At 69.1% G+C, this 57671-nt stretch carries 50 protein-coding genes; 24 read left to right on the top strand and 26 right to left on the bottom strand.

Features of this window, described 5'->3' with window-relative positions:
* Together M6444_RS23085 and M6444_RS21590 are read left to right on the top strand one after the other, a co-directional pair.
* The coding region (locus tag M6444_RS23085) for a carboxyl transferase domain-containing protein (RefSeq protein WP_363326462.1) at positions 1-141 on the top strand (141 nt) is incomplete at its 5' end.
* 35 nt (positions 142-176) lie between these two features.
* A complete protein-coding gene (locus tag M6444_RS21590) occupies positions 177-404 on the top strand; it encodes an acyl-CoA carboxylase subunit epsilon (protein ID WP_298332244.1) in 228 nt (75 codons plus the stop codon).
* A gap of 39 nt (positions 405-443) precedes the next feature.
* On the opposite strand, the gene M6444_RS21595 is transcribed toward M6444_RS21590, so the two are convergent.
* The 3 genes from M6444_RS21595 to M6444_RS21605 are packed head-to-tail and all read right to left on the bottom strand — an operon-like array spanning position 444 to position 5091.
* The gene (locus tag M6444_RS21595) at positions 444-2648 is read right to left on the bottom strand and encodes a glycosyl hydrolase family 18 protein (RefSeq protein WP_298332247.1); all 2205 of its coding nucleotides are present in this window, start codon (positions 2646-2648) and stop codon (positions 444-446) included.
* On the bottom strand, positions 2645-4816 hold the full coding sequence (locus M6444_RS21600; protein WP_298332250.1) for a bifunctional polysaccharide deacetylase/glycosyltransferase family 2 protein: 2172 nt from the start codon (positions 4814-4816) through the stop codon (positions 2645-2647). Before M6444_RS21600 ends, M6444_RS21595 begins: the two co-directional genes overlap by 4 nt.
* A complete protein-coding gene (locus M6444_RS21605; protein ID WP_298332252.1) occupies positions 4816-5091 on the bottom strand; it encodes a hypothetical protein in 276 nt (91 codons plus the stop codon). Before M6444_RS21605 ends, M6444_RS21600 begins: the two co-directional genes overlap by 1 nt.
* 466 nt (positions 5092-5557) lie before the next feature.
* Between M6444_RS21605 and M6444_RS21610 the strand changes: the two genes are divergently transcribed.
* On the top strand, positions 5558-6952 hold the full coding sequence (locus tag M6444_RS21610) for a dicarboxylate/amino acid:cation symporter (RefSeq protein WP_298332254.1): 1395 nt from the start codon (positions 5558-5560) through the stop codon (positions 6950-6952).
* 85 nt (positions 6953-7037) lie between these two features.
* Positions 7038-7727 (top strand): Maf family protein, encoded by a 690-nt coding sequence (locus M6444_RS21615; protein WP_298332381.1) that lies wholly within the window; start codon positions 7038-7040, stop codon positions 7725-7727.
* Between the two features lie 8 nt (positions 7728-7735).
* On the opposite strand, the gene M6444_RS21620 is transcribed toward M6444_RS21615, so the two are convergent.
* Entirely contained in the window at positions 7736-9265 is a 1530-nt protein-coding gene (locus M6444_RS21620) for an acyl-CoA carboxylase subunit beta (protein ID WP_298332257.1), read from the bottom strand.
* A 78-nt stretch (positions 9266-9343) separates the two neighbouring features.
* Complete coding sequence (locus tag M6444_RS21625) at positions 9344-10510, bottom strand: acyl-CoA dehydrogenase family protein (RefSeq protein ID WP_298332260.1); 1167 nt, start codon at positions 10508-10510, stop codon at positions 9344-9346.
* 103 nt (positions 10511-10613) lie between these two features.
* Between M6444_RS21625 and M6444_RS21630 the strand changes: the two genes are divergently transcribed.
* The 6 genes from M6444_RS21630 to M6444_RS21655 all read left to right on the top strand — a co-directional run bounded on the left by M6444_RS21630 (position 10614) and on the right by M6444_RS21655 (position 15856).
* Positions 10614-11015, top strand: a complete 402-nt coding sequence (locus M6444_RS21630; protein ID WP_363326463.1) for a MerR family DNA-binding transcriptional regulator — start codon at positions 10614-10616, stop codon at positions 11013-11015.
* 80 nt (positions 11016-11095) lie between these two features.
* Positions 11096-11632, top strand: a complete 537-nt coding sequence (locus tag M6444_RS21635) for a hypothetical protein (RefSeq protein ID WP_298332266.1) — start codon at positions 11096-11098, stop codon at positions 11630-11632.
* 120 nt (positions 11633-11752) lie between these two features.
* A complete protein-coding gene (locus M6444_RS21640; protein WP_363326464.1) occupies positions 11753-13513 on the top strand; it encodes a biotin carboxylase N-terminal domain-containing protein in 1761 nt (586 codons plus the stop codon).
* A 152-nt stretch (positions 13514-13665) separates the two neighbouring features.
* Positions 13666-14067 (top strand): PPOX class F420-dependent oxidoreductase, encoded by a 402-nt coding sequence (locus M6444_RS21645; protein WP_298332269.1) that lies wholly within the window; start codon positions 13666-13668, stop codon positions 14065-14067.
* An 82-nt stretch (positions 14068-14149) separates the two neighbouring features.
* Positions 14150-15343 (top strand): LPXTG cell wall anchor domain-containing protein, encoded by a 1194-nt coding sequence (locus tag M6444_RS21650; protein WP_298332271.1) that lies wholly within the window; start codon positions 14150-14152, stop codon positions 15341-15343.
* A 30-nt stretch (positions 15344-15373) separates the two neighbouring features.
* Positions 15374-15856, top strand: coding sequence for an NUDIX domain-containing protein (locus tag M6444_RS21655; RefSeq protein ID WP_298332273.1), 483 nt, complete (start codon positions 15374-15376; stop codon positions 15854-15856).
* Here M6444_RS21655 and M6444_RS21660 read toward each other — a convergent pair.
* Positions 15853-17238: an NAD(P)H-quinone dehydrogenase gene (locus M6444_RS21660; protein ID WP_363326461.1), complete on the bottom strand. Its 1386-nt coding sequence runs from the start codon at positions 17236-17238 to the stop codon at positions 15853-15855. The genes M6444_RS21655 and M6444_RS21660 overlap by 4 nt on opposite strands.
* Before the next feature lie 673 nt (positions 17239-17911).
* Here M6444_RS21660 and M6444_RS21665 point away from each other — a divergent pair.
* From M6444_RS21665 to M6444_RS21695, 7 genes are all read left to right on the top strand, one after another.
* Positions 17912-18505 (top strand): signal peptidase II, encoded by a 594-nt coding sequence (locus M6444_RS21665; protein WP_298332277.1) that lies wholly within the window; start codon positions 17912-17914, stop codon positions 18503-18505.
* A gap of 42 nt (positions 18506-18547) precedes the next feature.
* On the top strand, positions 18548-19372 hold the full coding sequence (locus M6444_RS21670) for a purine-nucleoside phosphorylase (protein ID WP_298332280.1): 825 nt from the start codon (positions 18548-18550) through the stop codon (positions 19370-19372).
* Positions 19373-19419: 47 nt separating this feature from the next.
* On the top strand, positions 19420-21096 hold the full coding sequence (locus M6444_RS21675; RefSeq protein WP_298332282.1) for a phospho-sugar mutase: 1677 nt from the start codon (positions 19420-19422) through the stop codon (positions 21094-21096).
* 58 nt (positions 21097-21154) lie between these two features.
* Positions 21155-22111 carry a deoxyribose-phosphate aldolase gene (deoC, locus tag M6444_RS21680; protein WP_298332284.1) on the top strand — a complete coding sequence of 319 codons (957 nt, stop codon included), beginning with the start codon at positions 21155-21157 and terminating at the stop codon, positions 22109-22111.
* Between the two features lie 40 nt (positions 22112-22151).
* Positions 22152-24446: a S8 family serine peptidase gene (locus M6444_RS21685; protein WP_298332287.1), complete on the top strand. Its 2295-nt coding sequence runs from the start codon at positions 22152-22154 to the stop codon at positions 24444-24446.
* Between the two features lie 101 nt (positions 24447-24547).
* A complete protein-coding gene (locus M6444_RS21690; protein ID WP_298332290.1) occupies positions 24548-25993 on the top strand; it encodes an aldehyde dehydrogenase family protein in 1446 nt (481 codons plus the stop codon).
* A gap of 1 nt (position 25994) precedes the next feature.
* Complete coding sequence (locus M6444_RS21695; protein ID WP_363326465.1) at positions 25995-26867, top strand: aldehyde dehydrogenase family protein; 873 nt, start codon at positions 25995-25997, stop codon at positions 26865-26867.
* A gap of 27 nt (positions 26868-26894) precedes the next feature.
* On the opposite strand, the gene M6444_RS21700 is transcribed toward M6444_RS21695, so the two are convergent.
* Positions 26895-28160, bottom strand: a complete 1266-nt coding sequence (locus tag M6444_RS21700; protein WP_298332294.1) for a hypothetical protein — start codon at positions 28158-28160, stop codon at positions 26895-26897.
* Complete coding sequence (locus M6444_RS21705; protein ID WP_298332297.1) at positions 28157-28489, bottom strand: PadR family transcriptional regulator; 333 nt, start codon at positions 28487-28489, stop codon at positions 28157-28159. The genes M6444_RS21700 and M6444_RS21705 overlap by 4 nt, the downstream gene beginning before the upstream one ends.
* A gap of 88 nt (positions 28490-28577) precedes the next feature.
* On the opposite strand from M6444_RS21705, the gene M6444_RS21710 reads away from it, so the two are divergent.
* Positions 28578-29774, top strand: a complete 1197-nt coding sequence (locus M6444_RS21710; RefSeq protein ID WP_298332300.1) for a CapA family protein — start codon at positions 28578-28580, stop codon at positions 29772-29774.
* A gap of 60 nt (positions 29775-29834) precedes the next feature.
* The gene (locus tag M6444_RS21715) at positions 29835-30044 is read left to right on the top strand and encodes a PspC domain-containing protein (protein WP_298332304.1); all 210 of its coding nucleotides are present in this window, start codon (positions 29835-29837) and stop codon (positions 30042-30044) included.
* A 36-nt stretch (positions 30045-30080) separates the two neighbouring features.
* Here M6444_RS21715 and M6444_RS21720 read toward each other — a convergent pair whose 3' ends face one another.
* Positions 30081-31199, bottom strand: coding sequence for an adenosine deaminase (locus tag M6444_RS21720; RefSeq protein ID WP_298332307.1), 1119 nt, complete (start codon positions 31197-31199; stop codon positions 30081-30083).
* 39 nt (positions 31200-31238) lie between these two features.
* Between M6444_RS21720 and pta the strand changes: the two genes are divergently transcribed.
* The gene (gene pta / locus M6444_RS21725; RefSeq protein ID WP_298332310.1) at positions 31239-33323 is read left to right on the top strand and encodes a phosphate acetyltransferase; all 2085 of its coding nucleotides are present in this window, start codon (positions 31239-31241) and stop codon (positions 33321-33323) included.
* A gap of 5 nt (positions 33324-33328) precedes the next feature.
* Here pta and M6444_RS21730 read toward each other — a convergent pair whose 3' ends face one another.
* Entirely contained in the window at positions 33329-34291 is a 963-nt protein-coding gene (locus M6444_RS21730) for an LLM class flavin-dependent oxidoreductase (protein WP_298332312.1), read from the bottom strand.
* 44 nt (positions 34292-34335) lie between these two features.
* Between M6444_RS21730 and M6444_RS21735 the strand changes: the two genes are divergently transcribed.
* Together M6444_RS21735 and M6444_RS21740 are read left to right on the top strand one after the other, a co-directional pair.
* On the top strand, positions 34336-35529 hold the full coding sequence (locus M6444_RS21735; RefSeq protein WP_298332314.1) for an acetate kinase: 1194 nt from the start codon (positions 34336-34338) through the stop codon (positions 35527-35529).
* 117 nt (positions 35530-35646) lie between these two features.
* On the top strand, positions 35647-37272 hold the full coding sequence (locus tag M6444_RS21740) for an alkaline phosphatase D family protein (RefSeq protein ID WP_298332316.1): 1626 nt from the start codon (positions 35647-35649) through the stop codon (positions 37270-37272).
* Between the two features lie 96 nt (positions 37273-37368).
* Here M6444_RS21740 and M6444_RS21745 read toward each other — a convergent pair whose 3' ends face one another.
* Positions 37369-38640, bottom strand: coding sequence for a hypothetical protein (locus M6444_RS21745; RefSeq protein WP_298332318.1), 1272 nt, complete (start codon positions 38638-38640; stop codon positions 37369-37371).
* Positions 38641-38771: 131 nt separating this feature from the next.
* Between M6444_RS21745 and M6444_RS21750 the strand changes: the two genes are divergently transcribed.
* Positions 38772-38981, top strand: coding sequence for a hypothetical protein (locus tag M6444_RS21750; RefSeq protein WP_298332320.1), 210 nt, complete (start codon positions 38772-38774; stop codon positions 38979-38981).
* A gap of 31 nt (positions 38982-39012) precedes the next feature.
* On the opposite strand, the gene M6444_RS21755 is transcribed toward M6444_RS21750, so the two are convergent.
* Positions 39013-39894: an aminoglycoside phosphotransferase family protein gene (locus tag M6444_RS21755; RefSeq protein WP_298332323.1), complete on the bottom strand. Its 882-nt coding sequence runs from the start codon at positions 39892-39894 to the stop codon at positions 39013-39015.
* Entirely contained in the window at positions 39891-41201 is a 1311-nt protein-coding gene (locus M6444_RS21760) for a hypothetical protein (RefSeq protein ID WP_298332326.1), read from the bottom strand. Before M6444_RS21760 ends, M6444_RS21755 begins: the two co-directional genes overlap by 4 nt.
* A 275-nt stretch (positions 41202-41476) precedes the next feature.
* Between M6444_RS21760 and M6444_RS21765 the strand changes: the two genes are divergently transcribed.
* Entirely contained in the window at positions 41477-41641 is a 165-nt protein-coding gene (locus M6444_RS21765) for a hypothetical protein (protein ID WP_298332328.1), read from the top strand.
* Between the two features lie 224 nt (positions 41642-41865).
* On the opposite strand, the gene M6444_RS21770 is transcribed toward M6444_RS21765, so the two are convergent.
* The 13 genes from M6444_RS21770 to pcrA all read right to left on the bottom strand — a co-directional run bounded on the left by M6444_RS21770 (position 41866) and on the right by pcrA (position 57521).
* Positions 41866-42219, bottom strand: a complete 354-nt coding sequence (locus M6444_RS21770) for a cupin domain-containing protein (RefSeq protein ID WP_298332332.1) — start codon at positions 42217-42219, stop codon at positions 41866-41868.
* Between the two features lie 62 nt (positions 42220-42281).
* Positions 42282-43574 carry a thymidine phosphorylase gene (locus M6444_RS21775; RefSeq protein WP_298332335.1) on the bottom strand — a complete coding sequence of 431 codons (1293 nt, stop codon included), beginning with the start codon at positions 43572-43574 and terminating at the stop codon, positions 42282-42284.
* A gap of 124 nt (positions 43575-43698) precedes the next feature.
* Positions 43699-44685 carry a hypothetical protein gene (locus tag M6444_RS21780; RefSeq protein WP_298332338.1) on the bottom strand — a complete coding sequence of 329 codons (987 nt, stop codon included), beginning with the start codon at positions 44683-44685 and terminating at the stop codon, positions 43699-43701.
* A 338-nt stretch (positions 44686-45023) separates the two neighbouring features.
* Positions 45024-45416: a cytidine deaminase gene (locus M6444_RS21785; protein WP_298332341.1), complete on the bottom strand. Its 393-nt coding sequence runs from the start codon at positions 45414-45416 to the stop codon at positions 45024-45026.
* On the bottom strand, positions 45413-46696 hold the full coding sequence (locus tag M6444_RS21790) for an ABC transporter permease (RefSeq protein WP_298332344.1): 1284 nt from the start codon (positions 46694-46696) through the stop codon (positions 45413-45415). Before M6444_RS21790 ends, M6444_RS21785 begins: the two co-directional genes overlap by 4 nt.
* Positions 46693-47940 carry an ABC transporter permease gene (locus M6444_RS21795; protein ID WP_298332346.1) on the bottom strand — a complete coding sequence of 416 codons (1248 nt, stop codon included), beginning with the start codon at positions 47938-47940 and terminating at the stop codon, positions 46693-46695. Before M6444_RS21795 ends, M6444_RS21790 begins: the two co-directional genes overlap by 4 nt.
* Positions 47937-49520, bottom strand: a complete 1584-nt coding sequence (locus M6444_RS21800) for an ABC transporter ATP-binding protein (RefSeq protein WP_298332349.1) — start codon at positions 49518-49520, stop codon at positions 47937-47939. Before M6444_RS21800 ends, M6444_RS21795 begins: the two co-directional genes overlap by 4 nt.
* A 32-nt stretch (positions 49521-49552) precedes the next feature.
* Positions 49553-50590, bottom strand: coding sequence for a BMP family ABC transporter substrate-binding protein (locus tag M6444_RS21805; protein ID WP_298332352.1), 1038 nt, complete (start codon positions 50588-50590; stop codon positions 49553-49555).
* A 207-nt stretch (positions 50591-50797) separates the two neighbouring features.
* Positions 50798-51868 (bottom strand): hypothetical protein, encoded by a 1071-nt coding sequence (locus M6444_RS21810; RefSeq protein WP_298332355.1) that lies wholly within the window; start codon positions 51866-51868, stop codon positions 50798-50800.
* An 83-nt stretch (positions 51869-51951) separates the two neighbouring features.
* A complete protein-coding gene (locus M6444_RS21815; RefSeq protein WP_298332356.1) occupies positions 51952-52410 on the bottom strand; it encodes a hypothetical protein in 459 nt (152 codons plus the stop codon).
* A gap of 326 nt (positions 52411-52736) precedes the next feature.
* Complete coding sequence (locus M6444_RS21820) at positions 52737-54317, bottom strand: methylmalonyl-CoA mutase family protein (protein WP_298332359.1); 1581 nt, start codon at positions 54315-54317, stop codon at positions 52737-52739.
* Between the two features lie 87 nt (positions 54318-54404).
* A complete protein-coding gene (locus M6444_RS21825) occupies positions 54405-54980 on the bottom strand; it encodes a hypothetical protein (protein WP_298332361.1) in 576 nt (191 codons plus the stop codon).
* Between the two features lie 216 nt (positions 54981-55196).
* Positions 55197-57521 carry a DNA helicase PcrA gene (pcrA, locus tag M6444_RS21830; protein ID WP_298332364.1) on the bottom strand — a complete coding sequence of 775 codons (2325 nt, stop codon included), beginning with the start codon at positions 57519-57521 and terminating at the stop codon, positions 55197-55199.
* Positions 57522-57671: the final 150 nt, after the last annotated feature.

The following is a 57671-nucleotide window of genomic DNA, read 5'->3' on the forward strand; positions in this document are numbered from 1 at the left end:
TACACCGCGGCCGAACGCGGCTACGTCGACGCCGTCATCATCCCGTCGCGCACCCGGCTGTCGATCACGCAGGCGCTGCGCGCGCTGCAGACCAAACGCGAGACCCTGCCGCCGAAGAAGCACGGCAACATCCCGCTGTAGGCCCGCCACGGTCGGCCGGCACTACGATGGCCGGCATGAGCGACGACGCCGAGCCGGTCCTGCGGGTGGTGCGGGGCAACCCGACGCAGGCCGAGCTCGCCGTGTTGGTGACCGTGCTCTGGGCCCGCGCCGGTGGCGACGCAGGCAATGCCGGGGGCGCGGTCCCACCGCGCCCGTCGTCCTGGGCGGCCTATTGGAACCAGCGGCGCGCTCCGCTGTCCCCGGGTGTCGATGCCTGGCGCGCCAGCGCACTGCGTCGCTGACGGCGTGCCTGTGGCTCTTCCACAGCGGCGCGGCACCGCTCACCACTCGCGCGTCATACGCTCCAGCACTGCCCAGGTCCGCGGATCCTCCCCGCCGAGGCGCCACAAGAAGATGCCTCCGACGTCGTAATCGTGCGCGACCTCCAGCTTCGCGGCCAGACTCGGCGCGTCCTCGAACCACACCTCGTGCTCGAGGCCGTCGGCGTCGGTGTAGGCGAACCACGGCACCTGGGCGTCGGCGTTCCAGTGCACCTTGCTCCCGGTGTTCTCCGCGAGCTGCTCGGCCTCGGTGAACATCAGGTCTTTGGCCTGAGCGCCGGAACCCCAGTCGTAGGCGTGCCCAGGCAGGCCCAAGACGACCCGCTCGGGCGGGACCTGGCGCACCACGAACGCCAGGACGTCGTCCACCCAGTCCGTCGGCGCGATGGGGCCGGGTTCGGAACCCTGCCAGGCGAAGTCGTAGGCCATCACCCGGACCTCGTCCGCGGACTTGCCCAGCCGCTTGTACAGCCGGGCGAGCTCGGGCCGGCTCTCCGCCGTTCCGGCCGGGACGGCAACGGTCAACTTGCGGTCCTGTTCATGCAGCGCTGCCGCCAGCTCCGCGACGAAGCCACAAAACTCGTCGTGGTCGACGACGTCGAGGGCCTCGTAGTCGAGGTCGATGCCGTCCCACTCGTGCGTGACGACCTCGTCGACCACAGCCTCGACGTGAGCTCGGCGCAGCCGTGGTTCGTGCACGATCCGGCTCACCAGGTCCGCATCCCACTCGCCGTCGCGGAAGTTGCTGATCGACGGGATGACGCTCAGCCCGGCGGCGCGGGCCTGCTTGATCACCGTGGCCGATCCTTCCGTCTCGGAGCTGCGCACCAGCTCCCCGTTGTCTGTCGGCGTGTACCAGACCGGGCTGACGGAATCGAGCACATCCGACGCCGCGGCCATGGCGTCGATCCCACGCTCGTTGTCCCACGGCACCAGGTAGGCACCGGCGGTGAACTCGTGCTCAGGTTCGGTCACCCGGTTCGCCAGTGGCGGCCCGACCCACGCCACCAGCAACATCGCCGCACCGCCGGCCACGACGAGCCGACCAGCCAAGCGCGATGTCCTTCGCTCCCGCGCCGGCGTGGGACCAGTTCCGGCGGGCGTGGCGCCGGATGTGCGGACCCTTCGACGGCCCCGAGCCGCCCGGCGGCTGAAGCCGGGCACCAGCTGGACCGGCCTGCGTGCGGCGAGGTCTTCCACCCAGCCGAACAGCAGGATGGCCACGCCGGTCAGGAGCACCGCCGTCACCACGAGCTCGGGGGTTCCGTACAGCCCCACGCGGTCGTTGACGACAACGGCCAAATCGATAGCGACGTTGTGCCACAAGTAGATGGTGACCGCGCGTGCGGTGATCAGCGTCACCATCCGCCCCAGCACCGGCACCTGGTCGACGCGGTCCAGGTTCGGCTCCCAACGCAGCAGGACCAGGACCACCCCGGCCGACCACAGCGCCTGAGCCAGTGGAATCTCGTTCAGGTCGTACCCGAATTCGCCCCCCGCGTGGGTCAGTGCCCACGACAACCCAGCGGTCATCGTGACCGCGGCCAGCAGCACCGCGACCGGCAACGGGATGCGCCGTAACGTCCCGGCGCGGTGCGCGAACCCGAGCACCCAGCAGGTTCCGTACGTGCCGAAGTCGCGCAGCGCGTCGCCGGAGGCGCCTATCGAGTCCAGATTCGGCCAGCCCACCGTCGCCGAAGCGATCAGCGCGAGCGGCGCCAGCGCCGTCCGCACGGGCCAGCGCCGGAACGCCCACAGCAACAGCGGCGACAACACGACGAACCACAGATACGCACGCACGTACCACAGCGGTGAGGTGGCGTTGGCCCCCCAGTCGCTGCCCGGCGGGTCGAACACCGGCACGATCCAGTACACGAGGTCGTTCCACCGCAGCGGCGATCCCTCGGCACCTGCGGTCCAGCCGTGCAGGAGCATCGCGGGCACGACCACGATGCCCAGCAGCCACAACGACGGCAGCAGCCTGCGCATCCGCTTGCCGATGACGCTCGCCGCAGGCGCCCGGTCCAGCGAGCGCGCGGTCAACGATCCGGCGACGGCGAACATGACGCCCATCGCCGGGAACAGGATGGAAAGCCACGCGTAGCCGAACACGTGGTACATGCCGACCCGCACGAGCGCGATCGCCCGGTAGACGTCCAGATAGCGCTCTCGTCCTCCGCCGGCCGGGGCGATCGGGCCCGTCATCGCTGCACCCGTTCGCCGGACTCGGCGACGATCGGCGTGACCGCCTGTTCCAACCCGCCGACGCGGCGCAGCTTCTGCCAGTGCAACCGCACCCCCGTCACCGCAGTCACCACGGACTGGATCACCACCGCGTACATCAACTGCCGATAGACGATCTGCTGCAGTGGCAACCACACGAGCGGCCGCAGCGGCTCACGATCCAGCCGGAACGCGACCACGGCGCTGACGCCTTGCAGCGCCATCAACCCCAGCCATGCGAGCAGCGTTCGTAGCGGGTCGAGGAACAGCAGGCCGTAGACGAGGAAGACATCCATCAGCGGCGCCAGCAGCGGCAGGAGTATTTGGAACAGGCCGACGTTCAGCAGCCCGATCCGGCCGAACCGGCCGGACCGCCCGGACTCCCGGATGGCCCGGCGATGCTTCCACCACGCCTGGATGGTCCCGTAACTCCACCGGTACCGCTGCCGCCACAGCTGGCTCAGCGTCGACGGGGCTTCGGTCCACGCGACGGCGCTGGGCTCGTACACCACCCGCCAGCCGCTGCGCGACACGGCCATGGTCAGGTCGGTGTCCTCGGCCAACGTGTCGGCGCTGACGCCGCCCACCTCCCTGAGCACTTGCCTGCGGAAGGCCCCGATGGCACCGGGGATGGTCGGCATGCATTGCAGGACGTCATAGGCCCGGCGATCGATGTTGAAGCCGATCACGTACTCGATGTGCTGCCAACGGCCGAGCAGCCCGGCCCGGTTCGCCACCTTGGCGTTGCCGGCCACGGCGCCAACGAGCGGATCGTCGAAGCGCTGCACGAGCCGGCGCACGGTGTCGGGACCGAACACGGTGTCGCCGTCCATCATGACGATCAGTTCGTGCCGGGCATGGGCGATCCCGGTGTTGAGCGCTGCGGGCTTGCCGCCGTTGGGGCGGCGCACGACCGTGACGCCGGGCAGACCGAGCGCTTCGGCGACGTCGGCCGTCCCGTCCGTGGAGCCGTCGTCCACGACGATCACCTCGACGGGATGGTCGCTGTTCACCAGGGACCGCACGGTGTCGGCGATGCACTCACGCTCGTTGTAGGCCGGAACGACGATCGAGACGGGCTCGGTGATCGGCACGGCGGGCACGTTCGCCCCGACCCGTCGGGCGTGCCGGCGAGCGAGGATGAGCAGTAGCAGGATCCGTCCGACGACCAGGACACCTGCCGCGGTCATCAAGACCACGAGGATCCCCGCGGCCACCGTCGCCACCCCCACGACGACCAGCACGACCTCGCCGCGGAGACTTTCCCACCGGCCGGCGGGCGGGTTCAGGCTCGGCCGGCCGACGATGTCGGCGACGGTGCTGAACGTGTAGCCGCGGTCCTGGAGTTCGGGTATCAGCCGGTCCAGCGCCGCGACGGTCTGAGACCGGTCACCGCCGGCGTCGTGCAGCAGCACGATGCCTCCGTGCCCGTCTTCCGGCACGCCGGCATTCACGATCTTGTCCACGCCTGGGCGCGCCCAGTCCTTCGTGTCGTGCGTGGTCAGGACGGTCAGGTACCCGTTGGCGCCGAGATCTCGCACCGTCGGCCACGAGTTGTCGTCGACGGCGGAGGCGGTGGACGAGTACGGCGGGCGAATGATCGTCGACGTCCTGCCCGCAGCACCGGCCAGCGCCAGTTGCACTTCGGACAGTTCCATGTCCCGGCGCCACGACGAGGTGTAGGCGAGGTCGGGATGCGTGAACGTGTGGATCCCGAGTTCGCTGCCCGACTCGACGATGTCGGCCACGAGACCCGGGTCCTGCGCGACCCGGTTGCCGACGACGAAGAACGTCGCGGGAACGTCGTGGCGCTTCAGGACGTCGAGCACCTGCGGTGTCCAGACCGGATCGGGACCGTCGTCGAAAGTCAGCACCACCGTGTGGTCCGGGATCTGGTACGAGCGCTCATCGCCACCGCGCATGTCGATGATCGGCCCGCCGTCGATGACGGCGTCGGGCACCGTGTACGAGTCTGTCGCGGGCGCGACCCGGTGATCGGCCCCGAACTGGGAGTTGATCAGGCCGTTCACCAACAACACGCAGGTGAGCGTGACGAGCAGGACGGCCATGATCACCCAGTGCAGCCGCGGCGCGGAGCTGCGTGGGTTCCACCGGGGACGCGGATGGCCGAACGGAGCGTTCAGCCGCATCACTCGGCCTCGGAAACGGGAACGACCCTGGCCGGGCGGTCCTGGGACGCCTCGGGCGGCACCTGCGGCCCGACCCGGTCACCGGTCAGGCTGACCAGCAGCAGGGCCATGAACGCGGCGCACAGGACGAACACCAACGAGCCGGCCCAGACCGACCGGCGAACGCGACGCCCGCCCGCGTCGACGAACACCGGCGAGTGTTCCTTCACGAGTTGCGGCGCCGAGACGAGCGCGATGTTCCGAGCCCCTGAGGCCGGCACCGCGGCATCATCCATCGACTTGAGCATGTTCCCCCCGAAATTTCTTGCGCATCTGTGGACGGCCGATGGCCGTGTGAGCCTGGCGGGCGGTCGAGTTCGCGACCCCACCGACGTGTCTCGACACGCCGCCAGCCTCGACCATGATGATGTGGTGCGAAACGCCGTGCCCAGGGCCGATGGTCCCGAATCCGGGCCCGTCCGCCTAGGCACTTCGGCCGTTGGGCAGAAATTTCACGATTGTCGGGCGAATTCGGGAATACGCACGTCAGCGCCGAGGTTGGCCTCGGGGAGATGGTCAACATCTGGAGCCTGACGAACCGCCTGTACGTCGATCTGCGACGCCAGGCCAGTCAAGCCTGTTTGCTGTGATGACACCGCGCCTGCGGCTCTAGGCCGCGGCGCACTCGACGCATGCCTACCCCTGCCGGACGCATGCCCCTGCCATCCGGCCGACGATCTCGAGCGAAAGGCTTCCTGATACATGTCCGCGACCGGTACGACCGACGCGCCCGCATCCAAACGCCTCCGCCTCCCCTCCTTCTCCGTCCAGGTCCTCATCGGCCTCGTGGCCGGTGTCGCCCTGGGCTTGATCGCCCGCTCCATGGGTCCCGTCGCCGACGGCTCGCCGAACTGGCTGACCAGTTCGCTCGACACCGTCGGTGATTTGTTCGTCGACCTGCTGCGCACTGCCGTCATTCCGTTGGTGTTCACCGCGATCGTCGCGAGTATCGCCAACCTGCGCGACGTCACCAACGCCGCCCGGCTGGCCGGCCAGACCATCCTGTGGTTCGCCATCACCGCACTGATCGCGGTGGCCATCGGTATCGGCCTCGGACTGATCCTGCAGCCCGGCGCGCACACGTCCGTCACCGAAGAGGCCGCCGGCGAGCCCGGCAGTACCGGTGACTGGTGGGCGTTCCTCACCGGCTTGGTGCCGTCGAACTTCCTCGGCCTGTCCGCCAACACGTCGGTGGAGGCCGCCGACGGCGCCGCGTCCGCAACGACGTCGTTGAGCTTCAACGTCCTGCAACTCATCGTCGTCGCTGCTGCCATCGGCATCGCGGCGCTGAAGCTCGGGGACAAGGCCGAGCCGTTCCTGGCTTTCAACCGCTCCGCGCTGGCGATCATCCAGAAGGTGCTGTGGTGGATCATCCGCCTCGCGCCCATCGGCACGGCCGGGCTGCTCGGGTACGCGGTCGCCGACTACGGCTGGGACGCCATCGGCTCCCTCGGGCGGTTCACCCTGGCGATCTACATCGGCCTGGCGCTGGTGCTGTTCGTGGTGTATCCGGCCCTGCTGCGGGCCCACGGGCTGAACCCGCTGAAGTACTTCGCCGGTGCCTGGCCGGCGATTCAGCTCGGCTTCGTCTCGCGCTCGTCGATCGGCACCCTGCCGGTCACCGAGCAGGTCACCGAACGTAACCTCGGCGTCCCCCGCTCGTACGCCTCGTTCGCGGTGCCGTTCGGTGCGACGACGAAGATGGACGGCTGCGCGGCCATCTATCCCGCGGTCGCGGCGATCTTCGTCGCGCAGTTCTTCGGCGTCGATCTGGCGGTCACGGATTACCTGCTGATCGTCCTCGTCTCGGTGGTCGGCTCGGCGGCGACCGCTGGGACCACCGGCGCCGTCGTCATGCTCACCCTGACGCTGTCCACACTGGGTCTACCGCTGGCCGGGGTGGGTCTGCTGCTGGCTGTCGACCCGATCCTCGACATGGGCCGGACCGCGGTCAACGTGGCCGGGCAGGCGCTGGTCCCGACCATCGTCGCCAAGCGCGAGGGGTTGCTGGACGTCGACGTGTACAACTCCCGCCACGGCGCGGACGCCTTCACCGACGACGTCGACGAGCGCGCCGAGAACCCGGTTCCGGCCTGATCGCTGTCGTGATCATCGGCGATCGTCCCGCACGATCATGGGGAGGGTCGCCGATGATCACCGGCCGTTACCATCGACTGCTGTGATGCGCCTGATACTCGCCTCCCAGTCCCCCGCGCGCCTGGCGACGCTGCGTTCGGCCGGAATCGAACCGGTGGTCCAGGTGTCCGGCGTCGACGAGGACGCGGTTCTGGCCGACGCGGAGGCCGCCCGCGGGCCGCTGCCTCCCGCTGAGATTCCGTTGCTGCTGGCGCGGGCCAAAGCAGAGCAGGTCGTCGACGGCACCTTCTCCGACGTGGTCGTGCTGGGCTGCGATTCCATGCTCGAGATCGACGGCACGGCGTACGGCAAACCCACCGACGGCAACGAAGCCGCCGAGCGGTGGCGCCTCATGCGCGGGCGTACCGGCGTCTTGCACACCGGGCACTGGGTCATCGACCGGCGCGACCCGGGCAAGGGCGGTACCGGAGCGTCGTTCGGGTCCACTGCCACGACACAGGTCCACTTCGCCGACGTCACCGACGACGAGATCGACGCCTATGTCGCCTCCGGCGAACCGTTGCGGGTGGCCGGCGCGTTCACCGTCGACGGGCTCGGCGGAGCGTTCATCACCGGCATCGAAGGTGACCATCACGCCGTCGTCGGCCTGTCCCTGCCCCTGCTGCGCACGATGCTGGCCGACCTCGGCGTCTCGATCACCGATCTGTGGCGCGTCGATCCCGACCACGAACCGGTGCGGCGCCGGGCCCGGCGCAGCGGACGCGGCGCGGCCTGAGCCCGCCCCTAGACCGGCGGCACCCCGTGGCGGCGGCTGGAGAAGTGCCGGTCCTTGCCCGCTGCCGCGGCCAGCCGGGCGACGATCTCGGCCCGCAGCGCGCTGGGCTCCACGATCGCGTCGATGACCAGATCCGAGGCCAGCCGCAGAATGTCGATGTCGGCTTCGTACTCCGCTCGCAAGCTCGCGACGTAGGCCGCACGTTCGGTCTCGTCCTCGATGGCGGCGATCTTGTTGAAGTACACGGCGTTCACGGCCGCTTCCGGACCCATGACGGCGATCTTCGCGGTGGGCAACGCGAGGCAGGCGTCGGGGCCGAAGCCCGGCCCGCACATGGCGTAGAGCCCTGCTCCATAGGCCTTGCGGACGATCACCGACACCGTCGGCACCGTGGCCTCGGCCACCGCAGTGATCATCTTCGCGCCGTGGCGGATGATGCCTTGCTGCTCCACCTGTGAGCCGATCATGAAACCCGGGACGTCGGCCAGATAGATCAACGGCACGTTGAAGGCGTCGCACAACCAGATGAACCGGGCGGCCTTGTCGGAGGAGTCGACGAACAACACCCCGCCTTTGACGGCCGGCTGGTTGGCCACGACCCCGACCGGCTGGCCTTCCAGCAGCCCGAACCCGGTGATGAGCTCAGCCGCGAACAGCGGCTTGACCTCGAAGAACGAGTCGTCGTCAAGCAGGGCGTCCACGACGTCGTGCATGTCGTAGCCCACGGCTTCCTCGGCCGGCACCAGCTCAGCGGTGAACTGCCGCGTGGGCGCACCGGCGGCGTAGGACGGCGGGCGCGCGCGCCAGTTGCCGGGTAGGTAGGAGAAGAACGCCTTCGCCTGTTCGATCGCCTCGGCGTCGTCGGCGGCCAGATTGTCCCCGCAACCGGAGACCGTGGCATGCATCCGTGCGCCGCCCATCTCCTCCAGCGACACCCGCTCGCCGATGACCATCTCGGCCATGCGTGGTGAGCCGAGGTACATCGACGCGTTGGACTCCACCATCACCACGAAGTCGCAGAACGACGGGATGTAGGCGCCGCCTGCCGCGCTGGGGCCGAACAGGCAGCAGATCTGCGGCACCTTGCCCGACAGCGCCACCTGGTTGTGAAAGATCCGCCCGGCACCGCGCCGGCCGGGGAACAGCTCCACCTGATCGGTGATCCTCGCCCCGGCCGAATCGATGAACCAGAACACCGGCAGCTCGTCGCGCAGCGCCGTCTCGGTCACGCGGACGATCTTCTCGACGGTGCGAGCACCCCATGAACCGGCTTTGACGGTCGGGTCGTTGGCCACGACGAGCGCCGGCCGGCCGTCCACGAGCCCGCGACCGGTGACCACGCCGTCGGCCGGCAGTCCGTCGGCCAGGGCGTTGGCGAGCTGGCCGTCCTCGACGAACGTGCCCTCGTCGAACAGCAGCCCGACGCGCTCGCGGACGTACAACTTGTGTTGCGAGGCCAGCTTCGCCGCACCGGCTTCGGACGGCGTCAAGGTCGCCTCGCGCGCCGCTCGCACCTCGGCCTCGTGGTCGCGCTGCACGCTCAGCCCCTTCCACTCCCGGTGATCATGGACCGTGGCGGCTGCTTCCCGCCGCGATGGCCGTGATCACCGCCCGGTTCACTGGACCGGCAACCCCATCCCACGCGCGATGATCATCCGCTGGATCTCGCTCGTGCCCTCACCGATCTCGAGGATCTTCGCATCACGGTAGAAGCGCGCGACAGGGTACTCCTCCATGAATCCGTATCCACCGTGAACCTGCGTGGCGATCCGGGTCGCGGTGACGGCGGACTCGGTGGCATGCAGCTTGGCCACGGCCGCAGCGTGTTTGACCTGGGCCGGCGAAGCGCCGTTGTCGCGCAGGGCCGCCGCCTTGTACGTGAGCAGCCGCGCCGATTCGGCCATGACCTGCAAGTCGGCGATCTGGAAGGCCAGGCCCTGGTTGCTGCCGATCGGTGCACCGAAGGCGCTGCGCTCGTTCGCGTAGGCGACCGAGGCGTCGATCATCGCCTGGATGCAGCCGACCGCGAGAGCGGCGATGGCCACCCGTCCGTCGTCGAGCGTGGCCAGGAACTGGGAGAACCCCGCGCCACGGGCACCGAGGAGGTGATCGCGCGGCACACGGGCACCGTCGAAGGTCAGCGGGTGCGTGTCGGAGGCGTGCCAGCCGAGCTTGTCGTAGGCCGGCTCCACGACGAAGCCGTCGGTCCCCGCGGGCACGATGAGCGCCGAGATCTCCGGCGTACCGTCAGGCTTCTCCCCGGTCCGGGCCGTCACGGTGACACAGCTGGTCAGTTCGGTACCGGAGTTCGTGATGAACTGCTTGGCACCGTTGATCACCCATTCGTCGCCGTCCAGGACCGCACGGGTGGCCGTCGCGGCGGCATCGGAACCGGCGGCCGGTTCGGTCAGGCCGAATCCGGCCAGCGCACGCCCGGCCACCAGGTCGGGCAGCCAGCGCTGCTTCTGCTCGTCCGTGCCGTAGGTGAGGATCGGCGTGATGCCGAGGCCGACGGCGGCCTCCAGAGTGATGCCCATGGACTGGTCCACCCGCCCGATCTCCTCGATCGCCACACACAGCCCGGTCAGGCCCGCTTCGGATCCGCCGTACTCCTGCGGAGCGGTGAGCCCGAACAGGCCGAGCTCACCCATCGCACGAACGGCATCGACGGGGAAGGTGTGCTCGCGGTCCCATCGGGCGGCATGCGGCTCGATCTCAGCGCGAGCGAAGTCGCGGACGACGCCGCGGAACTCCTCGTGCTCAGCCGACAGCTCGAACGTCATCGTCTCCCGCTTCCGTTCGTGAATGGATGGGCGTTGACGCTTACGTTAACGTAAGTTCTGATGTCTTCACCAGGGGTCGTGGACGTGATCACGGATGGGAGCGATGGGCGTGGGCGACGAGCGGACGTGGACCATCACCGAGCTCGCCGACGAGTTCGGCGTCACGCTACGGACCATTCGCTTCTACGAAGAGCAAGGACTGCTCAACCCCGCACGCAACGGCACCCGGCGGATCTTCGACGACGGCGACCGGGTCCGCCTCGGGTTGGTGCTGCGCGGCAAGCGGCTGGGGTTCGGCCTCGACGAGATCAAGAAGATCATCGGCATGTACGACGCCGCCCCCGGCGAGGTCGGCCAGCTGCAGTACCTGCTCGAACAGATCAACGTACGCCGCGCCGAACTGGAGCTGCGCCGCCGCGACATCGACGCCACCCTGGCCGAGCTCGACGACGTCGAACGCCGGTGCCGCGCCGACCTGGCCCGGCTCGGCGCCCGTCCACAGTGAGGCGAGCGGTCCCACCACAGCCGGTCTCGGCACAATGAGATCCGCTTGATCGACACCGACGACGTCTCAGGAGCATTCGGATGCCACGTACCGCGAAAATCGCGCCGTTCCTCGGCGCGTTCGCACTCGCGATCTCGCTGTCGGCCTGCAGCGACGACGGCAGCGACGCCGCCGCGACCGGTGGCGACAGTCCCGCCAGCAGCCAGACCGCGCGCCCGAGCGATGGCGGAGCCACCGACGGCTCCGGCGACAGCACCGGCACCGCAGCCGCCGACAACAGTGACGACGTGTCGGCGTACTGCGCGACGATCAAGCCCCTGACCCACATGTCACTCGACATCAACGCGGTCCTCGACGATCCCAGCGCGGCCACCGCCCTCGCCGACATGTTCCCGCCCATGGTCGATGCTGCCCCGGACGAGCTCAAACGTGACTGGTCCGCGGTATCCGACGCCTACGCGGCCGCGGCGGCAGCTGAGATCGACATCGATCCCGACGCCACGCTCGACCCGATTGCTGCCGACGCGCTGCGTCACCTCGATTCCGTCGCGACGAACATCGACAACATCAGGCAACACGCGGCGCAGGAGTGCGGGGTGAACCTCGGCCCCAACTGATCGACGAACCGTCCAACCGCCTCGGCCGGGGAACCCGTACCAGCGCAGTCGTCGGCCCGGGTGTCTAGACTCGCACCAGTTCCGAGAAGGAGTCGCGAGGTGAGCGTGCAGCGTCGCCGCATCAGCAAGGTACTCATCGCCAACCGGGGCGAGATCGCGGTCCGAGTCATCCGAGCCTGCCGCGACGCAGGCTTGGCCAGCGTTGCCGTCTACGCCGACGGCGACCGCGACGCACCCCATGCGCGGCTGGCTGACGAAGCTTATGCCCTCGACGGCGAGACCAGTGCCCAGACCTACTTGGCGATCACCAAACTGCTCGACGTCGCCACCCGGGCGGGGGCCGATGCGGTACACCCGGGCTACGGATTCCTCGCCGAGAACGCGGAGTTCGCCCAGGCCGTCATCGACGCCGGGCTGATCTGGGTCGGCCCGCCGCCGTCGGCCATCACCGCGCTCGGCGACAAAGTGAGCGCTCGCCACATCGCCGCCCGCGCCGGTGCTCCGCTGGTGGCCGGCACACCCGAGCCGGTGACCGGTGCCGACGAGGTGGTCGCCTTCGCTCGCGAGCACGGGCTGCCGATCGCCATCAAGGCCGCCTTCGGCGGCGGCGGGCGCGGCCTCAAGGTGGCTCGCACGCTCGACGAGATCCCCGACCTCTACGACTCCGCCGTACGCGAAGCCGTGGCGTCGTTCGGCCGGGGCGAGTGTTTCGTCGAGCGCTACCTCGACCGGCCCCGCCACGTCGAAACCCAGTGCCTGGCCGACCAGCACGGCCACGTCGTGGTCGTGTCCACCCGCGATTGCTCACTGCAACGACGCCACCAGAAGCTGGTCGAGGAGGCACCGGCGCCGTTCCTCAGCGAGGAGCAGACCGCCGAGCTGTACCGCGCCTCCAAGGCGATCATGCGCAAGGCCGGCTACGTCGGCGCGGGCACCTGCGAGTTCCTCGTGGGCGCGGACGAAACCATCTCCTTCCTCGAGGTCAACACGCGCCTACAGGTCGAGCACCCGGTCAGCGAGGAAGTCACCGGCCTCGACCTGGTGCGTGAGATGTTCCGCATCGCCGAGGGCGAGGAGCTGGGCTACGGCGACCCACCCGTGCACGGGCACAGCATCGAGTTCCGCATCAACGGTGAGGACCCTGGCCGTGATTTCCTGCCGACGCCGGGCCTGGTGACCGAGTTCCGCCTGCCGGCCGGGCCTGGCATACGCGTCGACGCCGGCGTCGAGACCGGCAACGTCATCGGGCAGAACTTCGACTCGCTGCTGGCCAAACTGGTCGTGACCGGCGCCGATCGCACCCAGGCCGTCCAGCGCGCGCGCCGGGCCCTGGCCGAGTTCGAGGTCGACGGCCTGGCCACGGTCCTGCCGTTCCACCGCGCCGTTCTCGACGACCCGGCGTTCGTCCCGGCCGACCCGATCGAGCCGTTCACAGTGCACACGCGCTGGATCGAGACCGAGTGGAGCGGCGACGTGCCGGCGTACCAGCCCACCACCAGTGCGGCGAGCGGGGAGCCCGCACCACGCGAGCGGGTGACCGTCGAGGTCGACGGCAAGCGCCTCGAGGTCGTGCTGCCCGCCGGGTTCGGCGCTCCGGCCGCGACCGGCAACGCCCGTAAGCCCGTACGGCGCACCCGGGGTAGCACCGGCGCCGGCACGGTCGGCGGCGATGCGCTCGTCGCGCCGATGCAAGGCACCATCATCAAGGTCGATGCCGAAGACGGGCGCACCGTCGCCGAAGGCGACGTCATCGTCGTCATCGAGGCGATGAAGATGGAGCAGCCGATCACCGCGCACAAAGCCGGAACCGTCACCGGACTGAGCGCCGAGATCGGCACGACCATCAGCAACGGCGCGGTCATCTGCACCATCGTCGACTGACGAAGCCGTCACCTCCGCAGCACACCGTCTCGGCCACACCCCTGGCGAGCAGCGGGGAAGCCACTCGCTTTCGACAACGTTGAACCCGGTGACACGTGCTGTGACGACTCTGCTGGAGAGCCGTCGACGACCGAGACCGAAAGGCCTTTTGCATGTCTGCTCTGTCCGACAATGTTCGCGACCTGTTCTCCCGCCCGATCCCCGCATGGGTCACCGTGGTCGACCACGACGGCGTGCCGCACAACACCGTGGTGTGGGTGGACGTCGACGGCGACGAGGTGCTGTTCAACACCGCGGTCGGCCGAGTGAAGGAACGCATCCTGCGCACGAACCCCACGGTGTCGCTGAGCGTCCTCAACCCTGAGCACGCCTGGCACTGGGCCAGCGTGACCGGTGTCGCGAAGATGACCACCGAGGACGGCGACGAGGTCATCGACCGGCTGGCGAAGAAGTACCTCGGCGTGGACGAGTACCCGTTCCGCACCGAAGGTGAGCAGCGCGTCACCGTTCGCGTCGCCGCGGACAAGGTGGTGGAAGTCACTCCCGACGACTGAGCCGCCACCACAGTGGGTCCGCGGCAGCTTACTGCCCGGGGCCGCCCTGGGCATGCCGGTGGCAAGCGTGGATGATGGGGGTATGAGCGGGGCCTACGACGACGCCGGGCGATCTCTGCAGAACTCGCGCCTGTACGTCGATCCGGCAGCTGAACGCGAACTCGAGGCGGCCGGAACCCCGTTCGGCGGTGCTGCGCAGGACGAGGCGCGCCGGGTTCTCGACGGCGCGTCCACCCCGGTCTACGTCGCTGTCCTCCCCAGCTCCGCCGCAGCCGACCAGAACGGGCTCGGCGCCATCGCCAACGCGGTCGGCGACAACGCCACGTACATCGCCGTCTTCCCCGACCTGACCGGGAAGGCCGACTCGCTTCTGCTGGATCGCTCGGCCGTCATGTCCGCGGCTGAGCAGTCCGCGGTGGCGTCCGACGACGTCGGGCAGTTCATCAGCGACGTCGTCCCCCGCCTCGACGAGGTCGCCGCCGACGAGGGCGCTGCCGGCAGCGGGACCGGTTCGTCGGGCGGCGGTTGGCTGCCGTTGGCGATTCTCGCCGCGGCCGGCGGCGGTGGTTTCCTGCTGTATCGCCGGAACAAGCTCAGCAAGGAACGCGCCCAGCTCGAGCAGGTGCGCGGCGCTCTCGAGGACGACATCACCACCTACGGTGAGCAACTGTCCGCGCTCGATCTCGACGTGCAGCCGACGTCGGCGGTGCCGATCGAGGCCCGCGACGAGTACGGCCGTGCGCTCGACCTGTACGAGCAGGCCAAGGTCTACTCCGAGCGAGCGGAGAAGCCCAGCGACCTCAAGCCGGTGACGCATGCGCTGGAAGAAGGCCGCTGGCTGCTGGGCTGTGTCGAAGCCCGGCTCAAGCACGAACCGCTGCCCGAGCGCCGCCTGCCATGCTTCTTCGATCCCGGTCACGGTCCCTCGGCCGAAGACGTCGAGTGGGCTCCGCCCGGTGGCGCTCCTCGCCTCGTGCCGGCGTGCGCAGCAGATGCGCTACGGGTGAAGAACGGCGCCGACCCGAGCATCCGGATGGTTCCGGTGGGCGGCGACGAGCGGCGCCCCTACTGGGACGCAGGCCCGGCGTACGGCGGGTGGGCCGGCGGCTACTACGGCGGGGTCCTGCCCGGCATGCTGATGGGCACCATGCTCGGCTCCGCGCTTTCCGGCCCGATGTACGCCGACGGCGGCCAGGTCGGTGGCGACTTCGGCGGAGATTTCGGCGGCGGCGACTTCGGTGGGGACTTCGGCGGCGGCTTCGGCGCCGACTTCTAGGCCGGCCCAGGCGGAGCTGCGGACGACATCATGCCCACACCCGAATTCATCCTCGCCCTGCGTAAGCACGTGGGCCATGACCTGCTCTGGGTGCCGGGGATCACCGCCGTCATCTTCGACGACGACGGGCGGGTGCTGCTGAATCGGCGCGCCGACACCGGGGAATGGGCGCTGATCGCCGGCATCCCCGATCCGGGCGAGCAGCCGGCGCAGGCCGCGGTGCGTGAGGCCTTCGAGGAGACCGGCGTGCACGTCGAGGTGGACCGGATCGCCGCGGTCGTCGCCGAGGATCCGCTGACGTACCCGAACGGCGACGTCGTCCAGTTCCTCGACATCACCATGCGCTGCCGCGCCGTCGGCGGGCGAGCACGAGTCAACGACGACGAGTCGCTGGCCGTCGAGTGGTTCCCGCGCGACGCCCTGCCTCCGATGGCGCACCGGATGCGCGAACGGCTGGATCTCGCCGAGAAGGACGGACCCACGTGGTTCGTCCCACCGACGGCCGACGGCTAGTCGCGCAGGTGCAGGCGGCGCGCGGCCTCGGCGATGGAACCGGACAACGACGGGTAGACGGCGAACGCGCGTGCCACCTGATCAACGGACAATCGCGCCTCCACGGCCAGTGAGATGGGGTGGATCAGCTCGCTCGCGCTCGGCGCCACCACGACCCCACCGATGACCGTCCCCATGCCCCGCCGGCAGAACAGCTTGACGAATCCGTCGTGAATGCCTTGCATCTTCGCCCGGGCATTGGTCGACAGCGGCATCTTCACCGCGACGGCGTCGATCTCGCCGGCGTCGACGGCGTTCTGGCTGCACCCGACCGTGGCGATCTCCGGTGCGGTGAAGACGTTGGCTGCCACCGTGTTCAGGTCCAGCGGCGTCACGGCATCGCCCAGGGCGTGCCACATGGCCGTACGCCCTTGCATCGCCGCGACCGAAGCCAGCATGAGCACACCGGTGACGTCCCCGGCGGCGTACACGCCGCGCGCGGATGTCCGAGACACGCGATCGACCTTGATGAAGCCACGGTCGTCGAGGCGAACCCCGCACTCCGCCAACCCGAGATCGTCGACGTTGGGGACCGAGCCGACGGCCATCAGGCAATGCGAGCCTTCGACCGTGCGCCCGTCGGTCAGAGTCACCACGACCCCATCGCCTGCTCGGCGAACCGAGGCCGCCCGCGAGCGCGACAGGACCGTCAAGCCGCGGCGGGCGAAGACCTCCTGCAGGACGTACGCCGCGTCGGCGTCCTCTCCCGGTAGCACGCGGTCACGCGACGAGACCAACACGACGTCGGCGCCGAGCGCGTTGTAGGCATTGGCGAACTCGGCACCGGTGACACCGGAGCCGACGACGATGAGCCGCTCGGGCAGCTCGGACAATTCGTAGACCTGCTCCCAGCTGAGGATCCGCTCGCCGTCGGGCTCGGCCTCGGGCAGGATCCGCGGGCGCGCACCGGTGGCGAGCAGGGCGACGTCGGCGACGAACTCGTGCGTGCCGCCGCCGTTCTCCTCGACGATCACGCGGTCGCCCGGCGCCAGCCGGCCCACGCCGGGCACGATGCGCACGCCGGCCTTCTCCACGGCCGCGGCGGTGTCGTCGGACTGAGCCTTGGCCAAGGCCAGCACCCGCCGGTTGACCTGGGCGAGATCGACCCGCACGGCGTCGTCCCCGGTCACCACCCCGAGCTCACCGGACTCGGCGATCTCGGTGACCACCTCGGCCGTAGCGATCAGCGTCTTGCTGGGCACGCAGTCGCTGAGCACTGCGGACCCACCCACGCCGTCACGGTCGACGAGCGTGACGTCCGCGCCCAGTTGTGCTGCCACCAGCGCAGCCTCGTAGCCGCCGGGACCTCCGCCAAGTATCGCCACACGTGTCACGGCACCCATTGTCACCTATCGGGGTCAGCCATCGGGCTCACCCGTCGGGGTGCCCGTTCGCAGAGGTGCGTCGGCGGGGGCGCGTTGGCGGGCGTGCGTCAGGGGCCGTGCGTCAGGGGCCGCGCGTTGGCGGGCGTGACTTCTGGCGGGTTGTCCACCCTTCCTGGCGCTCGGAAGCGTGGAAAACCCTCCAGAAGTCAGCGACGTGCAGGAGATTCGGCGTGAACCCTGGCCCAGCAGCACTGGGTCGGCCGGGTCGTGCGGGGCGTCGTGCATGGAAGCGCATGGGCCCCAGCGGTCATGAAGATCGCCGTGCTGACAACTGCCGAATCCGCCGATCGTGAAGATCGTCGTGCCAGGAAGCGCGCGCTATAGCGGCATATTCCACCACGACGATCTTCACGACCATCGGCATCGGTCACAGTTCACACAACGATCTTCACGACCAGCCTTCACGACTTGCATCCGCCATCGGTCTCCGCGCCAATCTCCGCGGTCTGCTTCCGCGACCACACTTCACCACCGATCTCCGCGACCTACTTCCACGACCAGCCCTCACGGCCAGCCCCCACGGCCAGCCCTCGCGGCCGAGCCTTCACGACCAGCCTTCACTGCCGGTGTCACCCATCAGGTCGCGGAGCCGGTGCGCACCGACGACGGTGGTCGTGAAAGTCTGCTCTGCGTGTCGACGACTCCTGAACCATCGCCCGACGCGCCGGAGCCACGCGCTGGCCGCACGCGCCGGCTCGTCGGCCGGATGATCGTCCTGGCAGTACTGATCACCGCCGTCGATCAGCTGACGAAGTACTGGGCAGAGAAGTCCCTCGGTGATCAGGCACCGGTGAACGTCATCGGCGAGTTCATCCAGTTCCGGCTGCTCTACAACTCCGGTGCCGCGTTCTCGATCGGCACCGGACTGACGTGGCTGCTCACGCTGATCGTGGTGATCGTCGTGATCGTGGTGCTACGGGCCGCGACCAAGATCGGCTCGCGCGGCTGGGCCGTCGCGTTCGGGCTGTTGCTCGGTGGCGCTTTCGGCAACTTGGGTGACCGCTTGTTCCGCAAGCCCGGGTTCCCCGAGGGCCACGTCGTCGATTTCATCGACTACGGCGGGTTCTTCGTGGGCAACGTCGCCGACATCGCCATCGTCGCGGCGGCGATCATGATCGCCGTGCTCACGCTGCGCGGCGTGGGCGTCGACGGTCGTCGCCACCACGCCCACGGCGCCGGCCACCGAGACGAACACGATCACGGGGCGTCGACCGACGAGGCGTGAGCAGTCGCGGTCGGCTCCCTTCGAGCGAGATACAGTCCCCGGGTGAACGCGGACGACACGAACCTTTCCGGCGACCCACAGGCCGCGGCTCGAGCAGCCGCTGAGCACATCGCGACGGCTACCGGCATCTCACGACACGAGGTCGCCCTCGTCCTCGGCTCCGGTTGGGGTGCCGCGGCGGATCTGATCGGGCCGACGGTGGCCGAGCTGTCCAGTGACGACGTTCCCGGATTCGCCAAACCCGCCGTCGCCGGACACCCCGGCACGATCCGGTCGATCCGGATCGGCGAGACCGGCCGGCACGCTCTGGTGCTGGGCGCCCGGACCCACCTGTACGAGGGCCGGGGCGTGCGTGCCGTGGTCCACGGCGTGCGCACCGCTGCAGCCGCCGGCGCACAGACGCTGGTGCTGACCAACGGCTGCGGCGGGCTCCGCGATGAATGGTCGGCCGGAACCCCGGTCCTGATCAGAGATCACATCAACCTGACGGCGACCTCCCCCTTGGAGGGCGCCACCTTCGTCGACCTCACCGACGCCTACTCGCCGCGGCTGCGGGCGCTGGCTCGCGAGGTGGACCCGTCGCTGCACGAGGGCGTCTACGTCCAGTTCCGCGGGCCGCACTACGAGACCCCCGCCGAAGTGCGCTTCGCCGGCCGGATCGGCGGCGATCTGGTCGGCATGTCCACTTCGCTCGAGACGATCGCCGCCCGCGAGGCCGGTCTCGAGGTGTTGGGACTGTCGCTGGTCACCAACCTCGCCGCGGGTATCAGCGCAACGCCGCTGAGTCACGACGAGGTCATCGAGGCCGGCCGGGCCGCCGGTCCGCGTATCAGCGCATTGCTGGCTGACATCGTCGCCCGGATCTGATCGCCGCCTAGGATCGTTACGAGCAGAAGGCGAGAGGATGGGCGCGGGTGACCAGCGACGTGATCGAACAGGCGCACGCCTGGCTGGCTGACGACCCCGACCCGTCCACCAGGGCCGAACTGCACGCTCTGATCGCCGAGGCCGTGGATGGCGACAGCGGGGCCATGGCCGACCTGCGCGACCGGTTCGCGGGCTTCCTCGAGTTCGGCACCGCCGGTATCCGGGGCGCCCTCGGGGCCGGACCGAACCGGATGAACCGGGCCGTCGTCATCCGGACCGCTGCCGGGTTGGCGAACTTCCTGCTCAGCTCCAGGACTCCGGTTGACGGGCGCCAGCACCGGGTGGTGGTCGGTTACGACGCTCGCTACGGCTCGCGCACCTTCGCCACCGACACCGCCGCGGTTCTCACCGCTGCCGGTATCGACGCCGCCGTCATGCCCCGAGAGTTGCCGACGCCGGTGCTCGCCTTCGCCGTACGGCATCTCGATGCCGACGCCGGCGTGATGGTCACCGCCAGCCACAATCCGCCGCAGGACAACGGCTACAAGGTCTACCTGGGCGGAGCCGACGGCGGCTCGCAGATCATCTCTCCGGCCGACACCGAGATCGCGGGGCACATCGCGACCATCACGTCGGTTGGCGCCGTCGAGCGAGCCGCGAATGGGTGGAGCAACGTCGGCGAGGACGTCATCGAGGCCTATGTCTCCGCTGCGGCCGCGATCGCCCGGCCCGGCGGTCCGCGCGAACTCACCATCGTGCTCACGTCGCTGCACGGGGTCGCCGGCAGCACCGTCGTCCACGCGCTACGCCGAGCGGGGTTCGGCGACGTTCACCCGGTGCCCGAACAAGCTGAGCCCGATCCGGACTTTCCGACGGTCGCGTTTCCGAACCCGGAGGAGCCGGGGGCAGTCGACCTGGCGGTCTCGCTGGCTCAAGACATCAACGCCGACATCGTCATCGCCAACGACCCCGACGGTGACCGGTGCGCACTCGCCCTACCCGTCGACGACGGCAGCGACCGCTGGCAGATGCTGCACGGCGACGACCTGGGCGCGCTGCTGGGCGAGCACATCGCCAGCCGCGGCGCCGGCGGCGTCTTCGCCAACTCCATCGTCTCCTCGCGGCTGCTCGGGCGGATCGCCGCCGCGCACGGGCTGCGGCATGCCGAAACACTCACCGGCTTCAAATGGATCTCGCGGGTGCCCGGACTCGTCTACGGCTACGAAGAAGCCCTGGGTTACTGCGTCGACCCGGTCGCAGTGCGCGACAAGGACGGCATCTCCGCCGCGGTCCTGGTCGCCGAGGTCGCCGCGCAAGCGAAAGCAGCCGGGCGGACGGTCTGGGAACTGCTCGACGACCTCGCCGTACGCCACGGCCTCCACCTGACCGATCAGCTGTCGATCCGGGTGGACGACTTGTCGATCATCACCACCGCCATGCAGACGTTGCGCCAGAAGCCGCCGGCACGCCTCGGCGGCTCTCCGGTGACGACCGTCGACGATCTCGCCCACGACTCCGGAGAGCTGCCCCCGACCGACGGGTTGCGCTACCTCACCGCCGACGACACGCGTGTCGTCATCCGCCCGAGTGGCACCGAGCCCAAGCTCAAGTGCTATCTCGAAGTGATCGTCGAGGCCCTGGACGATCCCGCCGCCGCCCGCGCCGTCGCACGCAACCGGCTCGACACGGTTCGAAACGACGTCAGGGCCGCCCTCGACCTCTGAGCACCCGGGATCCGCGCTACGCGCGGCGAACGATCCAGCGGGACGTAGAATCGGCGGCGTGACGGTTCTGCCCACGTTCGACACCGATCTGTCTGACATCACGTCGACAGAGGCGTCGCTGCGTCGTTTCCTGCACGGGCTGCCCGGGGTCGACCAAGTCGGCGCCGAGGCGCGTGCGGCCAGCCTGGCCACCCGGTCCATCAAGACCACCGCCAAGCAGTTCGCGATCGATCTCGCGATTTCGATGATCGACCTGACGACGCTGGAAGGGCAGGACACCGAGGGCAAAGTCCGTGCGTTGTGCGCCAAGGCGCTGCGCCCGGACCCGACCGATCGCGACGTGCCACGCGTGGCCGCGATCTGCGTCTATCCGGACCTCGTCGGCGTGGCCAAGCAGGCGCTGGCCGGCAGCACGGTCAAGGTCGCCAGTGTCGCCACCGGATTCCCCTCGGGCCGCACCAGCCTCGCCGTCAAAGAAGCCGACACGCGCGACGCCGTCGCCGCTGGCGCCGACGAGGTCGACATGGTCATCGACCGCGGCGCCTTCCTCGCCGGGCGCTACGGCCAGGTCTTCGACGAGATCGTCGCGGTGAAGCAGGCCGCGCAACCGGCTCATCTGAAGGTCATTCTCGAGACCGGTGAGTTGAGTACGTACGACAACGTCCGCCGCGCCTCGTGGCTGGCCATGCTGGCCGGTGCCGACTTCATCAAGACCAGCACGGGCAAGGTCGCTCCGGCGGCCACCCTGCCGGTGACGCTCACCATGCTCGAGGCCGTACGCGACTTCCGTGAGGTCACCGGCCGCCAGGTCGGCGTCAAACCGGCCGGGGGGATCCGGACGACCAAAGACGCCATCAAGTATCTGGTCCTGGTCAACGAGACCACCGGCTCGGACTGGCTCGACCCCGACTGGTTCCGCATCGGCGCCTCGAGTCTGCTCAACGAGCTGTTGATGCAGCGTCAGCGCATGGCCACCGGGCGCTACGCCGGACCGGACTACTTCACGATCGACTGACCAGCGTGACAGTCGTCACGTGTTTTGATTTCATGCCCGCGTGATCAGTTCCCGCTCGGCTGTCCGGACGACGGGCCTGGTGGTCGGTGCCGTCGTGCTGCTCGTGCCCGCCTGCACCGGTTCGGACTCTGATCCCGGCGCGGAAGACGGCGGGGCATCCGCGCCGTCGTCGGTGTCCGCGGAAATCGACAACGACGACGGACTCGTGGTGTCGTTCGAAGCGGTCGGCGACGCCGACGCCTACCTGCTGCACCTGGCTGGACACGACGAACCGATCCGCATCGAGAGTGATCAGTGCGCCGACGGCGCCTGCTCGGTCACCCTGGACCGGCTCAGCGCCGCAGACGCCGACGAAGTCACGGTGTCCGCGCTCTCCGGTGAGGTCGAGTCCGAGCCGTCAGCCGCGGTGGAGGTGCCTGCCTGGCCGGAACCCGAACGCCAGCCCGAGTCGGCGACTCCACCCGCGAACGAGCCGATCGATCTGCTCGTCTCCGAGGTCGATGCCGAGGGCAGGCCCACCGTCCGCACGGTGACGGTGCCGGCGGGCCAAGACGTCGAGGCCCGCATCGGCGAACTGCGACAACAGGACGGCGTCGCCGGGGTCAGCGTCGCCGAGCCGATCATCGAGGACGAGGGCGGGTTCAGCACTGACGGTTTCCCGGCGGGGCTGGCCACCTGGCAGGTCGAGGCGATGGACTTCGACGCACTGCCGGCCGAGCCCCGCGGTGAGGGTGTCACCGTCGCAGTCATCGACGACGGCATCACGGCCACCCATCCGAACCTCGACCAGGCCGACATCACGGAGACGAACGTCGTCGAACCGGGGCGGGACACACCCGGCGAACACGGAACGGCGGTGACGTCGCTGATCGTGGGTGAACACTCCGGGCTGGTGCCAGGCATCGCCACCGGTGCGGCCATCCGGGTCCACGACGTATACAACGATGGTGGTGAACAAACCGGTGGCGTAGGTGCTCTGGCTGAGGCGATCGTCGCCGCGGTCGACGACGGTGCGCAGGTGATCAACATCAGCCTCACGGCCAGGTGCGCGGCGTGGCAGGAGGCGATGGGGAGCTGTCCGGACGAGGTGCTGCGACCGGCGGTCGAATACGCGGAGAACCGCGATGTCGTCGTGGTGGCTTCCGCCGGCAACACCGGGGACGGCAGCGACTGGTGCCCCGGCGGTGGTAACGAGACGGGGTGGCCCGCCGCGTTCGAGTCGGTGATCGCGGTGGGCGGCACGGCCCGCGACGGCTCGGTCTGGCCGTGTTCACCGGACGTCGACTACGTCGACGTGCTGGCGCCCGCGGCGCATCTTCGGGCGGCGGTGCCACCCGACGAGTACCAGATCGTGTCGGGGACGTCGTTCTCCGCACCGCTCGTCTCCGGTCTGATCGCGGTGGCGCTGGCCGAACGTCCCGACCTCACCCCGGCCGACATCCGCACCGCCTTGTCGTCGTCGGTCGCCGAGAACGGGCGCCTCATCGCCACGGCGTTCCTGCAGGCCCTGAACATCGAACTGTCGGTGGAATCGCCCATCGACCCCACCACCGCACAGCAGATCGTCCCGTTCAGCCTGGGCCTGTACCTTCCGCCGAAGTCGGAGGTATGGCGCCGAGCAGGTCTCGCGAACAGCCCGCTCGATCCGGCGGCCTACTCTGACGGGGAGGCTTACTACGACGACGCCCAGCCCCCTGAGGACGCCTTCTACCCGTGGCGTTCGGCCGGCCTCGAGTGGGGTTTCGATGACCCGTTCACCGTGCTCATCGGGGGTTTGTTGTTGATCGATGCGGACGGCAACGTGACGGGAACCGGCCACCTGCAGCCGCACGAGTACTACACCGGGCACCGGGTCGAATGCCCGAGACCCGGTTTCGGCATCGGGACACCCTGGTTCAGCTACCGGTGGGATGTGCCGGTCACGGTGAGCGGCCATGTGGCGGAGGACGACGTCGGCCGCGACGTTGGCGAACTGACCTTGTCCCTGGGCGAAGAAGCGACTGCGCAGGAGCGCGGAAAGCTGCCCGACATCAAGATCACCCACGACACCCTCGACGACTGCGAAACGGTGCTGGCCGAGTATGAGGCGGCCTGGCAAGACCCAGGGCACCCGTGGAGTGAGGTGAAGACCTGGCCGGACAAGAGCATCTCGGTGACCGAACCGGTGTACCGCCAGATCATCCTCGAGTCCCCCTTCGTCATCGACGAAGGCTTCTTCCCGCCCGCCGAACCCGACACCCCCGACAGTTCGGTGTACACGTCCGGCGGCACGCTGGCCGACGGAGTCGGGTTCCGGCTCCGGGTGGGCGACATCGACTTCGCTCAGCTGTCCTGACCGCAGCGCCCGGTCGCGGTGCCGCGCACTGCGATATCGGGCGGTCGAACGTCTACGCTGGTGGGCGTGACCACCATCGCTGCACCGGGGACTGATCCGCGATGACCGACTTCGAGTACGCACCGGCGCCGGAGTCGCGTGCGATCGTCGACATCAAGAGCTCGTACGGGCTGTTCATCGACGGTGCATTCGCCGATCCGGTGGACGGCGCGAGTTTCAAATCGGTGAATCCGGCGACCGAGGAAGTTCTCGCCGACATCGCCGAGGCCGGTCAGGCCGACGTGGACAATGCCGTCGCCGCAGCGCGCCGTGCTTACACGCGCACGTGGTCGACGATGTCCGGGCGCGACCGCGGCAAGTACCTGTTCCGCATCGCGCGCATCATCCAGGAACGCGCCCGCGAGCTCGCCGTGCTGGAGTCCATCGACAACGGCAAGCCGATCCGCGAGTCCCGCGACGTCGACATTCCGCTGGTCGCGGCGTATTTCTTCTACTACGCCGGATGGGCGGACAAGCTGGGCTACGCCGGCGCGGGACCCGACCCGAAGCCCTACGGCGTCGCCGCGCAGGTGATCCCGTGGAACTTCCCGCTGCTCATGCTGTCGTGGAAGATCGCCCCGGCGCTGGCCGCGGGCAACACCGTGGTGCTCAAGCCGGCCGAGACCACTCCGCTGACGGCGCTGCTGTTCGCCGAGATCTGCCAGCAGGCGGACCTGCCGCCCGGGGTGGTCAACATCATCACCGGCGCCGGGGACACCGGGCGGATGCTCGTCGAGCACGGCGACATCGACAAGGTCGCTTTCACCGGTTCCACCGAGGTCGGCAAAGCCATCGCCCGAAGCGTCGCCGGCACGTCCACCAAGGCCACGCTGGAGCTCGGCGGCAAGGCCGCCAACATCGTCTTCGACGACGCGCCGCTGGACCAGGCCGTCGAAGGAATCGTCAACGGCATCTTCTTCAACCAGGGCCACGTGTGCTGCGCAGGTTCCCGGCTGTTGGTCCAGGAGTCGGTGTACGACGACGTGCTCGCTCGGCTCAAGCGGCGGCTGGGCACCCTGCGTCTCGGCGACCCGCTGGACAAGAACACCGACGTCGGGGCCATCAACTCCGCCGAACAACTGGCTCGGATCCGCGAGCTGTCCGAGGTCGGTGAAGCTGAGGGAGCGCAGCGCTGGTCGCCGGAGTGCGAACTGCCCGACCGCGGCTTCTGGTTCCCCCCGACGGTGTTCACCGGGGTGTCGCAGGCGCACCGCATCGCCCGGGAAGAGATCTTCGGCCCGGTGCTGTCGGTGCTCACGTTCCGCACCCCGGCCGAGGCGGTCGAGAAGGCCAACAACACGCCCTACGGGCTGTCCGCAGGGGTGTGGACCGAGAAGGGTTCGCGGATCCTGTGGATGTCGCAGCAGTTGCGCGCCGGCGTCGTGTGGGCCAACACCTTCAACAAGTTCGACCCGACCTCGCCGTTCGGCGGCTACAAGGAATCCGGCTACGGCCGCGAGGGCGGTCGGCACGGCCTGCTGTCCTACCTGAGAACGGAGCGTGACTGACGTGGCGGAGCGGCTGGCCGTGAAGAAGACCTACAAGCTCTACGTCGGCGGCAAGTTCCCGCGATCGGAGTCCGGTCGGTCGTTCCAGGTCACCGACAGCAAGGGCCGGTTCCTCGCCAACGCAGCGTGGGCCTCGCGCAAGGACGCACGCGACGCCGTCGCCGCGGCGCGTAAGGCGTTCCCCGGCTGGTCGGCAGCCACGGCGTACAACCGCGGACAGGTGCTGTACCGGGTCGCTGAGGTGATGGAGGGCCGCTACGCCCAGTTCGTCGACGAGGTCAGCGCGGGCGAGGGCGTGACCCGCGCCAAGGCCGAACGACTCGTCGGCGAGGCCATCGACCGCTGGGTCTGGTACGCCGGGTGGACGGACAAGATCGCGCAGGTCGTCGGGTCGAGCAACCCCGTCGCCGGGCCGTACTTCGACTTCTCGGTGCCCGAACCCACCGGCGTGGTGGCCGTGCTGGCTCCGCAGGGCTCGTCGCTGCTGGGCCTCGTGTCGACGCTGGCGCCCGTCCTCGCCGGCGGAAACACCGCCGTGCTCACCGCGTCGTACGAACGCCCGCTGCCGGCCATCACCCTCGGCGAGGTCCTCGCCACCAGCGACGTGCCCGGTGGCGTCGTCAACATCCTGACCGGCAAGCTGAGCGACACCGCACCCTGGCTCGCCGCGCACATGGACGTCAACGCCATCGATCTCGCCGGAGCCGCTGGCGACAGCGCACACGCCCGGGAGCTCGAACTGGCCGCGACGGACAACCTCAAGCGCGTCGTCCGCGCGCCCGAGGCCGAACCCGACTGGACCGCCGAGCCGGACCTCGAACGCATCACCGCCTTCCTGGAGACCAAGACCGTCTGGCACCCCGTCGGCATCTAGGGGCGCCGGACCGCCCGGGCCCGCGGCTCACTTGCCGGGAGCCGATGTGCCGCCGCTGGGCGCCGGCCTCGGCTCACCGGTCGGCTGACCAGTCCGCTGACCAGCCGGTGGCGCGCCAGCGTCCGCGTCATCCGCGTCGGCGCTGGTGGGCAACTGGGCGCCGTACGGGGGTTCCGGCGGCGCCGGAACGCACGAGCCGGACATGTGGGCCTCGGCAACGAAGCGCGGGTACACGTTGGTCCCCCACGGGTTGGCGATGACGAACGTCGTCCCGTCGGGCGCCTCCTCATAGCAAGGCTCGGTGTCCGCCAGAACCAGCGGGCGGCCATCCTGGTCGTAGAGGCGTACCTGGTCGATCAACGCGCCGTCGGCGGCGTAGGCGAAGATGTTGGTCACCGGCACACCGGCGTCGGTCGCTATCGACCCAGCGCCGTGGCTGTACGCCAGGCCGTCGGTCGCCACCTGGTCGATCGGGTCGACGTATCCGTCGTGCGGACTCTGCGCGATCGCCAGTACGCCGAACACGCCCCCGGCGACGATGGCGGCGTTGAGGCCGTAGATCGCGATCGCTCGGCGGCCCGGCATCTGGCCGCGGGCTGCGGCGCGACCGAGGTAGACCGAGGCCACCGCCGCCACCACGAACACGAACGTGCCCAGCGCCGCCGAGGAGACGGATGCGACGAGTGCACCGAGAATGGCGGCCCTGGCCAGCCACCATGCCGGCTGTAACGACGCCGCGAAGTCGATGACACCAGGACCCCAGGACGTCGCGCGCAGCTGTTGCACTCGCTCACCCAGCCAGCATGCCCCCGGGATCTGGCGCAACTCTCCGGCCGGATCCTCGTGACGAAGCACGAGGAACAGCACGCTCGCGCCGCCCACGACGAAACAGACCGCCGCCGGTACACCGAAGAACGCCGGCGCTCCGGACAAGCTGAACACCACGTCGGCCACGGTGACCACGGTGAACCCAGCCGTCGCGGTGCCGAACACCGCAGCCAGCAACCGCAGGAGCCGCCGGCCGAACCCGGCACGCTGCGGCTGGGGAGTCGGCGGGGCGATACCCGCCGCGGCCCGCAGCTCCGCGACGTAGGCCGACGGCGAGCCGAGCCGATCGATGAGCTCGGCGAGCCGAACGTCGTCGCCGTACTCCTGAGCCACCTGGGTGATGTGCTCACGCACGTCGTCCAGGATGTCTGCAGTCTGCGCGGGCGGCAGGTCGCTGAGCTCGTCGCGCACGGCCGCGACGTAGGCGCTCACTGCCGGCGGAGACGTTCCTGGGCCGTTGGTCACGCTGCCTCCGTTTCACCGTGGACCAAGCTGGTCATGATGGCGGCGAACTCGTGCCACGTCTTGGCCGAGCGCCGCAGCACATCATGGCCGGTCCCGTTGACGCTGTAGTACTTCCGGTTCGGTCCTGTCTCCGACGGCACGACGTAGGTGGTCAGCGCCCCGGCCGAGTAGAGCCGGCGCAGGGTGCCGTAGACCGATGCTTCGCCGACCTCGTCGAGGCCCGCGGCTCGCAGGCGCCGGACGACGTCGTAGCCGTATCCGTCCGCGTCGCGGAGAACGGCGAGCACGGCGACGTCGAGCACACCCTTGAGTAGCTGACTGGTGTCCATGGGGTCTCCCCTCTTGTGCCAACCGCAGTATTACGTTTGGCGTAGTACTGCGCAAGGAACAACACGCGCAGAACCGTAGGCTCGACACATGGCAGGGCGTGAGCGGTCGCCGCGAGCGGTGAAACTTGCGGCCGCAGTCGTGGCCTCGGCCGCCGTGGGCTTGGGGTGCACCGCCGACGACGACCCCTCGTCCCCCACCAGCCCCGCCACGAGCACCACCACCGCGACCAGCCCGGGCTCTGGCACCAGCCCATCCGGCTCCGAATCCGCTCGCCCGCCGAGCAACACGAGCCCGTCGACGTCGCCTCGGGCACCAGCGCCGGCGCCCATCACCATCGCGTTCGCCGGCGACATCCATTTCGAGGGACCCCTGCGCGACCGGCTCGACGAACCAGCCGCTGCGCTGGCGCCGATCGCGCCGCACCTGTCTGCGGCCGATCTGACCGTCGTCAACCTCGAGACCTCCATCGGCACCTCCGGGACCCCCGAGCCCAAGCGGTACACGTTCCAGGCCCCGCCGGCAGCACTCGAGGCACTCGCGGCCGCCGGCGTCGACATCGCCACGATGGCGAACAACCATGGCCTGGACTTCGGCCTCGACGGGCTCGCCGACACCCTCAGGGCCGCAGAAGCGGCCCGCACGGCGACTCCGCCGCTGTCCGTCATCGGGATCGGCGCCGACGTGTCCGACGCTTTCGCCCCGGCTCGCCGCAGCATCGGTGCTGTCGATGTCGCCGTCTTCGGCGCCTCCGTGCCTGACGATCCCAGGGCCGACCCCACCCAGCAGTGGGCCGCCACGCCCGAGCGCGGCGGCATCGCCGTCGCCCTCGATCCCGATCGCCTGATCAGCGCCGTGCGATCCGCGGCCGCCAGCCACGACGTGGTCGTCGTCTATCTGCATTGGGGCGTGCAAGGCGAGAGCTGCCCGAGTGCTTCCCAATCGAGACTGGCCGGACAGCTTTCCGCCGCCGGCGCCGACATCGTCGTCGGCAGCCACGCCCATCGGCTGCAGGGCGCCGGGATGCTCGACGACACCTTCGTCGCTTACGGCCTGGGCAACTTCGTCTGGTACACGCAGAACCCCGACACCGCAGCCACCGGCATCCTGACGCTGACCGTCGACGACACCGGCGTGACCGAGAGCGCCTGGACCCCGGCGCGCATCCGGGCCGATGGGCTTCCCACCGTGGTGACCGGCAGCGACGCCGACGCCATGGCCGGCGAGTTCGCGGCGTTGCGCGACTGCGCAGGCCTCGACCAGCTCACGCCCTCAGGGAAGCCCTGACCGCCGAGTTCAGGGACGATCCCTGATGTCCGAGCCGGCGCGGAAATCTATCGTGGAAGCATGACAACCTCGTACTACCCCACCAAACGACGAAGCCTCTCCAGGCCCCGTGACGGACGGGTGATCGGCGGCGTGTGCGCCGGCCTGGCCCGTCGGTTCGGCATCACGCCGACCACCATGCGCGTGATCGCCATCGCCTCGTGCCTACTGCCCGGTCCGCAGGTACTCGCCTACGTGGCGCTGTGGGTCATCATGCCCGAGGACGACTGAGCCACCCCGACGACTGAGCCGGCACGAGCTGAACCATCACGACGCCGAGGGCGCCTGTACCCGCGCGAAGGCCCGGCGAGCGCCCAGCGCAGCGTATCCGGGCTTGACGACGTCGTTGATCAACGCCAGGCGCTGATCGAACGGGATGAACGCGCTTTTCAACGCGTTGACCGTGAACCACTGGAAGTCGTCGAGGTCGTAGCCGAACGCCTCGGACAGTTGCGTGAATTCGTGCGACATCGAGGTCGCACTCATCAGCCGGTTGTCGGTGTTGACCGTCACGCGGAAGCGCAGCCGAGCCAGCAACCCGAACGGATGCTCGGCGATCGACGGCGCCGCCCCGGTCTGGATGTTCGACGACGGGCACAGCTCCAGCGGAATCCGCTTGTCGCGGACGTAGGCCGCCAGGCGACCGAGAGTGGCCGAGCCATCAGGGTGAACTTCGACGTCGTCGATGATGCGTACCCCGTGCCCGAGCCGGTCGGCCCCGCACCACTGCAACGCCTCCCAGATGGACGGCAGCCCGAACGCCTCGCCGGCGTGGATGGTGAAGTGCGCGTTCTCGCGCTTGAGGTATTCGAACGCGTCGAGATGACGCGTCGGAGGGAACCCCGCCTCGGCGCCGGCGATGTCGAACCCGACGACGCCGGCTTCCCGATGCGCCACGACCAGCTCGGCGATCTCCCGCGACCGGGCCGCCTGGCGCATCGCCGCCAGCAACGACCCGATCCGGATGGGCCGGCCGGCCGCGGCTGCGCGCGACTCACCGAGCCGAAAACCCTTCTCGACCGCCGCCACGACCTCTTCGAGGCTCAGCCCCTGCTCGACATGCAGCTCGGGGGCATACCGCACCTCGGCGTAGACGACACCGTCAGCCGCGAGATCTTCCGCGCACTCCGCGGCGACCCGAGTCAGCGCATCCGCGGTCTGCATGACGCCCACCGTGTGCTCGAAGGTGGTGAGGTAGCGCTCCAGCGAGCCGGAGTCGGCGGAGTCGACGAACCAGGCCCGCAACCCCTCGGGGTCGCGGACGGGGAGTTCGTAGCCGACCTCGTCGGCCAGCTCGATGACAGTCTGCGGGCGCAGCCCGCCGTCCAGATGATCATGAAGCAGCACCTTGGGTGCGGCGGCGATCTCGTCCGGTGTGGGTGCCATGCATCGACGCTACTCCGATAGAGGGATAGCCTCGCGCACGTGGTCCGGAGTGTGTATGTTGCATCGGTCACCGGTGAGACCGGCAAGTCGACGGTGGCGCTAGGCGTCCTCGAGGCTTTGACCAGCCGCATCGGTCGTGTCGGTGTGTTCCGCCCGATCGTACGATCCGGAACCCGGCCTGATTACGTGCTCGAGTTGTTGCTCGAGCACGACGGCGTCGATCTGCCCTACGAGGTCTGCGCAGGGGTCACCTACGACGAGGTCCACGCCGATCCCGACGCCGCCATGCGCACCATCCTCGACCGCTACCGTGTCGTGGCCGCTCAGTGCGAAGCGGTGCTCGTGGTCGGCAGCGACTACACCGACGTCGACAGCCCCACCGAGTTCTCCTTCAATGCCCGGATCGCCGCCGACCTGGGCGCACCGGTGTTGCTGGTGCTCAACGGGCGCGACCGGAGCCCCGACGACGTTCATGCGGTCGCTGAGATGGCCACTGCGGAGTTGACCGCGAACTATGGGACCCTCGTCGGCGTCATCGCCAACCGGGTCGACCCGGACCTGCTCGAGCCCACCCGCTCGGCCTTGGAGCCGTTCGGCCCTGCCTTCGCGCTGCCCGAACAACCGCTGCTGTCCGCGCCAACGGTGGCCGACCTCGTCGAGGCCGGCGGCGGCAGCCTGTTCCGCGGCGATCCGGACCGGCTGGGCCGCGAGTCATTGGGCCTCGTCATCGCCGGGATGACACTGCCCAACGTCTTGGATCGCCTCATCGAGGACGGCGTTCTGATCACCCCGTCGGACCGCAGCGACGTGCTGCTCGGCGTCTTGATGGCCCACGCCTCCACGACATTCCCGTCGCTGGCCGGGGTCGTCCTCAACGGCGGATTCGCACTGCCCGACCAGGTCGTCCAGCTGATCGACGGTCTCGACCTGAGCCTGCCCATCATCTCCATGCCCGGCGACACCTTCCCGACGGCGACCCGGCTGGCCGCGGTGCGCGGACGGCTCACGAAACACGCCGGGCGCAAGATCCAGACAGCGCTGGGGCTGTTCGAGGATCACGTCGACACCGCCGACCTGCTCGACCGGCTCGACGTCACGCGCAGCGATGCCGTGACCCCGTTGATGTTCGAGCACGACCTGGTCGATCGCGCCCGCTCGGACCGCAAGCACATCGTGCTGCCCGAGACCGACGACGACCGGATCCTCAAGGCCGCGGACACCGTGCTGCGTCGAGGCATCGCGCAGGTCACGCTGCTGGGGCGCCGGTCCGAGATCGAGTCCGCAGCTACCCGGCTCGGGGTGGACGTCAGCGGTGCGCAGTTCGTCGACCCGCAGGACAGCGACCTCCGGGAGCGATTCGCCGAGGAGTATCACCAGCGACGAGCGCACAAGGGCATCAACTACGACGCCGCGTGGGACCGGGTCGGCGACGTGTCGTATTTCGCCACCATGATGGTGTTGCTCGGGCTCGCCGACGGCATGGTGTCCGGCGCGACGCACACCACCGCCCACACGATCCGCCCCTCGTTCGAAGTCGTGAAGACACGTCCGGGCGTGTCGATCGTGTCCAGCGTGTTCTTCATGTGCTTGCGTGACCGGGTGCTGGTCTACGGCGACTGTGCGGTCAACCCCGACCCGACGGCGGAGCAGTTGGCCGACATCGCGATCTCGTCGGCGGAAACCGCCGCCCAGTTCGGTATCGAGCCGCGGGTGGCGATGCTGTCGTACTCCACCGGCGCTTCCGGATCCGGATCGGACGTGGACAAGGTGCGCCAGGCCACCACCCTGGTCCGGCAACGCCGCCCGGACTTGTCCGTCGACGGGCCGCTGCAGTACGACGCCGCGGTCGATGCGAGCGTGGCTCGCTCGAAGCTGCCCGGCAGTGACGTCGCCGGCCGCGCGAGCGTGTTCATCTTTCCCGACCTCAACACCGGCAACAACACCTACAAGGCGGTGCAGCGCAGCGCCGGCGCCGTGGCGATCGGGCCGGTGCTGCAAGGACTGCGCAAGCCGGTCAACGATCTGTCGCGTGGAGCGCTCGTACGCGACATCGTGAACACGATCGCGATCACCGCGATCCAGGCGCAGTCGCTCGAAGCCGCGGACAGCGAGCCGACGACGTGAGCGCCCTAGCGCGCCGCCAGGGCGGCTATGTCGGCGACCTGCGCCCGCGCGAGGTCAGTCGTCGGCCTGGGGTACAGCCCGACGCTTCGCACGCCGGCGTCCTCCAAGGCCTGCAGATGCTCGGCAGCGTCGTCCATGGTGCCCACCGGCGCCAGCTCCGTCCACCACTGCGTCGGCATGGTCACCAGCCCGTCGAGGCCCTGCTGGGCGTAGCGTGCGGCGAGGTCGTCGTAGAACGGCAGGGCGGTCATCCCGGCCGTCGGCTGGTCGAGCATCGTGGCCAGCCACGGGGCCATGGTCCGGTAGGCCTCCCGGCGATCGGCGGCGACACACAGCACATCGAAGGCCGCGACGTGGAAATCACCCGGGTCGCGACCGGCTTGCTGCAGCGACCACCGGACGTAGGACGCGCTGGTGGGCTCGGCGAGGACCAGGCCGTCGGCGACCCGGCCGGCCAGCGCCAGCGAACGTGGGCCACGGACCCCGGCCAGCACCGGCAGCGGCTGCTGTGGCGGCTGGTCGAGCTGCACATCGTCGAGATCGACGTAGCGCCCGTGGGTGGTGACCTTCGCACCGGCGAGCAAGCGACGCACCGCGACGAAGACCTCTTCCAGCGCCGTGAGCGGCGAGGCCGGGCGCGCACCCATCTGCGCCATCCACGCCTGCACACCGTGGCCGATGCCCGGCAGCACTCGCCCGGGGGCCAACCCGGCCAACGTGGCGAGCTCCATGGCCGTGACCGCCGGGTTGCGGGCGAGCGCCGGCAGGATGCCGATGCCCACCGCGAGCCGTTCGGTAGCCGTCAAGGCGGCCGCGGCGAGGCTGACGCCGGCGGTGTAGAAGCAATCCTCGATGACCCACAGCATGCCGGCGCCGGCATCCTCGAGGCTGCGCGCGAGCTCGACCACGAGCCCCGGCGGAAACGTGCGGTCGAAGCACATGCCGATCTGCATGTTGGTCGAAGACATGCAGGCAGGTTAACCGTCCACTCCGACAAGAACGGAACTTCTCGATGACCGCGACCGTGCTCGTCCTGAACTGCGGGTCGTCGTCGATCAAATACCGCCTCGTCGACACCGGTAACGGCACCGCCACGACCCAAGGCCTGCTCGAACGGATCGGGGAATCCGGTGGCCGGCTGCGCCACGAAGACCCCGACGGCGTACGCGAGATCGACGTCGACGTTCCCGATCACGAGCGAGGACTGCGCGAGATCATGCGCGCCTTCGACGAGACCGGCCGCCCGCTGGCGGAGTCCGGCCTCGTCGCGGTGGGCCATCGCGTGGTGCACGGTGGCGACCGCTTCGCCGACCCGGTGGTGGTCGACGACGACGTCGAGGCCACGATCGAGGCCCTCACCCCGCTCGCCCCGCTGCACAATCCACCCAACCTGGCCGGCATCCAGGTCGCCCGCCGGGCGCTGCCCGATCTGCCGCACGTCGCCGTGTTCGACACCGCGTTCCATCAGAGCCTGCCGGCCTCGGCCTACACCTACGCGCTGGACACCAGCACGGCCGCCGAGCACGGCGTGCGGCGTTACGGCTTTCACGGCACGTCGGTCTCGTACGTCTCCCACGAGGCCGCTCGGCTGCTGGAACGCCGCCTCGAAGACACCAATCTCATCGTGTTGCACCTCGGCAACGGGGCGTCGGCCACGGCGGTCCGCGGCGGCCGCTCGGTGGACACGTCGATGGGCCTGACGCCGCTGGAAGGCCTGGTGATGGGGACCCGCTCGGGCGATCTCGATCCGGGCATCCTGTTCCACCTGCGCCGCGAGGCGGGCATGGCCGTCGACGACCTCGACGACCTGCTCAACCGGCGCAGCGGACTACTCGGCTTGGCCGGTGCCAACGACATGCGCGAGGTGCACCGGCGAGCCCGTGAGGGCGACGAGCACGCCCTGCTCGCCCGCGAGGTCTACTGCCATCGCATCCGGCACTACGTCGGCGCGTACCTGGCGGTGCTGGGACACGCCCACGCCGTGGTGTTCACCGCCGGCATCGGCGAGAACGACGCTTGGGTGCGCTCGCACTCGCTGTCCGGCCTGCGCCGGCTGGGCATCGAAGTCGATCACGTCCGTAACGCGCTGCCCGGCCGGCGAGCACACGTGATATCTCCCGACGGTGCCGAGGTGGCCGTCATGGTCGTCCCGACCGACGAAGAACTCGAGATCGCCCGGCAAGCGATCTCGCTCGTCGCCACCTGACGAGCCTCGCATCCAGCGAAGACAATTATTCACAAAATAGTCATACGAACCTTGACCGCCCGTTCCACCTCGCGATGAACTTCCGAGTCACGGTGTTGCCCGGCGAGGGAGGACGATGTGACGACACAGCGCAACGGCGGAGTCGGAGTCCGGTTCGGGCGGCGGCGGTTGTTCCAGCTGGGCGGGGTGAGCACGGCCGCGGTGCTGTTGGGGACCGGCGCCATCACGACCGACCGGTCGTACGCGGCTCCCACGTTCGGCACCGACCCGTTCAGCCTCGGTGTCGCCTCCGGTGATCCGCTGCCGGACAGTGTGGTGCTGTGGACCCGCCTCGCCCCGGATCCGCTGGCCGAGGACGGTCACGGCGGGATGCCCTCGCGTCCGGTGCGGGTGCACTGGGAAGTCGCCGACGACGAGAACTTCCGGCATGTCGTTCGTCGCGGCAGCGTGGCAGCCACCCCCGAACTGGCGCACTCGGTGCATGCGGAGGTGCACGGCCTGCGACCGGGCCGCGAGTACTTCTACCGCTTCCGGGCCGGCCGGGAGCACAGCCCGGTGGGCCGCACGAAGACCGCGCCGGCCTTCGGCGCCCCGTTGTCGTCGCTGACCTTCGCCTTCGCCTCGTGCCAGGCCTGGCATGACGGCTTCTACACCGGCTACCGGCACATGGCCGCCGAAGACCTCGACCTGATCGTGCACTTGGGCGACTACATCTACGAGTACGGCATCCCCGCTGACGGCGGCAACCGCGGGATCGCCGTCCCGGACTACTTCGCCGAAGAAGCGGTCAGCCTCAAGCGCTACCGCACGCAGTACGGGCTGTACAAGAGCGACCCGGACTTGCAGGCCGCGCACGCGGTCGCGCCGTGGATCGTCACGCTCGACGACCACGAGGTGGAGAACGGATGGGCCGGCGACGTCCCGGAGAAGGACACTCCGACCCCGACCCAGCCGGAATTCCTCGAACGTCGCGCGTCGGCGTTCCGCGCGTACTACGAACACCTCCCGCTGCGCAGCACGGCGCTGCCCACCGGGCCTGACATGCGGCTGTACCGCTGGTTCACCTATGGCGACCTGGCCGAGTTCTCCCTGCTCGACACTCGCCAGTACCGCGACCCCATCCTCGACGACGGCGACGACCCGGCCCGCCTCGATCCCGAGCGCACGCTGACCGGCGACGAGCAGGAACGCTGGCTGCTCGACGGCATGGCTGCCTCGCGTGCGCGATGGAACGTGCTGGCCCAGCAGGTTCGCGTCGCCCAGTTCGACCACGGTTCCGAGACCGACCCCGACCTCCCGCACGACGGCTGGGAGGGGCTCGGCCGCGACTGCTGGGACGCCTATGCTGCCTCGCGCGACCGGATCTTCGGCGGCATCGCCGAGCGCGGCGTGTCCAATCCGGTCGTGTTGACCGGCGACTGGCACCGCAATCTCGTCGCCGACATCAAGGCCGACTACGCCGATCCCGACTCCGCGACGCTGGCCTCCGAACTGGTCGGCACCTCCATCAGTTCCGGTGGCGACGGACAAGACATCGACAACCTCGGCCGCGCCGGGCTGATCGTCAACCCGCACGTGAAGTTCTACAACATCCAACGCGGCTACGTGACGTGCCGCCTCGATGCCGAGCAGTGGATCAGCGACTTCAAGGTCCTCCCCCAGGTGACGACACCGGACGCACCGGTGTCCACGCGCGCGACGTACGTCATGGAGAACGGCCGGCCGGGCGCCGAGCCCGCCTGAGCACGACCGACCGGGAGGCAACGTCCACGGGGGACCAGAAAGTGACGTACGGCAGCACGACGACAACCCCCTTCCTGCGGCCGACCTCGCCGGTGATCACCGGTCGTCACGGCGGCGGATCGTGTAGTGCAAGGTGAGAAAGTCCAGGCCGAAGACGGTGAAGGCGTGCTGCGCGCGCAACTCGTCGCCGGCCACCGACACCCGGAGCTCCTCGCCGAACCCGTCGACGGTCAGGGTGGTCAATTCGCCGCTGCTGCGGTCGATGTAGGTCAGGTAGTGCCCGGGATGGCGATGCGCGCTCCGGCTCGTCAAGGCGAGGCCCCCGCCGGGAAGGTTGCGCGGCTCCAGCGTCGCGGTGAAGCTGGCGTCCGGGAGCGGGAATCCGACGCTGACGAACCCGCGGTCGTCGTGGCGGTACGTGGTGTAGATGCCGACATAGATGGGTTCGTCGTTGTCGGCGAACGAACGGATCCACCCGCGGATCACCCGGCCGTCGCGGTCGACGGTCGTGTCGATCCGGCTGACCATGCCGCGCAGTGCGTGCCGCTGGTTCATCGGCACGTTGGCTTGACCCAAGGGCCGCGCGACGGCGGCGCGGTAAAGCAGGTAACCAGGACGCACCCAGGCTCGCCACTCGGGCACGATGTCGAGCGCGAACCGGGTGGTGTGCTCGTAGAACTCCCGCACGAGCGAGTGGGCGCGCGCCGGCTCGAACTCGGGGCCGGCCAGGTGCTCGAGGGTATCGACGATGCCGATGTCACGGGAATCACGCACGTACGGCCCGCCGATCGTGGTGGCCAGTGCGCGAACATAGTCGGTGCCGACGTAGCGGTTGGGCGAGCCGAGCGGCACCACGAACGGAAGGTCGTCCACGCCGGCCCGCTCGGCCAGCAGCGATACCTGGGCATCCCGGAAGACCACGGCCGACGTGATCCGGAAAGCGAGCACCGTCGACGCCACGGTCACCGCACCGGGTAGGCCGCGGGTCCATCGCTCGAGACTCGTGCCCACCGCCAGGCCCACCACCGGCCCGAGCGCCACCTTCTGTGGGCGGATGCCCAACGCCCCTGCTGCGGCCCCGGTCACCGTGGCGACCGTCCGCGGGCGTGGCCGCGCGGCGACCAGATCGGCGAGCCAGCCCAGTGGAGCGGCGAACGCGACGCTGGCGACGATCCGATGGGGCAGAGCGGGGATCTCGTCGGGTCGCTGCCGCCGCCGGGCGATCAGTTCGGAGCTGCCGACGATCGCGGCGCCGGCGGCCGCACCGCCAGCGAGGGCAGTCCGGCCGCGGCGGGCGCACATCGATGCGCCGGCCAGCGCTCCGGCAGCAGCCGACGTCAGGACCTGGCCGACGAGCTGGTCATCCACGAGGCCACCCCCAGATGGCGTTGGACGGCATGGGGTGTCAACGGTTGTCGTCCCCCCATCCTGCCTGTTCGCCCGGCGGGAGGCAGCCGGGTCCTCCGGCCGCCCGGACGGCGTGTGGCACAGTGGCGAGCATGAGCCAGCCATCGCCGCAGCCCACCGAGCCGGTGGTGTGCTCGGCCAAAGGGTGCCGGGCTTCGGCCTCCTATGCCGTGGTCTGGAACAACCCGAAAATTCACGCCCCTGATCGCGAGAAGGTCTGGACGGCCTGCGAACAGCACCGCGACTCGCTGGCCGACTTCGTGCGGCGGCGTGGTTTCCTGCTGCGCGTGGACCCGCTGTGAGATCGTCCAGCCCGGCGCCGGCACCGTCGGCTCAGCTGATCTGAGACCACGACCAAGGCCGCGGACCGGCCGCCCCGCGCAGGCAGGCCACGCGCATGGCGGCTTCCGCTCGCGCGGCGGGGTTCGTCGTGGCCTGTTGCAGCATGTACGAGCACGCGCGCAGCTCGCGGATGTCGCGCAGGGTCTCGTAGCCGTCCCAGCTCATGACGTCGTGCCCGTAGGTGCGGCAGAACTCGCTGTACTCCGCGGCGCCGAGCGACCCGAACGAGCTGAAGCGCACGGCGGTGGAGACCAAGTCCCACTCCGGCGGGCCGACGGCGAAGCGCTCGAGGTCGACGAGCCAGGCCGTGCCGGTGTCGTCTATGACGACATTGCCCACCCAGGCATCGCCATGCACCACCGTGGGCGCCAGGCCGGGCGGCAGCCCGGCTGCGTAGCGTCGTTCGAGGTCGTCGAGGTACGACAGCAGCCAGTCCCGGTCTGCCGCGGGGATCAGCGCGGCCTGGACCCGCTCCCGGATCCGGACGAACGGCGCCAGCGACGGCAAGTGGAACCAGGTCGGCGGCTCCAACCGGTGCAACCGCCGTAGCATCTCAGCGACCCGCACGCTGTCGCCGGGCTGGTGAGTAGGCAGCTCGCGCCAGAAGGTGACGGCCGCTCCGTCCACGTCGACCGGTTGATCGACATCCGGCAGCACGCGAGCCGCCGGCAACCCGGCATGTTCCAGCCAGCGCGCGACGCGGACCTCCTTGATCGCCACGGCGGCCTGCCCGGTGCGCCCGACGCGCGCGATCACCCCGGGGCGAAGTCGATAGATCGCGTTCTCCGCGACCTGGACACGCACAGCGTGGCGCGTGCTGAGCCCGGCACGTGCACACGCGTGCGCCAGGATGCTGTCGAACGTGCGAGTCACGCCACGAGGGCTGCTGTGAGCCGTTCCCGCAAGTCACCCACCTCCGGCACAGCGGCGTGCGCAGTCGCATGATCGCGCAGCTCGGCCAGATCCATCGCGGCCCGCCGGGAATGCAACCGTCCGGCGTCGTGGACAGCGGCCAGGCCGATGGTCACCGCTTCCATGGGATCGCCGACGGCCATGGTCAACGAGGCGAGCTTGGTCTGCGACATCGCTCGCGACCGGGCGTAGCCGGCGGTGTGGCCGTCGATGGCCGCTTGCAGCCGCGTCGCCGCTTCGGTGCGATGCCCATCGATCGACAGATCGAACAGCGCATGCCCGGTGTCACCGGCGTGCTGGGCGGCGTCGTAGTACGCCATCCAGGGCGGATCGTCAGCCGGCTCGGCGGCGCTGAACGCCTCGTCAGCGGCTCCGACGGCGCGCAACGTCTCCTGCCGGCGGCCCAGCTTGGCCAACGCCCGAGCGCGAGCGGTGTGCAGCATCGCCCGTTCGGTGGCCGTCAGCCGGTCCGCGCGGACGAGCGCTGACTCGGCCAAGGTCAAGCCCTGATCCGGCTCACCTCGCCAGATCTCCTGGCGAGCCATCGACGACAAGACCTTGGCCCGCAGATGCCAGCTTTCGACCTCCTCGGCACAGGCCAGCGAGAATCCGAAGATCCGGCGGGCCTCGTCGTAGTCACAGGCGTCAAAGGACATGTGCGCGGTGGCATGCCCCAGCAGCCCCACGGCCTCGTGCAGCTCGACGCGCACCGCGCCGGCACTGTGCGCCGTCAGCAGTTGCGCGAACCAGCGCAACTGGGCGTTCGCGGCTTGTCTCACACCGGCGCCGCCGTGACTGTGTCCCCAGCTGGCCAGCAGATCGGCCGCACCGCGGACCTGCTCGATGTCGCTGCGCCCCACAGCGCGGGGCGCATCGTGCTCGGCGGGCCGCAGCAGGTCGAGCAACGACGACGGCGACGCCAGGGCGCCGACGCCGACGAACGCAGCCCGCAGGAAATCCTGGCGCTTCACGTCCGCTCCAGCCGCAGCGAGCCGGCGCGTGTTGACGAACCCGAGGTCGTGATCCGACGACACACCGAGGACGTGCCGGAACGCCTCCCGGTAGGGGGCCTGCGGCCAGCGGATGACACCGCGTTCGAGCTTGCCGATGTAGTTGTCGTCGAGTTCGTAGAGCTTTCCGGTGACTTCGCGCAGGTACGCGTTGGCGCGCTGGGCCAGCTCGTGCCGAGACATCGGCAGGCCCGGGACGTCGATCGACGGCGTTGCCTCGCGGGCGGCACGTAGCTGCTCGTTCGGTTCGCGCACCATGTCTCCACATAGGCGGGGAAGACCATAGTGACATTGTCTGAGCGGGCTTGTCAGGAGTTTTCGACAATCCCGAATCATCCCCCGAATCCTCCCGGGCCTCACCCCTGGCGTTCGCGCCATTCCGGCGAAATGATCGCAATACGAGTCATGGCCGGTGCCTTTTCTCCCGATTCGGCACCGATCATGGAAGCCGTGACTTGAGGCGGGTTGCCGGTGCGACCACCCCGATCCCGGCAACCCGCCGAGTACAACCGCACCGAGAGGCTAGGCGACCCATGCTCCGCCGCGATGTCGAATACGTTCTTACCTGGAACGCTGCAGATCACGCCTGGACCGCGACGCCGATCCGGCGCGAGCGCCACCGCATCGTGCCGCTGGAGACCGACGTCGGCCAGGTCGGTGTTCCCCGGCTCATGGTGGCGTGGCAAGACGACGCTTGAGCGCCACGACAATCCGCCCGGCATGTCCGTTACGCCCGATTCGAAGATCCTTTGTGGAATTTCCACCGCACGTGCAGACGCACGTCTTGCACGTGCAGGACACGCGGGCCGCACGTGCAGGTGCAACGCCTGCACATGCAGCGTACTGAGGATGCCGGCTTAGCGCCGGGCCATTCCGGAGCTATTCCGGTCCGGCCGGTCCGGTCGCGCCGGGCGGTCCTTGATCAGTCCTCCCGGCCCGCGAGCTCCGGGGCGAAGGCCGGCACGCAGACGGCGACGTACTCTGCGCCGTCGGAACCGGCGACGTAACGCACGGTTTGCCCGGCCGGGGTCAGGACCGCTTCGCCAGCGGCCACCTCGGTCCGCGTGTCGTCGTGCTCCACGACGAGGCGTCCGGCCAGGACCAGGGTCACTTCGTCGAACTGTGGTGTCTGGGCGGGCTCGTCCCAACCGGGCGGGGCTTTCATCCGGGCGACGGACACGCCGTCGGTGCCCGTGGACACGCGGCCGACGTACTCGTCGATGACCTTGCCCCCGGGGACGGGGACACGCTGCGGGGTTCGGATCAGTTTGACCATGTCCCGAGCGTAACGAGGCGAAGGGCCCAGGTGATCAGGCTGGCGCCGGCCGCGCCCGGCGCTCACGCGATGCGGTCGATCACCAGCGGCTGCAGGTCCGGCCGGCTACCGCTCGGCGCAATGACGTACGCGCCAGTCAGGGCTTCGAGCGCCCGGTCGATGCGCGCGGCATCGTCGGTGTGCAGCGTCAGCAACGGCTCGCCCGCACGCACGACGGCGCCCGGTTTGACGTGCATCTCCACGCCGGCGCCGGCTTGCACGGTCTCCCCCTGGGTGCTGCGTCCGGCCCCGAGCCGCCACGCGGCGACCCCGATCTGGTAGGCGTCCAGCGTGGTCAGCACCCCGTCGGCAGGGGCGAGCACGGTGTGGGACTCGCGCGCCTGCGGCAGGGCTGCGTCCGGATCACCACCCTGTGCGGCGATCATGCGCCGCCAGACGTCCATGGCCGTGCCGTCACCGAGCGCGTCGGCGGGGTCCTTGCCGCCATCGAGCCCGGCCAGCGCCAGCATCTCGCGGGCCAATCGGACGGTCAGCTCGACGACATCCTCGGGGCCACCACCGCTGAGCACCTCGACGGACTCACGAACCTCCAGCGCGTTGCCCGCCGTCAAGCCGAGCGGAGTCTGCATGTTCGTCAGCAGCGCGATCGTGCGCACTCCGGCGTCGGTCCCCAGGGACACCATCGTCTCGGCGAGGCTTCGAGCCGACTCGACGTCCTTCATGAACGCCCCGGACCCGACCTTGACGTCGAGCACGAGCGCGCCGGTGCCCTCGGCGATCTTCTTGCTCATGATCGACGAGGCGATCAGCGGGATCGACTCCACGGTGCCGGTGACGTCGCGCAGCGCGTAGAGCCGTTTGTCGGCGGGAGCGAGATCGTCACCGGCGGCACAGATGACCGCACCGACGTCGGCGAGCACCGCCAGCATCTCGTCGCCGGACAGCGACGCGCGCCATCCCGGGATCGACTCGAGCTTGTCCAGCGTGCCGCCGGTGTGCCCGAGCCCACGGCCGGACAGTTGCGGCACAGCGGCACCGCAGGCGGCCACGGTCGGCGCCAGCGGCAGCGTGATCTTGTCGCCGACTCCACCAGTGGAATGCTTGTCCGTCGTGGGGCGCGTCAGGCCGGACCACTGCATCCGCCGGCCGGAGCGGATCATCGCGTCGGTCCAGCGGGCGATCTCGCGCCTGGACATCCCGTTGAGCAGAATCGCCATCGCCAGCGCGGACATCTGCTCGTCGGCGACCACGCCGCGGGTGTAGGCGTCGATCACCCAGTCGATCTGCCGATCGTCCAGCTCGCCCCGGTCGCGCTTGGTGCGGATGATGTCCACAGCATCGAACAACTCCCCCATATTCACACCCTCCGCTTTTCGAATGATCATGTTCACTTGGGAATTGCCTGCTCCACCACCCGTGCACGCCTCGTGATGCGACACAACGCCTCGTGGTGCCAGCTCATCAGGCTGCGCCTAGCCGTCAACCACCAGGAACCGGCGACGTCACCGACGCCCCCAGCAGGCGCACGCCCAGGCGGCTGAGCACCATCCCGACCGGGTTGCAGTACGTCAGGCCCTGGCCGTTCTCGCCGCCGCGCTCACTGCCGGCGAACAGCAACCCGATCGCCTCGAGCGTCCCCGCCCGGTACACGATCGAACCGCTGTCACCCCCGGCCGAGAACGCACCACCGACGCCCTCGATCTCGATCTGGTCCTCGAAGTCCACCGTACCGAGGGGGTACTCCACACTGACGTCGTCGATCTCGATCGCCGTGACGCGACCGGTGGTGAGGCCGGTCGTACGCCCGACCTTTTCGACGTCGACATCGTCGCGGGCATCGGCCCAGCCGCTCAACGCGCCGTCCGGGTACGCCCCGTCGATCTGCACGCCTTCGTCGAGCCGTGCCGTCGCGGCGTCGACGACGTTCAGCCCGTCAGTGTCGAGCGGCGCGACGAGGGCCAGTGTGCCCACCCGGTCGCCCGGATCACCCCCGCCGTCGGCGGTACCGGGTTGCAGGACGCTGTCGCCCGGCCTCGCCCGGTCGGAGTCGGCGAGCACGTGGTTGTTGGACAGGATGTGCACCTCCGCCGGGTCGCCCTCGACCGGCGTGACGAAGGCCCCGATGGTCCCGGCCGTCACGTCCACATGCGACACCGACAGGCCCGGACGTAGCGGGCGGTGTCGTTGCTGCAGTTCAGTCGGCTGCCACTGCAAGGCGCGGACGATCCCCACGTCCCGCACGTCGCACGCGTCGCCCGCGAGCTCGCGCGCTCGGGCGGTGACGCCGGCACCAAGTTCGGACTCGCCGGAGTAGCGCACCGCCACACCGTATGTCCCACCGCCGAGGACGCATATCCCGACAGCCACCTGGCCGGCGGCGGTACGTGGCAATGCGCGCGCTTGCCGGATCCGGCCGGCGTCGCGACGTAGCTGGGCTTTGATCTCGCGTGCGCTGTCGAGGTGCATCGGCGTCTCCGGGGGTCGGCAGTGGGCCCAGCCTAGGGGAGTTCGATCACCGGCGGCTCGAGGCGCATGCACTGCGCGGCGTGCTGTCGCGCTGCAGGCGACTCATGATCGGGTACTGGTGCGCGACGTCTGCCTCATGATCAGCCTGGTGGCGCCGAAGCTGCCTCATGATCGCCGCTACGACGAGATCATGAGGCGACACCGGCACACTGGCGACACCATCCGCGCGATCATGAGCCGCTACCGGCCCCATAACGCCAAAAATGACTCATCATCCGCACCGCACGCACCACATCGACCTCACGAACGCCGCCACCGGTTGTTCACGGCACGGCACCTCAGCGGGCGAGGTGATCCGGGCCGAACGCCTGCGGCAGCACCTCGGCCATCGGCTGGATGCCGTTCGGCGTGTCCACCAGCAGGCTCGGTCCCCCGTGCTCCCACAACAACTGCCGGCACCGCCCGCACGGCATGATCTTCTGCCGATCCGCACCGCCCACACACGTGAAGGCGACCAGCCGCCCGCCTCCCCCGGCGATCAGCGTGGACACCAGGCCGCATTCGGCGCAGAGGGTGACCCCGTACGAGGCGTTCTCGACGTTGCACCCGGTGACCGTGCGGCCGTCGTCGACCAGCGCCGCGGCCCCCACGGGATACGACGAGTACGGCGCATACGCGCGCGAGGCGGCCGACGCGGCCGCGGCGCGCAGACTCTCCCAATCGACGATCATGACTTCACGTAGGGAACGCCGTCGGCGGCCGGTGCGCGTACCCGTCCGACCAGCCCGGCGACGGCGAAGATCGTCAGGATGTACGGCAGCATCAGCATGAACTCACTCGGAATCGGCGTGCCGATGATGCCCAGGACGCTTTGCAGGTTGTTGGCGAATCCGAACAACAGCGCCGCGCCCAGCGCCCCGAGCGGGCTCCAGCGGCCGAAGATCATCGCCGCCAACGCGATGAACCCCTGCCCGGCGGACATCTCCTGGCTGAACGAGCCGACGTTGCCCAGAGTGAAGAACGAGCCACCGAACCCCGCGACCATCCCGCCCAGCAGCACGTTGCGGAAGCGAGTGCGGTTCACCTGGATGCCGAGGGTGTCAGCGGCCTTCGGGTGCTCACCCACGGCCCGCACCCGCAGGCCCCACCGGCTGTGGAACAGCGCCACGTGGATCAGGGCCACGGCGACGTACATGAGATAGACGATGATCGTCTGGTCGAACAGCACCGGGCCGATGACGGGGATGTCGCTGAGTATCGGCAGTTCGATCCGCGACAAGCGTCCCGGCGAGTTCCATGTGGCGCCCTCGGGGGCGAGTAGCTGGCTGTAGAGGAAGTTCGTCGCGCCCAGGACGAGCACGTTGATGACGACGCCGACGATGATCTGGTTGACGACGTAGGTGATGGTGAACACGGCCAGCACGAACCCGACGAGCAGGCCGGCCACGACAGCCGCGAGCAGCCCGGCGTACAGGTTGCCGGTCAGGCTGGCGACGACCGCGGACAGGAACGCTCCGGCCAGCAACTGGCCTTCGATGGCGATGTTGATGACGCCGGCGCGCTCGCACAGCACCCCCGACATCGCGCCGAACACCAGCGGCACCGACAGCGCCAGGGAGCCCTGGAGCAGGTTCGTCAACGACACCTGCTCGCCGGCGACGGCCCACACCAGGAAGGCGAGCACGAACGCGACGCCGTAGAGCGCTGTCAGGTAGATCGGTACCGGACGATCGCGCCCCACGAGCACGAACGCATAAACGGCGATCGCCGCACACAGCAGTGACAACGCCAGCCCGACCGGACCGGAGGCCACCCCGACGGGCTCGATCTCCCAGGCGTCCGACGACGTGGACAACCCGAACGTGCTGGTATCGCCCCACTCACCCAAGATGCCGAAGAAGATCACCGCGACGGCGGCGAACACGGCGAACCAGATGGGAGCCTTCCAGCTGCGCCGCAGGACGGTGGTTTCCGGGGCCGGCTCGACGGCGGTTGCGGTAGCGGTGCTCATGCGCCCCACCCCTTCGACGTCTCAAGCGCTGGTCCCATGTCGCGGACTTTGACCCGGAACACGGCTCGCACCAGCGGCGGTGCGGCGATGAACAGCACGATCAACGACTGGATCACCAGGATGATGTCGATGGGTGTGCCGGTGCCGGCCTGCATCGTCACACCGCCGGCGCGCAGCGCCCCGAACAGCAGGCCCGCAGCGACGGTGCCCCACGGGTTGGTTCGCCCGAGCAGCGCGACGGTGATGGCGTCGAAGCCGAGGCCGGCAGAAATCCCCGTGGTGAGGTAGCGCTCGGTGCCGAGGACCTGCATCACGCCGGCCAGCCCAGACAGCGACCCCGCGATGAGCATGACGAGGATGTACGCCCGGCTGACCGACATGCCGGCGGTCCGGGCGGCGTGGGGATTGGCCCCCACCGCTCGAAGTTCGAACCCGATGGTGCTGCGAGAGAGCAGCCACCAGACGAACGCCGCCGCCAGCAGCACGATGATGAATCCGAGGTGCAGGCGGGTGCTGTCGAAGAGCACGGGCAGCCGACCGCTGTCCTGCACCACCGGGCTGACCGGGTTGGACGCACCAGCTCGCTGGAAGACCGACGTGGTCAGCAGGAACGCGATGAGGAACCGGGCGACGTAGTTCAACATGATCGTCACGATGACCTCGTGAGCACCGGTGCGCGCTTTGAGCACACCGACGATGCCGCCCCACAGGGCACCGCCCACGAGACCGGCGAGGACGCCGAGCACGAGGTGGATCCCGATCGGCAGGTCCATGCCGAACCCGACGTACCCGGCGAAGATCGCACCGACGATGATCTGGCCCTCGCCACCGATGTTGAACAGCCCCGCCCGGAAGGCGAGCCCGAAGCCGAGCCCGGCGGCGATCAGTGGCGCGGCGTTGGTCAGGGTCTCGGCGAACGGGCGCAGCGCCCGGCCGATGGTGTACTCGCCGAAGTCGATGATCGAGCCGGTGAACAGCGCCGCGTAGGCGTCACTGACCGACTCCCATGCCGCGGACAGCGTGTCGCTGGGGCGGCTGAAGAAGTATCCGGCGCGCTCCTGCACCTCGGGGTCGGACACCGCGATCAGCACGGCCCCGATCGCCAACGCCAGGACGACGGCCAGGAACGTCACCATCGCGCTGCCGGTGGTCAGTTCTCTGATGAAGCGCTGCGACCACGACTCCGCGGGCGGCGGCTCGCCCGGAGCCTCCGCGGACACCGGTGCCTGCCGGCTTTCACTCATGTCACGGCTCCGCTTCCCGATTCTCCACCGTCGAGGCTCTCGATGACGGTGGGGTGCGCTTTCGCCTCCCGATCCGCTTTCTCCGGCGCGATCCCGGCCATCATCAGTCCGAGCGCGTCGCGATCGGTGTCGCCAGGCACGATGCCGACGATGGAGCCTCGGTACATGACGACGATGCGATCGGCCAAGGCGCTGATCTCGTCGAGCTCGGTCGACACGATGAGCACCGGCACGCCTTGGTCACGTTCGTGGACGATGCGCCGATGCACGAACTCGATCGATCCGACGTCGAGCCCGCGGGTCGGCTGGGCGGCGATGAACAGCTTGAGCGGGCGCGACAGCTCGCGCGCCACGACGACCTTCTGCTGATTGCCGCCCGAGAGTGTTTCGGCCGGTGCGGTGACACTGGGGGTGCGAATGTCGAACTGCTCGACCTGGCGCTCGGCATTGGTTCGCACCGCCGACCCGCTCAGCGAGAGACCCTTGGCGAACGGAGGCTGCCGGTACAGGTCGAGCACGAGGTTCTCGGCCACCGAGAAGCTCGGCACCAGGCCGTCGACCGTGCGGTCCTCGGGCACGTAGCCGACGCCGGCGCGCAACACGCCGTCGACGTCGCGCCCGATCAGCTCTTCGCCGCGTAGCCGCACGGAGCCTGCGACGTTCGGCGCCAACCCGAGGATGGACTCCACGAGCTCGGTCTGGCCATTGCCCTGAACCCCGGCGACGGCGACGATCTCGCCGGCCCGGACGTCGAACGACACGTGGTCGACCACCACCTGGCCACGCTCGTCGACCACCGTGAGGTCGTCGACGACGAATTCCGCTTCTCCGGGTTCAGCCGGCGCCTTGTCGACGGTGAGGCTGACCGAGCGCCCGACCATCATCGACGCCAGCTCGCTGTCGGGCGCGGTGGGCTCGGCCTGGCCGACCACGGCACCGCGGCGGATCACCGTGATGCGATCGGCGATGGCCCGGACCTCACGCAATTTGTGCGTGATGAACACGATGGAGGTGCCATCGGCCTTGAGCTGGCGCATGATGGCGATCAGCTCGTCGGTCTCCTGGGGCGTGAGCACGGCGGTCGGCTCGTCCAGGATGAGCACGTCAGCCTTGCGGACCAGGGCCTTGATGATCTCGACCCGCTGCTGGACCCCGACGGGAAGGTCTTCGACCGTCGCGTCGGGGTCGACATGGAAGCCGTACCGCTCGGAGATCTCGGTGACGTCGCGGCGGGCCGCCTCCATGTCGAGCAGCCCGCCGGCGCCGACGTGTTCCTGGCCGAGCATGACGTTCTCGGCCACGGTGAACACCGGCACCAGCATGAAGTGCTGATGCACCATGCCGATGCCGGCGGCCATCGCATCGCTCGGGCCGTCGAACGTCACGGCCTTGCCGTCGACCATGATGGAGCCGGCATCGGGCTGGTACAGGCCGTAGAGCACGTTCATCAGCGTGCTCTTGCCGGCACCGTTCTCACCCAGCAGGCAGTGGATCTCACCTTGGTCGACCGTCAGGTCGATGGCGTCGTTGGCCACCAGAGAGCCGAAGCGCTTGGTGATGCCACGCAACTCGAGCTTCAAGCCGGGGACCGCCCCTCCTCGTGACGCGAGAGTCAGAAGGCGGCCGGCGACTCGACCACGAGGTCACCGGAGATGATCTGCTCGCGGATCTCGTCGAGCTCGTCCTTGGTCTCCTGCGAGATCTGGTCGTCGAAGTCGTGGAACGGCGCGAGGCTCACGCCCTCGTTCTCGAGGGTCCCGATGTAGGGCTCGTTCGTGAACGACCCGTCGGCCGCTTCACCGACGGCGGTCTCGACGGCGACGTCCATGCCCTTCATCACGCTGGTCAGGATGACGTCGGAGAACTCCGGCGCGGACTCGAAGCCGTCGGAGTCGGCCCAGATGACCGCGACGTCGCCGGCTTCCTGCGCAGCCGTTCCGGCGCTGGCGGCCAGCGGCCCGGCCACCGGGTGCAACACGTCGGCGCCCTGACTGATCAGGTTGTCGCTGATCTGCTTGGCCAGGCCGTCGTTGTCGAAGTCGCCGACGAACTGACCCTGCTGCGACTCCTTGTTCCACCCCAGGACCTCGACGTTGGTGCCCTTCTGCTCGTTGTGGTACATCACGCCGTCGTAGAAGCCGTCCATGAAGATGGTGACCGTGGGGATCTTCGCCCCGCCCCACGTGCCGACCTTGCCGCTCTTGGTGTAGCTGGCCGCGGCGTAGCCGGCGAGGAAAGCGGCCTCGTGGGTGTTGAACACCAGCGGCTTGACGTTGTCGATCTCGTACACTTCGCCGTTCTCGTCCTTGTACTGGAAGTCGACGATGGCGAACTGCTCGTCCGGGTTGGCGTTGGCCGCCTCCTCGGTCGCGTCGGCGAGCAGGAAGCCGACGGTGACGATGATGCCGCAGTCGTCGGCGACCATGGCATTGACGTTCGGGGTGTAGTCGGCATCGCTCTGCGATTCGGCGAACTTGATGTCCGAGACGACTCCGCTCTCTTCAGCGGCGACCAGACCGTTGTAGGACGTCTCGTTGAACGACTTGTCGTCGATACCACCAGCGTCGGAGACCATGCAGCCCAGGAAGTCGCCGCCGCCGTCCGCGGCCTCATCGGATTCCTCCGGCGCCTCGCCGCAGGCTGTGATCACCAACGCAGTAGCGCACACAGCGGTGGCGAGACGAAAGCTTGTTTTCATTGCGAATCCTCCAGGCCCCCGGGACACACGACGTAAAGCCGTAGGTTAACCCCGCGTCTCGCCATAAGAACAGCGGCTGAGCAGCCGAGACACACCTGTGACCAACTCGCTGTCGTACTGCGCCCTACCGACGCGAGTCACACCAGGTCACCCGCGTGTTCAGCGGCCGCCGACCACCGACTGGATCTCGGCCACAGGCACGTTCACGGTGGTGGAGCGCTGCAGCGGGTCGAGGTCGCCGCCGACGGATTCACCGGAGCTGGTCCGGCCCTCCCACGTGGCGCTCCATTGAGTGGAGGCGGTCACCGGGTAGCCGTCCGGGTAGGCGACCGAGGCCCGCGAGAACGACACCGTGCAGCCGGACGTGTCTTGGGCTCCTGGTTGCCACTCCCGCAGCGCGACTTCCGGCGGGCACATCTGCGAACCGCCGGGGTAGGCGACGGACAGACCGCCGGTCTCAGCCGTGACCTCGGCCCAGACGTCGGACCCGACGACTTCGGCACGGATGGTCCGGGTGCCCTCGGCCCCACCGACCATCTCCGGGTCGGTGACCCAGAACCAGGTGGGGATGTTGACGAATGTCGCGTTCACCGGGCCGGTGGTGATCTTCGGGTTGCGGTCGACCTCGGGCTCGTCGATGACCATCAGTTCCCGAGCCTCGATCGCCAGCGTCTCCGGGTCGATCTCCGGCGCCGGCGGCTCACCGGCAGCGAACGGGGCGTAGACGACCGCGACTTCACCGCCGTAATACTCGGGCACCTCAACCACTTTCGGAGAACACGGCTTGACGTCCTCCCCTTCGATCCGGTACCAGGTGAGGTCCTCGCCAGCCTTTTCACGCTTGATGGCGTCTTTGAACACTTGCTCGTCCGGGAAGGCGAGCCGGCCAACGGCAAAGCTTCCGCCGATCTGCGGATAGATCTCCTTGTACCACTCGTACACCGACTCGGGATCGGTCGCGTCAACTGGCGGCTTACCGAGTGCGATATCGCTCGGGATCGGCTCCCACCAGCACACCGGCTCCAGGTACACCTCGACCCAGCCACCGCCGCCCGGCGAGCCGTCGCCACTGACCTCGACCTGGACGCCGATCTCGTAGCCACCGCCGTTGTTGCCCCCGTCGATCTCCCCGCCGTCACCGTCGCGCGCGGTGGCCGGCGCCGACGCGAGCATCGCGACCGCGAGCACTCCGGTGAACGTCGATGTAGCGAAACGGGCCTTCCGGCGCATGGCGATATCAACCCCGTTCGAGTCTTCTCACACTCCAGCGGGGGCAACTTAGCATGATCGGCTCCCGATATTCACCGCACAGTTCACGAACAGGACGAAGCGTCCATCGGCTTCGAATCCGATGCCTTCCAGGTGTCATCTGCACGAACCATCGTCACCACCTGGCGCTCCAGCTCGTCGAGTTCTTCGGGTTCGCCGTCGGTGTAGGTGACCCAGTCCCGCATGGTGATGCACATGTCCACCTGGGCGGTGTCGCCGTCAACCGAGACGTCGACGAGGTCGATCACGGTGGACTCCCCGACGGTCACGGTGCGCTGCATGACCACCTTCACGCCGAGGTCGATCAGGCGCTCGAGCTGCTCGCCGGTGGCGGTCTCGTGAATGCCGGACTCGTCCTCACCGGCGCCGAACAGAACAGCGTCCCAGCTGGCCATGAACCGTCCGGTCGCCTCCAGCACGGCACGCTCCTCGTCGGTGGCGTCGGCTGGGATGTCGATCGGCAACTGATCGGGTAGTTCGATGACGCTCGGCTCGCCTGGCACGAACGGCTGCGTAAACGACGGGTTCGGTTCGTTCGACGGTTCGGACGACGTCGGAGCGGACTCGTCAGGGCCGTCCGTCGGTGCCGCGGTACCCGCCGGATCAACGTCGGTCGCAGCAGAAGGTGATCCCGTCAGACCCGCCGGTTCGTCCTGAGCCGAGGAACACCCGGCAAGCACCAGGAACACCCCAGCCACCACGACATGCGCTGCACGTGCCACTACTGATCAGTCCTTTGCTCACCGTGTTCACGCCCGGCCGGCGCTCATCTTAGACATGCCGCGGCAATCTCACCGTCGTCGTCAACCACCTCGGCGACGGCGGGAGGTCACAGCCCGGCCGGCGGTGAGTAGGTTCCCCACACCGCGCGCAGCGCGTCGCACACCTCGCCGATGGTGGCGCGCGCGGCCAGCGCCGCCCGCATCGGGTACAAGACGTTGTCGCGCCCGCTCGCCGCCGCCCGTAGGTCGTCCAACGCCTGTTCCACGGCGCCGGAGTCGCGCTCGGCCCGCAGCGTCGCCAGGCGAGCGGCCTGGGCTGCTTCCAGGGCTGGGTCGACGCGCAGCGGCTCGTACGGCTCGTCGCCGTTGTCGGTGAACGCGTTGACGCCGACCACGGTGCGCTCGCCGCTGTCGATCTGGGTGGCCACGTCGTAGGCGGACTGCTCGATCTCGCGCTTCTGGAAGCCCCGCTCGATGGCCGCGACCGCACCGCCGAGGTCTTCCACCTGCTCCATCAACGCCCGAATGGCGGCTTCGATGTCGTCGGTGAGCGCCTCGACGGCGTACGAACCGGCGAACGGGTCGACAGTGCGGGCGACGTCGGTCTCGTAGGCGAGCACCTGCTGGGTTCGCAGCGCCAGCCGGGCCGCTTTCTCGGTGGGCAGCGCGATCGCCTCGTCGTAGGCATTGGTGTGCAGCGACTGGGTGCCACCCAGCACGGCGGCCAGCGCCTGGACGGTCACCCTCGCCATGTTCACCTCGGGTTGCTGCGCGGTGAGCTGCACACCGGCGGTCTGGGTGTGAAAACGCAGCATCTGCGACTTCGGGTTCTGCGCCCCGAACTCATCGCGCATCACCTGCGCCCAGATGCGCCGGGCGGCACGGAATTTCGCGACCTCCTCCAGCAGCGTCGTGCGCGCGACGAAGAAGAACGACAGACGGGGCGCGAACTCGTCGACGTCGAGTCCCGCGGCGAGCGCCGCACGTACGTATTCGCGCGCGTTGGCCAGCGTGAACGCGACTTCCTGCGCAGGCGTGGCTCCGGCCTCGGCCATGTGGTACCCGGAGATCGAGATGGAGTTCCAGCGCGGCAGTTCGGTCTTGCAGTAGGCGAAGATGTCACTGGCCAACCGCAACGACGCCGCGGGCGGGAAGATGTAGGTGCCGCGGGCCACGTACTCCTTGAGCACGTCGTTCTGGATCGTCCCCGACAGTTGCTCGCCCGCCACCCCTTGGTCGGCGCTCACCAGTTGGTACAACAGCAGCAAGACGGCGGCCGGGGCGTTGATGGTCATCGACGTCGACACGTCGGCCAACGGGATGCCGTGGAACAGCCGCCGCATGTCGTCGAGCGAGTCGATGGCCACGCCGACCTTGCCGACCTCGCCGGCGGCCTGCGCAGCGTCGGAGTCGTGGCCCATCTGCGTGGGCAGATCGAAGGCGACCGACAGTCCGCCGGTGCCGGCCTCGACGAGCTGGTGGTAGCGGCGGTTGGACTCCTCAGCCGTGCCGAAGCCGGCGTACTGCCGCATCGTCCACGGGCGGCCGGTGTACATCGTCGGATAGATGCCTCGGGTGAACGGGTACGAACCCGGCTCGCCCAGCCAGTCGCTCTCGGGCCCGCGCAGGCGCGTGTGCGGGCCGTACACCGCCTCGATGGGCAGGCCGGACTCCGTATGCCTGGTCACGCCCCCACGTTAACGACACCGCAGGTCCGGCGCGGCTCGCGGCGAGTGACATTGTCCACATCCACAGCCAGGCGGGCGGTCTTCGCGTCAGCCCAGCGGATGCACCGTCGTCTCGTGGTCGGCGTGGACGACGAGGAAGCGCTCACCCCGGCCGACCCGGCGCCCCAGCGGCAGCCGCTGGCGTCCCTGAGCCAGCGGACCGGTGTAGACGTCAGTTCGATGCACGCGGTACATGGGATCCAGCCGGAACAGGGTGACGTCGAGGTGCGCATCACGGCGCAGGATGACGACGATGCTGTTGTCCGACCGCTCGTAGGCACCGGCGCCGACGATGCGCGCATCGCGGTCGGGAGCCGAGACCACCTCTTGGACCTGGGCGACCATGAGCTCAGGGATCGGCGCCAACCCGTCGACCACCCGCAACGCGGGGTTCTGGCCGCGCAGCGCGCCCACGATGCGCTCTCGCTTGGCTCCGCTGATCGTGCGCCCCAGCGCCAGGATGTCGACCGACGACCCGTCGATCCCGGACGTCGCGCGGTCGATGTCGGTCTCTTCACGCACAACCATGCCCGCCGCGCGCAACGCCGTGCCGAGCTCGTCGAGTACACGAACCCGCTTGCCCACGAGCAGCACCCGTGCCGGCGTTCCGATCTCCGTCGTCAAGACGCCACTCCTTGTCATCCGCCCTGATATCGATCTTGAAGGTTGGAGCGAAGCGCGAGCACCTGACGTCTCTGATAATGAGACGCACGGCGGTCACCCGCTGACTGAGGCGATGGCCGGATCACAGGCGGACAAACCGGGCCCGGTACCGGGCACGTCCCCCGACCGACGGCGCGGGCAGGGATCAGCGGCATCCGTACGTCGATGCGTCGATCGTCAGATCTTCTCGACCGGGGCGTAGCGCAACAGCAACGTCTTCAGCCCCGACTCGCCGAAATCGACCGTGGCCTGCGCGTGCTCACCACTGCCGGATGTGGCGACGACCGTGCCGAGTCCGAACGCGTCGTGATTCACCCGGTCGCCGGCGCTCAGCGCCGGCACCGGGCGGGTCTGGGAACCGCCGGCGGGACGACGCCGCGGCGGCGGTGGCGTGTACCACTTCGTCTGGTCGGCTTCGGTGCGCTGCCAGTCGATGAGCTCGTCGGGGATCTCAGGGAGGAACCGAGACGCCGGATTGTGGCTGGGCGAACCGAACGCGCTGCGCACCACCGCACGCGACAGGTACAGGCGTTCGCGCGCCCGGGTGATGCCCACGTAGGCCAGCCGGCGTTCCTCTTCGAGCTCGTGGGTGTCGCCGCCGAGCGACCGCTGGTGCGGGAAGACGCCGTCCTCGAGGCCGGTGAGGAAGACGACGGGGAACTCCAGCCCCTTCGCCGTGTGCAGGGTCATGAGGGTGACGACGCCCTCGTGGTCGTCGCCCTCGGGAATCTCGTCAGCATCGGCGACCAGACTGACCTGCTCGAGGAATCCGGTCAGCGTCTGCTCGGACTCCTCGCCGGCTTCGTACTCCCCGGCCACGGCCACGAGCTCACGGAGGTTGTCGACCCTGGTCTCGTCCTGTGGGTCGTCGGACTCGGACAGTTCGGCCAGATAGCCGGTACGGTCCAGTGCGGCTTCGAGGATCTGAGCCGGACCCGAGTCGTTCTCGACCATGGCGCGCAGCTCGTCCATCATGCTGACGAACGCTTCGATGGCGTTGACCGACCGGGACGCGATACCCGGCGCGTCGGCCGCGCGCCGCAGCGCCTGCCAGAACGTGACGCCGTCGCGCTGGGCCAGCGCCTCCACCATCGCCTCGGCCCGGTCGCCGATGCCGCGCTTGGGGACGTTGAGGATGCGCCGCAGCGACACGGTGTCTTCGGGGTTGGCCAGGAAGCGCAGGTAGGCGAGCGCATCGCGGACCTCGCGCCGCTCGTAGAAGCGCGTACCGCCCACGACCCGATACGGCAGGCCGACGCGCACGAAGATCTCTTCGAGCACGCGCGACTGCGCATTCGTGCGGTAGAACACCGCGATGTCGCCGGGTTTGGCGAGACCTTCGTCGCTGAGCCGGTCGATCTCGTCGGCGACGAACTGCGCCTCGGCGTGCTCGTCGTCGGCGACGTATCCGACGATCTTGGCGCCCGGTCCGCCGTCGCTCCACAACCGCTTGGGCTTGCGACCGGGGTTGCGTGAGATGACGGCGTTGGCCGCGGACAGGATGGTCTGCGTGGAGCGGTAGTTCTGCTCGAGCAGAATGACTTCGGCGTCGGGGTAGTCCGTCTCGAACTGCAGGATGTTGCGGATGGTGGCGCCCCGGAAGGCGTAGATGGACTGATCGGCGTCGCCGACGACGCACAGCTCGGCGGGCTCGACGACCGGTTGGTCACCCGCGGCGCCGGTATCGCCGGACGCCGGGCTCGGCCGCACGCCGACCAGTTCGCGGACGAGCTCGTACTGGGCGTGGTTGGTGTCCTGGTACTCGTCGACCAGCACGTGCCGGAACCGCCGCCGGTAATGCTCGGCGACCTCGGGGAAGGCCTGCAACAGGTGGACGGTGGTCATGATGAGGTCGTCGAAGTCGAAGGCGTTGGCCTCGGTCAGGCGCCGCTGGTAGAGCTCATAGGCCTCGGCCACCATGCGCTGGTGATGGTTGTCGGCCTTGGCGAGCGCGGTCTCGTAATCGACGAGCTCGTTCTTGAAGTTGCTGACGGCGTGGCTGAACTGCCGCGGCGGGTACCGGCGCGGGTCGAGATCGAGTTCGCGGCAGACGAGGGTCATCAGCCGCTGGGCGTCGGCTTGGTCGTAGATGGAGAACGACGACGTGTAACCGAACCGTTTCGCCTCGCGCCGCAGGATGCGCACGCAGGCGGAGTGGAACGTGGACACCCACATGACCTGGGCGCGCCGGCCGACGAGTTCGGTGACGCGCTCCTTCATCTCGCCGGCGGCCTTGTTGGTGAAGGTGATGGCCAAGATGGAGCCGGGATGGACGTCGCGCGCACCCAGCAGGTAGGCGATCCGCCGGGTCAGCACCCGCGTCTTGCCCGAACCCGCGCCCGCCACGATGAGCAGTGGGCTGCCGGCATGAGTGACGGCTTGGCGCTGCGGCGGGTTGAGCCCCTCGAGGTAGGCCTCGGGGTCACCGCTGCCACGGCGGGACGTCGGCCGGTCCGGCGACTCGGCCGCGGGCAAGGAGAGATCGTCGGAAAGTGCGCTCATCGAAGACCAAGCCTATGCCGGTGGACCGACAGAGTCCCGCGGCCTGACGACTCCGGCGGAAGGTGGTCGCACGCCGCGTGAGCACCGCTCATCCGGCGCTCCGGTGACTCACGTGCGCACAGCGAGAGGAACCGCTGGACGATCGGGGTG

Origin of the sequence: Haloactinopolyspora sp., assembly GCF_027324685.1 — a bacterium.
In the GTDB taxonomy this organism is placed as follows: Bacteria; Actinomycetota; Actinomycetes; order Jiangellales; family Jiangellaceae; genus Haloactinopolyspora.

Excerpts from the sequence above, each read along its gene's own strand:
- pcrA (WP_298332364.1), bottom strand. The coding sequence starts at position 57,521 with ATGAGCGCACTTTCCGACGATCTCTCCTTGCCCGCGGCCGAGTCGCCG.
- M6444_RS21730 (WP_298332312.1), bottom strand. The coding sequence starts at position 34,291 with ATGTCTTCGACCAACATGCAGATCGGCATGTGCTTCGACCGCACGTTT.
- M6444_RS21705 (WP_298332297.1), bottom strand. The coding sequence starts at position 28,489 with ATGGACACCAGTCAGCTACTCAAGGGTGTGCTCGACGTCGCCGTGCTC.
- M6444_RS21785 (WP_298332341.1), bottom strand. The coding sequence starts at position 45,416 with ATGATCGTCGATTGGGAGAGTCTGCGCGCCGCGGCCGCGTCGGCCGCC.
- M6444_RS21735 (WP_298332314.1), top strand. The coding sequence starts at position 34,336 with ATGACCGCGACCGTGCTCGTCCTGAACTGCGGGTCGTCGTCGATCAAA.
- M6444_RS21590 (WP_298332244.1), top strand. The coding sequence starts at position 177 with ATGAGCGACGACGCCGAGCCGGTCCTGCGGGTGGTGCGGGGCAACCCG.
- M6444_RS21750 (WP_298332320.1), top strand. The coding sequence starts at position 38,772 with ATGAGCCAGCCATCGCCGCAGCCCACCGAGCCGGTGGTGTGCTCGGCC.
- M6444_RS21770 (WP_298332332.1), bottom strand. The coding sequence starts at position 42,219 with ATGGTCAAACTGATCCGAACCCCGCAGCGTGTCCCCGTCCCCGGGGGC.
- M6444_RS21775 (WP_298332335.1), bottom strand. The coding sequence starts at position 43,574 with ATGGGGGAGTTGTTCGATGCTGTGGACATCATCCGCACCAAGCGCGAC.
- M6444_RS21710 (WP_298332300.1), top strand. The coding sequence starts at position 28,578 with ATGGCAGGGCGTGAGCGGTCGCCGCGAGCGGTGAAACTTGCGGCCGCA.
- M6444_RS21650 (WP_298332271.1), top strand. The coding sequence starts at position 14,150 with ATGAGCGGGGCCTACGACGACGCCGGGCGATCTCTGCAGAACTCGCGC.
- M6444_RS21765 (WP_298332328.1), top strand. The coding sequence starts at position 41,477 with ATGCTCCGCCGCGATGTCGAATACGTTCTTACCTGGAACGCTGCAGAT.
- M6444_RS21635 (WP_298332266.1), top strand. The coding sequence starts at position 11,096 with ATGCCACGTACCGCGAAAATCGCGCCGTTCCTCGGCGCGTTCGCACTC.
- M6444_RS21625 (WP_298332260.1), bottom strand. The coding sequence starts at position 10,510 with ATGACGTTCGAGCTGTCGGCTGAGCACGAGGAGTTCCGCGGCGTCGTC.
- M6444_RS21715 (WP_298332304.1), top strand. The coding sequence starts at position 29,835 with ATGACAACCTCGTACTACCCCACCAAACGACGAAGCCTCTCCAGGCCC.
- M6444_RS21660 (WP_363326461.1), bottom strand. The coding sequence starts at position 17,238 with ATGGGTGCCGTGACACGTGTGGCGATACTTGGCGGAGGTCCCGGCGGC.
- M6444_RS21600 (WP_298332250.1), bottom strand. The coding sequence starts at position 4,816 with ATGCGGCTGAACGCTCCGTTCGGCCATCCGCGTCCCCGGTGGAACCCA.
- M6444_RS21595 (WP_298332247.1), bottom strand. The coding sequence starts at position 2,648 with ATGACGGGCCCGATCGCCCCGGCCGGCGGAGGACGAGAGCGCTATCTG.
- M6444_RS21630 (WP_363326463.1), top strand. The coding sequence starts at position 10,614 with ATGGGCGTGGGCGACGAGCGGACGTGGACCATCACCGAGCTCGCCGAC.
- M6444_RS21615 (WP_298332381.1), top strand. The coding sequence starts at position 7,038 with ATGCGCCTGATACTCGCCTCCCAGTCCCCCGCGCGCCTGGCGACGCTG.
- M6444_RS21655 (WP_298332273.1), top strand. The coding sequence starts at position 15,374 with ATGCCCACACCCGAATTCATCCTCGCCCTGCGTAAGCACGTGGGCCAT.
- M6444_RS21690 (WP_298332290.1), top strand. The coding sequence starts at position 24,548 with ATGACCGACTTCGAGTACGCACCGGCGCCGGAGTCGCGTGCGATCGTC.
- M6444_RS21720 (WP_298332307.1), bottom strand. The coding sequence starts at position 31,199 with ATGGCACCCACACCGGACGAGATCGCCGCCGCACCCAAGGTGCTGCTT.
- M6444_RS21795 (WP_298332346.1), bottom strand. The coding sequence starts at position 47,940 with ATGAGTGAAAGCCGGCAGGCACCGGTGTCCGCGGAGGCTCCGGGCGAG.
- M6444_RS21605 (WP_298332252.1), bottom strand. The coding sequence starts at position 5,091 with ATGGATGATGCCGCGGTGCCGGCCTCAGGGGCTCGGAACATCGCGCTC.
- M6444_RS21760 (WP_298332326.1), bottom strand. The coding sequence starts at position 41,201 with ATGGTGCGCGAACCGAACGAGCAGCTACGTGCCGCCCGCGAGGCAACG.
- M6444_RS21610 (WP_298332254.1), top strand. The coding sequence starts at position 5,558 with ATGTCCGCGACCGGTACGACCGACGCGCCCGCATCCAAACGCCTCCGC.
- M6444_RS21790 (WP_298332344.1), bottom strand. The coding sequence starts at position 46,696 with ATGAGCACCGCTACCGCAACCGCCGTCGAGCCGGCCCCGGAAACCACC.
- M6444_RS21780 (WP_298332338.1), bottom strand. The coding sequence starts at position 44,685 with ATGCACCTCGACAGCGCACGCGAGATCAAAGCCCAGCTACGTCGCGAC.
- M6444_RS21810 (WP_298332355.1), bottom strand. The coding sequence starts at position 51,868 with ATGCGCCGGAAGGCCCGTTTCGCTACATCGACGTTCACCGGAGTGCTC.
- M6444_RS21645 (WP_298332269.1), top strand. The coding sequence starts at position 13,666 with ATGTCTGCTCTGTCCGACAATGTTCGCGACCTGTTCTCCCGCCCGATC.